The organism is Streptococcus parasanguinis, assembly GCF_001074805.1.
Classification (GTDB): domain Bacteria; phylum Bacillota; class Bacilli; order Lactobacillales; family Streptococcaceae; genus Streptococcus; species Streptococcus parasanguinis_A.
Window position 1 is genome coordinate 1 of the sequence record NZ_JUPI01000016.1, and the last position, 55284, is coordinate 55284.

Genomic DNA, 55284 nt, shown 5'->3' on the forward strand with positions numbered 1-55284 from the left:
AGCTTGGTAGAGTACTTGGTTTGGGACCAAGGTGTCGCAGGTTCGAATCCTGTCTTCCCGATAGTTTATTAAAAGAGTCTAATGATGTCATTAGACTCTTTTTTTAAAAAATAATTTACAAGAAAAAAGAGCTTGCGCTCTTTCAAACTTTATTTATTTCGCAGTTCAACATAACGGTTATACCATATTTTTATATATTCCTCTGAAAAAGGACCTTTGTTTTGGTTTATCCAATCTACTAGTACTTTTACATTTTCTTTTAATATATAGTCAATGTCATCTGAATAGTGCATTTTTTCTTTATGTTGCTCATATTCTTCAACATCTAACAATTTCTTTTCACCATTTGTAAAGACCTTGACATCGAGATCATAGTCGATATATTTTAAGGCCTCTTGGTCGATGTGAAAAGGACTTGCTAGGTTACAGTAGTAAGACACACCATTGTCACGGATCATGGCGATGATGTTAAACCAATATTTTTTATGGAAATAAACAATTGCTGGTTCACGAGTGATCCAACGTCTGCCATCACTTTCTGTAACAAGTGTATGATCATTTACTCCAATAATTGCATTTTCGGTTATCTTTAATACCATGGTGTCACGCCATGTACGGTGTAAACTGCCATCATGTTTATAACTTTGAATTGTAATAAAGTCGCCTTCTTTAGGTAGTTTCATAACTTACCAACTTTCTACAATCTAAGTATATCCTCTATATTGTAACATATTTTTTTAATTTTTTTCTTATTTTTCTATTTTATTTTCAATTTGATTTTTGAATGGGAATTTATGAATCTAAAAACTCTCTAATGGATGATGTTATATCACTATAATCGTACCCTTTTCTGGCTAGTGCTTGGGTTAAACGTTGTTTTAGGTCATAGCCTTCATATTTTTTACTGTATTTACGGTATTGTTTTTCTAACTCTTTTAGGATGAGCTCATTGGTTGTTTCTTCATCTGCTTCAAGTTCAAGATTTTGGAATGCAATCTTTGCTTGGTTGTATGCAAAACCTTTTGAAATGAGTCCTTGGATGATTTTCGTTTCAATGGCTTTTAAGGGGTATTTTCCTTGGTATTTCTTTTGGAGTTTTATTGCGGTACGGCTGATAACTTCTGTAAAATCATAGTCAGCAAAAATTTCTTGAAGGATAGATTTTGGGACCCCTTTTTGTTGAATTTTTTGTTGTAATAAGACAGGGCCTTTATCGCCACTGAGGAGGTTGGCCTCTATCAGGTTTCTGGCATACTGACGATCATCTAACCACTTTTCTTCTTTTAGGTGTTGGACAACTTTATCAATAATCTCACTATCAATCTCATATTTTGTCAAGTAGTCTCGGACTTCTTTTGTTGTTCGAGCTTTAAAGGAAAGATGGTAAAGAGCCAGGTTTTTACCATAGGAGTATTGTGCAAATTCTTGGATTTCTTTTAGCTCTTCTTCACTGATTTCTTTCTCTTTAGAAAGAAAATATTTGACGATGGTATCTTCTGTGATGTAAAGTTTTTGATCATTGTCTAATTCAAGAAGGTAGAGTCTTTTTTTCTTTTCTAGTTTTGTAATTTTCATGTTTTTATTATACCGAAAAATGTGTTAAGATAGGGATATGAACGTTAAAGTAAAACAAAAAATTCCTTTGAAAATTAAACGAATGGGAATTAACGGAGAAGGAATTGGCTTTTATAAAAAAACACTTGTCTTTGTGCCTGGGGCTTTGAAGGGAGAAGATATCTTCTGTCAAATTACAAATGTCAAGAAAAATTTTGCGGAAGCCAAACTCTTATCTGTGAATAAGGCGTCTAAGTATCGGGTGACACCCATGTGTGATATCTATGAGACCTGTGGGGGCTGTCAAATCATGCATTTGAAGTATGACAAGCAGCTGGAGTTTAAGACAGATTTATTGCAACAAGCCTTGAAAAAGTTCTCACCTGAAGGCTTTGAACAGTATGACATTCGGCCAACAATCGGAATGCAGGAGCCTCTTTACTATCGGGCCAAATTGCAATTTCAAACAAGGAAATTCAAGGGCCAGGTTAAGGCGGGGCTCTATGCTCAAAATTCACATTATTTGGTAGAACTAAAAGATTGTTTGGTCCAAGATCCGGTTATTCAAGCGATTGCCAATGATCTTGCGGATTTATTGACTTACTATCAGATTCCGATTGCTGATGAGCGTAAAGAAATGGGTGTCAGAACTATGATGGTGCGACGAGCTCGGAAGTCTGGTCAGGTTCAGATCATTGTGGTCACCAGTCGGCAGATTAATTTAAAGGATTTAGTGGAAGACTTGGTTAAGAAACACCCTGAGATTGTCACCGTTGCTGTTAATAAAAATACGTCTCGCTCCAGTGAAATCTATGGCGAACAAACGCAGATTATTTGGGGAGAAGAGGCCATTTTGGAAGGCGTTTTGGATTATGAATTCTCCCTGTCTCCTCGAGCCTTTTACCAGTTGAATCCGGAGCAGACTGAGGTGTTGTATAGTGAGGCGGTTAAGGCTCTAGATGTTTCCCCAGAGGATCACTTGATAGATGCCTACTGTGGGGTTGGAACGATTGGGTTTGCTTTTGCGAATAGGGTGAAAAGTGTGCGGGGGATGGATATCATTCCTGAAGCGATTGAAGATGCTAAATACAATGCCAAACGGATGGGATTTGAGAATACCCACTATGAGGCTGGTACAGCAGAAGAGATCATTCCTCGCTGGTACCAAGAAGGTTATCGGGCTAATGCTGTGATCGTGGATCCACCTCGTACGGGCTTGGGGACAAAATTGATCGAGACCTTGTTGCACTATGCACCTGAAAAGATGGTCTATGTCTCTTGCAATGTCTCTACTTTGTCAAGGGATTTGGTAGCTTTGACAAAGGTTTATCGGGTTGAATACATTCAATCAGTGGACATGTTTCCACATACTGCAAGGACAGAGGCTGTCGTGAAGTTAGTGAAGAAGTGAAAATGAACGAAATGAGTAAAGGAAATAGGAAAATGGACAATGTTATTGATGTATCGATTCCAGTGGCTCAAGTCATTGATCAACATCCGGAAGTATTGGACTTGTTGGTGGAATTGGGCTTTAAACCTTTAGCCAATCCGATCATGCGCAATACAGTTGGGCGCAAGGTTTCCTTGAAACAAGGATCAAAATTAGAAGGCACTCCGATGGAGAAGATTGTGCGAACGCTAGAAGCCAACGGCTATGAAGTAGTGGGGCTAGACTAATGAGTGATGAACGAATTCACGTCTTAAGAGATATCTTATTAGAACTTCATCATGGAGCTTCCCCTGAGTCGGTTCAAGAGCGCTTTGATGCGACTTTTGCGGGAGTTTCTGCGATTGAGATCTCTCTCATGGAGCATGAACTGATGAATTCCGATGCAGGTGTTACTTTTGAAGATGTTATGGAGCTTTGTGATGTCCATGCCAATCTCTTTAAGAACGCTGTACAAGGGGTCGAAGTGGCAGATACTGACCATCCAGGTCACCCGGTTCAGATTTTTAAACAGGAGAATCTAGCCCTTCGTGCCGCTATGATGCGGGTCCGTCGCTTGCTGGATAATTATGAGACGACGGAGGATCCTGAGATGATCCAGGAGATTCAGAAAGGCCTCTTGCGTCAGATGGGTTTGGTCGGGCAATTTGATCGGCATTATCGTCGTAAGGAAGAGTTGATGTTTCCGATTATGGAGCGCTATGGGCATGATTCCCCACCAAAAGTGATGTGGGGAGTGGATGACCAGATTCGAGAACTCTTTGCGCAAGTTTTGGATGTGGCCAAGAAATTACCAGATTCTAGTATTTCTGAAGTCAAGGAACGCTTTGAAGCCTTTGCGCAAGAGTTTGAGGCTATGATCTTCAAGGAAGAATCGATCCTCTTGATGATTTTGCTGGAGGCTTTTAGCCAGGATGATTGGCTCTCCATCGCGGAAGAAAGTGATGCCTATGGCTATGCCATTATCATTCCGAGTGAGAAATGGGTGCCGAAACGCGTGGACTTCAAGGAAGAAGGAGCAAGAGAGTCGGAAGGTTCAGGTGAAGTCCTTCCTTCTTCAAATGGAAGCGAGCACCGTCAGGTCATTGAGACTCCTGATGGGCAGTTGACCATTACCTTCACGCCTAAGAAAAAAGAAGAGAGTTTCGATCGCCAGCAGCCACAAGCTTTTGGCCATGGCTTTCTATCTGTGGAGCAAGCGAATTTGATCTTGAACCAGTTACCGATGGAGATCACCTTTGTCAATAAGGATGATATTTTCCAATATTACAATGATGCTGTGCCTTTTGAAGAAATGATTTTTAAGAGGACGCCATCGCAGGTGGGACGCAATGTTGAGCTGTGTCACCCTCCAAAATACTTGGAGAAGGTCAAAGCGATCATGCAAGGGCTTCGTGAAGGGAAAAAAGACAAGTATGAAATGTGGTTCAAATCAGAATCGCGTGGGAAATTTGTCCATGTGACCTATGCAGCGGTGCGCGATGAAGCTGGAGGCTTTCAAGGTGTCTTGGAATATGTTCAGGACATTCAACCTTATCGAGAGATCGATACGGATTTTTATAGAGGAATGGAGTAAAGATGAGTTACGAAACAGAGTTTATGAAGGAGTTTGAGGAGTGGATCAAGACACAAGTCATGATCAATGAAATGGCTCTCGAAGAAAGTAAGAAGGTTTTTGATGAAGACCAGGATGAGCGAGCTAAAATCGCGATGATTCGCTATGAAAGCCGTTTAGATGCTTATCAGTTTTTGCAAGGGAAGTTTGAAAATTTCCATGCTGGAAAAGGATTTCATGATTTACCAGATGGCCTCTTTGGTGAAAGAAAATACTAGAAGGTGATTATTGAAGGCGTTTTACTGGCTAGATTTACCTGAAAATTGAGCAATGACTTGATTTTTTAAGGGATTGTGATACAATAAAAAAGTTGAAATGACATCAACGGATTATTGAATGGAATTATGGTGATGAAACCTTGTTGCCTTAGGAATTGATCACTGAATTTAGGAGGAAAAATGGCAAAGAAGAACGTAAACCGTGCGAAACAATACAAACATCAAAATAGACATCTTTTGAAAAAAGCTGTCGCAACTGTAACTGCAGCTGTTAAAGAAGCACCTAAAAAAGTTGAGAAAGCTACAAAAGCAGTAGCGAAAGAAGTGAAACAAGCGGCTTCTTCAGTGGAAGAGTTTGCTTCAAGTTTGGAAGGTGTGGCACTTGATCGTGCGCAAACATTCTATGATGAAGGTATTCGCTCTGTTGCGGACTTCGCAAACTGGACAGAGAAAGAGTTGTTGGCCCTTAAAGGAATCGGCCCAGCTACTATCAAAAAATTGCAAGAACTTGGTGTCAAGTTTAAATAATCGCTTTTGTGATTTCTTGCTATTTCCAGGAGATCTTGATAAAATGAACCTGTTAGAGGTGTTTTGAGTCCCACATTTTACAGAAAGTGGCGGTGCTGAGAAGTCCACAAATGTGTCAAAACTGGTTGCTAATGGATGAAAATGAAATAAACAAAGTTGCGGGCTCTGCCCGAAATTGGGTGGTACCGCGGATAAACATATTCGTCCCTGTCATGTAGATGGCAGGGGCGATTTTTCTTTTCCACCCCTAGCCAAAGGAGCTTGTCATGAAACAATCTTTTAAAACCAGCAAACTCTATTATGGTTTTCCTATCTTCATCTTGGGGTATCAGGACCAGAACTTTGGGCACAATATCACGACCTGCAGTTCCTCTTATAGCCTGGGCGATTGGCTCGTCATCGGGGTTGGTAGTGAGGAAAATACGGCTGACCAGATTAAGCACTATCAACAGTTTACTGTGAATATTCCTGATGAACATCTCATGCTTGAGATGGAGCAGGCTGGCTTTATCAGCCATCGGGAAAAGTTGAAACACCTGGGGCTTGACTACGAGATTTCTGAACGGACCCAGGCACCGATTTTGGAGGCTTGTCCAGTCGTATTGGACTGTCAGGTAGATCGGATTATCGAGGAAGATAGCGTCTGCCATATCTTTGCCAAGATTCTTGATCGACTGGCTAATCCAGAACTCTTGGACGATAAAGGCCATTTTAAAAATGACTGCTTTGCCCCGACTTACTTTATGGGAGATGGTCATCAGCGCGTTTATCGTTATCTAGATGACCGAGTCGATCCTATGGGAATCTTCATCAAGAAAGCGAGGAAGAAGAATGACAAGAACTGAATTGCCCGAACGAATCGAAACGGAGCGTCTCGTTTTACGAGTCCGTACAGTGGCGGATGCTGAGGATATCTATGCCTACGCTAGTCTCCCAGAGGTTTCTTATCCAGCGGGCTTTCCGCCCGTCAAGACTTTGGAAGATGAGATTTATTACCTAGAACATATCCTTCCTGAGCGCAATGAAAAGGACAATCTCCCAGCTGGTTACGGTATTGTGGTCAAAGGGACTGATAAAGTCATTGGCTCTGTTGATTTCAACCATCGCCACGAAGGCGATGTACTTGAGATTGGCTATACCTTGCACCCAGACTATTGGGGCCGAGGCTATGTACCCGAAGCGGCGCATGCTTTGATTGATTTAGCTTTTAAAGAATTGGGACTTCACAAGATAGAATTGTCTTGCTTTAGCTACAATATCCAAAGTCAACGAGTCGCTGAGAAACTTGGTTTTACCCTTGAAGCTCGCATAAGGGATCGAAAAGATGCCCAAGGAAATCGCTGTGATGATTTGAGATATGGCTTGCTGAAGAGTGAGTGGGAGGAGAATGGATGATGTTAAGTCTAGAGCAGTTAATTTCCATTATAGGTTCAGTAGGTATTAGTGCCATTATAGGTACAACATTTACATTTATTCAATTTAACAAGAAAAATCGTTTGGATTTTATTACAACAGAGAGGGCAGAGTGGCGTAAACAATTAAAACAAATTTTAATGGATTTGTCTGATACTTCAAAGAGAGAACGTGCAGTCATGAAATTGAAAAGTCAAATTAATCCTTATGGGAAGAATATGGATATTAAATATTCTAAACCATATTATATGAAAGATGGTCATATTTGGGATATCGTAGACCACCACAAAATTGATTATGAGATATTGTCTTTGTACATTGAATTACTACTAAAATATGACTGGGAGCGTTCAAAACAGGAAATAAAGTTTAACCCTTCAACCTTATTCAGATGGTTTATTTGGCTTTTATTGTTGGTATTATCTATTTATTCTTCTAGTATAATTTTTGGAAAAACTAATAACCTTCATAATGGTTTATATTCGATGATTTTTATAGTTGCTATAGTTTCTATTATTTGTATTTTGTTACAATTTTGGGTTACAAACTATATTAAGTCAGTTCCTTCTAGACATAAAAGAGAACAGTTATGGATATTCTTTATTTTCTATGCTTTTCCTTATGCAACTACTTTTTTATGTCTTTTTTTAAATTCAACTTTTTTACAATCTAATTTGTTAAAAATTTTTGCTCTTATAGGCTTATTTATATATGAGTTTTACTACTTATCATTAATTGAATCAGTTGAAGATGACTATATGAGGGAAATTGAAAGGCACACGTCTGTAAAGTCTGATAATTATAAACAAGGAATTGCTATAGAAAATTCTGTTCAGAAATTAGAAAAAGCACTTTATGGATTCAGTTACGATAAACAGAGAATTAAATCACTAAAAAAACGAAAACATAAACTAGAAAAAAAATTAGATAAAAAAGTAATATAGAAACAGTTCATTTTCTTATTATACAGACCAAATATTGAAACAATCATAGTTTTATAAAAAAATCTAAAAGATTTTATTAAAGGAGAACACACATGTCTAAAGAACTTTCACCTAAATACAATCCAGCCGAGGTTGAGGCTGGTCGTTACCAAAAGTGGCTTGACGAAGATGTTTTCAAGCCTTCTGCAGATCAAAAGGCTAAGCCTTACTCAATCGTTATTCCACCACCAAACGTAACTGGGAAACTTCACCTTGGTCACGCTTGGGATACGACTTTGCAAGATATCATCATCCGCCAAAAACGCATGCAAGGTTTCGACACGCTTTGGCTTCCTGGTATGGACCATGCTGGGATTGCCACTCAAGCTAAAGTAGAAGCGCGTTTGGCTGAAGATGGCATCTCTCGTTATGACCTGGGCCGTGAAAAATTCCTTGAGAAAGTCTGGGAATGGAAAGACGAATATGCGACGACTATCAAGGAACAATGGGGCAAGATGGGGCTCTCTGTAGACTATTCTCGTGAGCGTTTCACCCTTGATGAAGGGTTGTCAAAAGCCGTTCGTAAGGTCTTTGTAGAGCTCTACAAGAAGGGCTGGATCTACCGTGGTGAATTTATCATCAACTGGGATCCAAAAGCTCGTACAGCCCTTTCTGATATCGAGGTTATTCACAAGGATGTGGAAGGTGCCTTCTACCACATGAACTACATGTTGGAAGACGGTTCACGTGCCCTTGAAGTAGCAACAACACGCCCTGAAACTATGTTTGGGGATACAGCCGTAGCGGTTAACCCAAATGATGACCGTTATAAAGATTTGATTGGTAAAAATGTTATCTTGCCAATCTTGAACAAGCCAATCCCAATTGTTGGAGACGAACACGCAGACCCTGAATTCGGTACTGGTGTGGTGAAAATCACTCCTGCCCACGACCCGAATGACTTCTTGGTTGGTCAACGTCATAATCTTCCGCAAGTGAACGTTATGAACGATGATGGTACCATGAATGAATTGGCTGGTGAATTCAACGGCATGGACCGCTTTGAAGCTCGTAAGGCTGTTATCAAGAAGTTAGAAGAAATCGGTGCGCTTGTTAAGATTGAGAAGATGACCCACTCAGTTGGTCACTCAGAGCGTACTGGAGTTATGGTTGAACCACGCTTGTCTACACAATGGTTTGTCAAGATGGACCAATTGGCTAAGAATGCTATTGCCAACCAAGATACGGAGGACAAGGTAGAATTCTACCCACCTCGTTTCAACGATACCTTCCTTCAATGGATGGAAAATGTCCACGATTGGGTTATTTCTCGTCAGCTCTGGTGGGGTCACCAAATCCCTGCTTGGTACAATGCTGAGGGTGAAATGTACGTTGGTGAAGAAGCTCCAGAAGGTGACGGATGGAAACAAGACGAAGATGTCTTGGATACTTGGTTCAGTTCTGCCCTCTGGCCATTTTCAACCATGGGCTGGCCTGATGTGGAAGCAGAAGACTTCAAACGTTACTTCCCAACTTCAACCTTGGTTACAGGTTACGACATCATCTTCTTCTGGGTGTCTCGTATGATCTTCCAATCATTGGAATTCACAGGACGCCAACCATTTAAGAACGTCTTGATTCACGGTTTGATCCGTGACGAGCAAGGACGTAAGATGTCTAAGTCCCTCGGTAACGGGATTGACCCAATGGATGTTATCGAGAAATACGGTGCCGATGCCCTTCGTTGGTTCCTTTCAAACGGTTCTGCACCAGGTCAAGACGTGCGTTTCTCTTACGAGAAAATGGATGCGTCTTGGAACTTCATTAACAAGATTTGGAACATCTCTCGTTACATCCTCATGAACAATGAAGGTTTGACCTTGGATGCGGCACGTGAAAATGTGGCTAAAGTAGCTGCTGGTCAAGCAGGTAATGTCACAGACCGCTGGATTCTCCATAACCTCAATGAAACCATCGGCAAAGTCACTGAAAACTTTGATAAGTTCGAATTTGGTGTGGCAGGTCACATCCTCTACAACTTCATCTGGGACGAGTTTGCGGACTGGTATGTTGAGTTGACTAAGGAAGTGCTTTACAGCGACAATGAGGACGAAAAAGTCATCACTCGTTCGGTTCTTCTTTACACCTTGGATCAAATCTTGCGTCTCCTTCACCCAATCATGCCATTCGTGACTGATGAAATCTACGGCCAAATCTCTGAAGGAACCATCGTGACGGCTGAATACCCAGTGGTTCGTCCAGAGTTTGAAAACGAGGAAGCAGCAGCTGGCGTTGAAGCTCTCAAAGATGTGATTCGCTCCGTTCGTAACTCACGTGCAGAAGTGAACGTAGCGCCAAGTAAGCCGATCACTATCTTGATCAAGACAAGCGACAGCAAGCTTGATGCTTTCTTTAATGATAATGTCAACTACATCAAACGCTTCACAAACCCAGAACACTTAGAAATTGCAGCAGATGTCGAAGTGCCTGACTTGGTTATGTCAAGCATCATCACAGGCGCAGAAATCTACTTGCCACTTGCTGACCTGCTTAATGTTGAAGAAGAATTGGCTCGTCTTGAAAAAGAATTAGCCAAATGGCAAAAAGAACTGGATATGGTCGGTAAGAAGCTCTCTAACGAACGCTTCGTAGCCAATGCCAAACCAGAAGTCGTCCAAAAAGAACGCGACAAACAAGCCGACTACCAAGCGAAGTACGATGCGACCGTAGCACGTATTGATGAGATGAAGAAGTTGGTGAAATAAACCTAGAAACACGGTGGAATGCCGTGTTTTTTTGGTATAATGAAATCAATATCTATTGATGGAGAAAGTTATGTCTAAACACCCTCACTATGAATTGTTAAACTTGATTGGCTATGGTCTTGCTAAGTTTGATGATACTTTTATAAAGGAATTTCAATGCTCTAGTAAATCCGAGTTTTATCGTTACATAGTTTCTTTAGGCGTTGCAGAAACAACGGGTGTCGTCAAAAATAGAATGGATTTATTCGACCCCTATTTTGATAACAATCGAAAAGGTTGGTGGCAAAAAGCTGAAGTCTACCGTTTTCGAAAAGACTTAATTGACACGATGTTTGGAAATGAGGATGTTCACAGTTTTGCAGAAATCGTTAAAATGTTGCTTGCGAGTGAAGGGAAGAAAACAGGCATAACCATCGTTGAAAAACCAATCATTCGAACGAAATTCAAACGCCTACAAGAAACTGGAATGGAAGCAGAGAACTATTTCATACACCATTTTGATAAGGAAGAAAAATTTCAAGGTGGCCAATTGACTGATGCCCGTCTTTATGGTGATGGATATGATTTCCAAGTAGATGTTCAAGAACATTCATACCTTGCTGAGGTTAAAGGTATCCGAAAACCTAAAGGACGTATTCGTTTGACCTCCAAAGAATTTGAGAAAGCTAAGGACTATCAATCAGATTTTATTCTATCTCTAGTCACTAATCTCGACGATATTCCAAGATTGGTATTGATTGATAACCCACTTAACCATTTTGAATTTGAAAAAAATGTTATTAAAAATGAAGTCGTTGAATATAGAAGTTTGGAAGATTTATATTAATGAATGTAAACGTATCAGTGCTTACTACACTTACTGATATGAGCTCATAGATGGAATGGGATAACCATATAGAGAGTAATTTAAAAAATTGGTTAAGTTTCTCTTTTTTACAAAAACACCACCTCCTAGTCTTTAGGAGGTGGTGTCATGCTTTAGACCATTTTCCAGAAATAATCGATGATATAGGTCAGGCCGTAGGTGTAGATGACCAGGGTGATGGGTTTGCAGAGGATGATGATGGTCATGTAGCGTTTGAAGGTCATATTGGTCAGACCTGCCAGCATACAGATGAAGTCGGCAGGACTAACTGGCCAGATCATCATGAAGATAAAGAAGCGATCGAACCGCTTACCTTCATTGAGCCAGCCAATGTATTTGTCATAGGTCTTCTGACTGACCATGGATTGAACGAACTTAGGCCCGTACATTCTGGCGAGATGGAAGATAATAGCACAGCCGATGACGATGCCGATGTAATTGTAGATGGTCCCGATAATATGTCCGTAGATGAAAACACCTGCTACAGATGTCAGGGCACCAGGAATAATAGGGACCACTGTCTGAAGGATCTGAAGAAAGATAAAAAGAGGAGGCCCGAAGATTCCGGCTTGCAAAATAAAGGCCGACAGGGTTTCTTTGGATTGAAGGATTCCAGAAAAGTAGGCCCAGATACAGAAAGCAAGGGTTGCGAGGGCTCCAATGATGGACGACCAATTAATGATACGCTGGAGAAGAGGAGAGACCTCTTTTAAACTTGTTTGTTTCATAAAAAATTCCGAGTTCTTTTTCTTCTACTATACCATGTTTTTGGAACTTTGTAAGGATTTTGTCTATTTTTTGAGCAGTGAAATTGACCTGATAGGAGTCTGTCGTTGTTTTAGTCGTCAATCGAGTGCGAAATAGCCCATTTTATGCTATAATGGGGAGAATACGAATGTTTGGAGAAAAACGTGTCAATCGAAAATTACAAACCAGATTTTGCGGTGGAGGCAGCCTATGATCTCACCGTTGCAGACTTGAAAAAACAGGGAATTAAGGCGGTCCTTGTGGATTTGGATAATACCTTGATTGCTTGGAACAATCCGGACGGCACCCCAGAGATGCGCCAGTGGTTGCATGACCTTCGTGATGGCGGGATTCGGGTCATCGTGGTGTCCAATAATAGTCCTAAACGAGTCAAACGTGCGGTTGAGAAATTTGATATTGACTTTGAAGCTTGGTCACTCAAGCCCTTTACCTTTGGGATTGATCGGGCTCTCAAACGTTTCCACTATGAAAAAAATGAAGTGGTCATGGTAGGGGATCAATTGATGACCGACATTCGGGCAGCTCATCGGGCGGGTATTCGTTCGATTTTGGTCAAGCCTTTGGTCGAGCATGACTCCATCAAGACGCAGATTAACCGGGCGCGTGAACGCCGTGTGATGAAGCAAATGGCCGAAAAATATGGTCCGATTGTATATAAAAAAGGAATTTAAGAATGGAAGAATTATTCTGTATTGGCTGTGGAGCCCCCATTCAGACAGAAAACAAAGAGGGGCTAGGCTATACTCCCCAATCAGCTCTTGAAAAGGGATTGGAAACAGGCGAAGTCTATTGTCAACGCTGTTTTCGTCTCCGTCACTATAATGAAATCACAGATGTGCATCTGACGGATGATGATTTCCTGAAATTGCTACACGAGGTAGGAGATAGTGACGCTCTCGTGGTCAATGTAGTCGATATTTTTGACTTTAATGGATCCGTCATTCCTGGCTTGCCCCGTTTTGTAGCAGGAAATGATGTGCTTTTGGTCGGAAATAAAAAGGATATCTTGCCCAAGTCTGTCAAGGATAGCAAGGTGACCCATTGGTTGATGGAGCGAGCCCACGAAGAAGGCATGCGTCCTGTCGATGTGGTCCTCACCTCTGCCCAAAACAAGAGTGCTATCAAGGATTTGATGGAAAAAATTGAGCAGCACCGCAAAGGCCGTGATGTCTATGTGGTGGGTGTGACCAACGTAGGGAAATCGACCCTCATCAATGCGATTATCCAAGAAATCACTGGTGACAAGGATATTATTACGACTTCTCGCTTCCCAGGGACAACACTGGACAAGATTGAAATCCCACTGGACGATGGATCCTACATCTACGATACACCAGGGATTATCCATCGCCACCAGATGGCTCACTACTTGACGGCTAAAAACCTCAAGTATGTCAGCCCTAAAAAGGAAATCAAGCCCAAGACTTATCAGCTCAACCCAGAGCAAACCCTCTTCTTGGGTGGCTTGGGACGCTTTGACTTTATCAAGGGAGAAAAGCAAGGTTTCACCGCCTTCTTTGATAACGAACTCAAGCTTCATCGGACCAAACTTGAAGGAGCGACAGCCTTTTATGACAAGCATGTCGGTGGCTTACTAACACCCCCTAACAGCAAGGAAAAAGAAGAATTCCCACCCTTGGTTTCTCATGAGTTTACCATCAAGGACAAGACAGACCTCGTCATCTCTGGACTCGGCTGGATCCGTGTCAATGGGGAAGCAAAAGTAGCTGTGTGGGCACCAGAAGGCGTCGCCGTCGTCACTCGCAAAGCTATTATTTAAAAATATGAAATAGAATGAAATTGAAGAGCGAACGAAGTGAGCTCAAATAGGGATCGTTATTGCCGTGGTGTAGTTGCCAATCGATCGATTGGCAAGGGCAAAATGGAGACCAAGGCTCCATTTTGAGGTAAGGAAATCCATTTTTCAAAGATGAGATCTTTGAAAAATTAGTTCCGACCGTCCCCACCACTTAAAATAATGATCAAAAAATAAGGAAGTAAAAACATGACATTAACATCCAAACAACGGGCTTTCCTCAATAGCCAAGCCCACAGCCTCAAACCCATTATCCAAATCGGGAAAAACGGGCTCAATGACCAAATCAAAACCAGTGTTCGCCAAGCGTTAGATGCGCGCGAACTGATCAAGGTCACCCTCCTTCAAAATACGGACGAGAATATCCATGAAGTAGCGGAAATCTTGGAAGAAGAAATCGGTGTGGATACGGTTCAAAAAATTGGACGCATCCTCATCTTGTATAAACAATCAAGCAAAAAAGAAAACCGGAAGATTTCAGTCAAAGTAAAAGAAATCTAAGACATTGAGGAGAGCAAACCTATGGCAATTGAACTATTGACTCCCTTTACCAAGGTAGAGTTAGAGCCAGAGATCAAAAACAAGAAACGCAAACAAGTTGGTATTTTGGGTGGGAATTTCAATCCGGTCCACAATGCCCATTTGGTCGTTGCGGATCAAGTGCGCCAACAATTAGGGTTAGATAAGGTGCTCTTGATGCCTGAGTATTTACCACCGCATGTCGATGCCAAGGGGACGATTGCAGAGCACCATCGTCTCAAGATGCTGGAATTAGCCATTGAAGGCATTGAAGGTCTGGAAATCGAGACGATTGAGCTCGAGCGCAAAGGGATTTCCTATACCTACGATACCATGCTCTTGCTCAATGAACGAGATCCAGACACAGACTATTACTTCATTATTGGTGCAGATATGGTGGATTATTTACCCAAATGGCACCGCATCGATGAATTGGTGGAGATTGTGCAATTTGTCGGAGTACAGCGACCACGCTATAAGGCAGGGACTTCTTATCCGGTGATATGGGTGGATGTTCCCCTAATGGATATCTCCTCTAGTATGGTGCGCGATTTTCTTGCTAAAGGCCGGACGCCGAATTTTATGTTGCCAAAACCAGTCTTGGACTACATCAAGAAAGAAGGTTTGTATTAATGACCTATGAAAACTACCTTGGCTTTTCTCGTGATGTCTTGCTTGAAAAAATGCGTCAAATCCTGCCAGAAAAGCGGCTAACCCACTGTTTAGGGGTTGAGGAGGCTGCGCGTGACTTGGCCAAACGTTATGGGGCTGATGAAGAGCAGGCTGGTCTAGCAGGTTTGTTACATGACTATGCCAAGAAATTATCGGATCAGGAATTTTTGGACTTGATTGATCGCTATGAGCTAGATCCAGCATTAAAAAACTGGGGCAACAATGTCTGGCATGGGATGGTCGGGATTTACAAGATCCAAGAAGATCTCGGATTGACAGATCCAGCCATTCTTCGCAGTATTGAGATTCACACAGTGGGGAGTGGACAGATGTCAACCTTAGACAAGATTGTCTATGTGGCAGATTATATTGAACATAACCGGGCCTTTCCAGGGGTGGATCAAGCGCGGGAAATCGCTCAAGTCTCCTTGGATCGCGCCGTGGCCTATGAGACGGCTCGCACAGTCGAACATCTAGCCCACCAAGGATTGCCGATTTATCCCCAAACCCTTGAAACCTACAATGCCTTTGTGAAGTATTTGAAAGAGGAGCAGTGAGTGAAAACAGCTTTAATCATTATTGATGTACAAAATATCCTCGTGGAAACAGGTTTTGAGACAGAAAAACTCTTAGAGAAGATTGCTTATTTGCAAGATCGGGCTAGAAAACAGCAGATTGAAATCATCTACATGCAGCATATTGAAACGCCAGAGGCTTTAACTTCAGAAGATTGGCAGTTATCGCCCCTGTTGAAGAAACAGGAGAATGAAAAGGTATTTCAGAAGCGATACAATAGTATGTTTAAAGAGACAGGATTAAAAGAATACTTGAATCAACAAGGGATTGAACAACTGGTCCTGTGTGGCATGCAGACAGAATATTGTGTCGATACATCCATCAAAGTGGGATTTGAATACGGCTATAAGCTGGTCGTTCCAGAAGGAGCTGTCACAACCTTTGATGGAGAGGATATCCCAGCAGAAACGCTCAATGAATTTTATGAAAATATTTGGGCAGAACGTTTTGCGGATGTCTTAGACTATAAAACAATTTTTTAAAGAAAGAGGACTAAATGAAAGAAAAAGAATTACTTGAACTTGTTGTTAAAGCTGCCGATGAAAAACGTGCAGAAGATATTGTGGCTTTGGATGTTCAAAGCTTGACTAGTGTGACGGATTACTTTGTTATCGCAAGCTCTATGAACAGCCGTCAGTTGGAAGCGATCGCAGAAAATATTCGCGAGAAGGTCGTTGAAGCTGGTGGCAATGCCAGCCACGTCGAAGGTGACTCAGCAGGAGGTTGGGTCCTTCTTGACTTAGGTGGTGTGGTGGTCCATGTCTTCTCAGAAGAAATGCGTGCCCACTATAACCTAGAAAAACTATGGCACGAAGCAAATGCTGTCGATCTTTCAGCAACCCTAGCATAAGCAGCTAAACTCAGTTGGTAGCAACTGAGTTTTGTTGGTTAAATTGAAATTCTATGGAAAGAAAGGATAGGGCCTCGTGTTAAGTTAGTTTGGTAACGGAACACGAGCTAAAAACTATGGGCAAAGTTGTTATTTTCTCCATGTTTTTAATGCTCTTGGTATCTTAGAAAGGATTTGAACCCGTCCTGTAATCCTCGGAAAATAGATAGCTCTCCTTGGAGCTTAGCTCCATCGTCGTGCTCCTAATTTTCTATCGGATTACGGGCGGACTTGGTATCATGAATATGGCGACTTATGAAACCTTTGCGGCAGTCTATGATGCGGTCATGGATGACAGTCTGTATGATTTGTGGACGGATTTTTCCCTCCGCCATCTCCCAAAGACAAAAGATAAGAAAAAATTACTGGAATTGGCTTGTGGGACAGGGATTCAGTCTGTCCGCTTTTCCCAAGCTGGCTTTGACGTAACAGGATTAGACTTGAGTGCTGATATGCTGAAAATTGCTGAAAAAAGAGCGGCTTCAGCCAAGCAAAAGATTGATTTTATCGAGGGCAATATGCTGGACCTGTCGCAAGCAGGTACTTATGATTTCGTGACTTGCTATTCGGATTCTATCTGCTACATGCAGGACGAGGTGGAAGTGGGAGATGTCTTCAAAGAAGTTTACAATGCCCTAAACGAAGACGGGGTCTTTATTTTTGATGTCCATTCGACCTACCAGACGGATGAGGTTTTCCCGGGCTATTCTTACCACGAAAATGCAGAAGATTTTGCCATGCTCTGGGATACCTATGAGGATGCAGCCCCTCACTCGATCGTCCATGAGCTGACCTTCTTTGTCCAAGAAGAGGATGGCAGCTTTAGTCGGCACGATGAAGTCCATGAGGAGCGTACCTATGAGGTCTTAACCTATGACATTTTGCTGGAGCAGGCTGGCTTTAAATCTTTCAAATTGTACGCGGACTTTGAAGATAAAGAGCCAACAAAGACCAGCAAACGATGGTTTTTTGTAGCACAGAAGTAGGACAGCATGACAGTTACAGGTATTATTGCAGAATTTAATCCTTTTCACAATGGACACAAGTACCTGCTGGAACAGGCAGAGGGGCTGAAGATTGTGGCCATGTCTGGGAATTTTGTTCAACGTGGCGAACCTGCCATTGTAGACAAGTGGATTCGCGCACAGATGGCTTTGGAAAATGGAGCAGACCTGGTGGTCGAGCTCCCCTTTCTCGTAGCTGTTCAGTCGGCTGATCATTTTGCCAAGGGAGCGGTGGAGATCTTGTCCCGTCTGGGAATCGACCAATTGACCTTTGGGACAGAAGAAGTCTTAGATTACCAAGCGATTACAACTATTTACTCTGAGAAAGAAGTGGAAATGGAAGCTTTCTTGCGAAATCTTCCAGAAGACTTATCCTATCCACAAAAGACCCAAAAAATGTGGGAAACCTTTGCTGGAGTGGAGTTCACAGGGGGTACTCCCAACCATATCCTGGGCTTGGCTTATGCCAAGGCTTGTGCTGGGAAGGGGATTGCGCTCAAGCCTATCCAACGTCAAGGTGCGGGCTACCATTCAGAAGAAAAAGAGGTGGCCTATGCTTCTGCGACTAGTCTACGCCTACACAAGGATGATCAAGACTTTGTCGACAAATTTATGCCTAATAGCCAGCTCTTTCAGTCGGCTCCACAGGTGTCTTGGGAGGATTATGACCAACTGCTCAATTATCAAGTATTAACCCATCCGGATCTGACACAGATATTTCAGGTTAATGAAGAACTAGCCAATCGGATAAAGGATGCCATTCGAAGCGCGAGCTCTGTGGAAGACTTGGTGGAGAAAGTCGCAACCAAGCGCTATACCAAGGCGCGTGTCCGCCGCATTTTGACTTATATTTTAGTAGGTGCGAGAGAAGAAATCTTGCCGACCGCTCTCCATGTCTTGGGTTTCACTGAAAAAGGACAAGCTCACCTCAAATCACTAAAAGGTCAAGTGGACTTGGTGACGCGGATTGGTAAGGAACCTTGGGATGCCTTAACTCAGCAAGCAGATCAGGTGTATCAACTAGGCCATTCCCAGTTGCAAGAGCAGATCTGGGGTCGGGTGCCGGTGAGACTAAGAGATGAATAATGGATGGTTGGAGAGTAGTTCCATCCGGGATGATGCGCAAAAAACTCTTCCAAGTCTTATGATTTGTGATATAATATAAAAGATTGAAAATAATTTGAAAAAATTTAAGGAGAATCCTCATGGGACGTAAATGGGCCAATATTGTTGCCAAGAAAACTGCCAAAGATGGTGCTAACTCAAAAGTATATGCCAAATTTGGTGTTGAGATCTATGTAGCCGCTAAAAAGGGTGAACCAGATCCAGAATTGAATACTGCTTTGAAATTCGTTATCGACCGTGCTAAACAAGCGCAAGTGCCAAAACACGTGATTGATAAAGCGATCGACAAGGCAAAAGGAAACACTGACGAAACCTTTACAGAAGGGCGTTACGAAGGGTTCGGACCAAATGGTTCAATGTTGATCGTTGATACCTTGACGTCAAACGTTAACCGTACAGCTGCCAATGTCCGTGCGGCTTTTGGTAAAAACGGCGGTAACATGGGAGCTTCTGGTTCTGTATCTTACCTCTTTGACAACAAGGGTGTTATTGTCTTTGCAGGTGATGATGCGGATGCCATCTTTGAGCTTTTGCTTGAAGCAGATGTGGATGTAGATGATGTTGAAGCAGAAGAAGGAAGCATCACTGTTTACACTGCTCCAACTGATCTTCACAAAGCGATCGTTGCTTTACGTGAATCAGGTGTTGAAGAATTCCAAGTAACTGAATTGGAAATGATTCCTCAATCAGAAGTTGAGTTGTCAGGTGAAGATTTGGAAACATTTGAAAAACTTTATAGCGTTCTTGAAGACGATGAAGACGTACAAAAAATCTACACCAACGTAGATGGATTCTAATCACTCGTACGGACTGTAGTGAAATTAAAAATTAAATAAAAGGATAGCTTCTCAGATAAAGCTATCCTTTTTTTGTAAGAAATGTCCTGTATAAGCATAAATACGGGTCAGGGGTGATTGGGAGAGTGTGGAAACCTTAAAATAGAAATAATGATCTCGATGATCCCGACTTTTGGTGTGGTGAAGACGAAAGTAGTTTCGCTGGCCTGCTGCCATAGAGTGGAGAATATCGTCTTCTAAAAAGACGAGTGGCGTAGAAGTAGCCGCCCACTTGTAAAAGTCTGTCTCAAATTGGTGGTAATTCTCTGAAAAATAATCAAATTGTAATTCGTGTTTAGTCTGAATTGGTTTCATACGGTGTTTCCTCAGCTTCAATAAAAATGATAGAGGTCAGAAGTAGCCGGTGGTAGTGACCATTGCTTTTGAGAAGAAGCTCAGAAGCAGATAAGGTGTGAATCGAACCTGTGTAGGTTGCAAATTGATTCCCCTCTAGAGTCGTGATCGAGATCGTCGTTTGTTGTTGGAAGGCCTGCTCCAGGAGCTGGATCTGTTCAGCAAGTGGAAGAATCGTGAGCTGACTGCGGTCAATTTCTTTTGTGTGAAGGGCAGTTGTGTGCTCAGATAAAAAGAAGCCGGCCCATTTGGCCATGCCACGGTCTTGAAATTCGCGTGCGGATTGATAAGGGAGATAAGAACGGTCGATCATGTTAATCCATCTAAGCCTCCTGCGGAATGTCCGCCAGTTAGTTTACTGCGTGCAATGGCGCGTGAGTTTTCTAGTAGTGAGGAGCCTTTCTGAAGAGAGGTAAAGCCAAATTGGTCCCGAATGCGGTCAATGGTCTGCTGGAGATTTTCCTCTTTTTCTAGGGCTATTGGATCATCAAAGAGAGAAAAAAGTTGGAGAGATTCCTCGACAAGTTCGCCATAAAAAATACCAATCTGCCGAATGGCTCCGCCTTCGTACTTGGAGCGAAAGAGCCGCAGAACAGTATCGGATAAAACCTTGGTGGATTGCGTGGGTTCAATCTTTTGCTGACAATGAATGGACGGAAGCCCCTCAATTTTGGAGTAGGAGGCATGAATGGAGACTAGCTGAGTCTTCTTTTTTTTCCGTCGCAAGCGGATAGCCACCTGTTCAGCCATCTCCCGAAATACCAGTTCAATGTCTGTTTGTAGGTGGTAGTCATAGGGCAAGATTTGAGAATTGCCAATGCCTCGTGACTTCGGACGATAAGGTTTGTGGACATTGCTTTCATCAATGCCATGAGCATGGAACCAAAGTTGAAGCCCCATGACTCCGAATTCTTTCTTTAAGAGATCGGGATGAGCCTGAGCCAGTTCTTTAATCGACGTGATCCCGATCCCTTGCAATCGTTTTTCAGTGCGACGTCCAATGCCCCAAAAATCAGTGAGCTGGGGCAGTTTCCAGACCTTGCTTTCTACGTCTTCGTAAGACCAGTTGGAGCGCATATTTCGGCAATGCTTGGCTTCGTTGTCCAAGGCTAGCTTGGCAAGAAGGGGATTGGCGTTGCTGAGGCCAATGGTAGAATAGATTCCAGTTTCCTGCCAGATTCTTTTTTGGATCCTGGCAGAAAGAAGGTCCAGTTTTTCCTTTCGCGAGAGGGAGGAATCTGGAATAAAATAATTTAAGGAAGAAGTCAGATCGATAAAGCCTTCGTCGATCGAGTAAGGAAATATATCATCGGGTGCCGCAAATTCCTGAAAGACCTTCTGAATCTCCATATTGACCTGAATGTAGGCATTCATGCGTGGTGGCACAATCAGGGTCCTCTTGGCCCAGGATTCAATGGATGCAATAAAGGCTGGATCCGTTGGCAATCCTTGTTTTTTTGCGACGTAGCTATTGAATTTTCTGGTCTTGAGATCAAAAGGCAGGTCGTAGCTCCGGCTCACATTTTTCTTGCCAAAGACTTGTTTGAAAACGGGGGAGCTGGCCAAAATTAGACCAGCAGAATTGTCGCTCCGGCTCATGACGCAAAGAGAAGTGGTCAGGGGATTTAGGCCCAGACGGACACACTCACAGCTGGCATAAAAACTTTTCATATCCACAAAAGCAATATCAGAATGAGGCTCACGTGAATAATCAAATAGCATATTTACACCTCAAGCGGAAGAAAATGCCCGACCACAATGCCGACGATTTTTGGCTCGTCTTCGTAAGGAGCAAATAAATCATCGTAGTCAGGGTTGATGGATTCTAAGCGCAAGCCTTCAGCCTCCCGATAGACTTTCTTGATGTAAGTTTTTCCATTCCAGATGAGGGCGTAGACAGCCCCATCGTAGTCAAAACCGGTCTGTTTCATGAGAGCAACAGAGCCATTGGGGTAGAGAGGTTCCATCGAGTTTCCAGATACCCAAGAGGCGAAGTCATGCTGAATCTCTTTGTCAAAATAGACGGTTTCATAGTCCGTTTCGTTATCATAAAAGGTATGTCCTAAACCAGCTGCTAGCTCAATCGAAAGAACCTTATAAGCCGTCAAGGAAACAACTTTTTGCTGCTGTTCTAATAACTGGCTGGCCAATTGGTCAACTTTTTTTTGATGAGGTGGGGTTAATAAAGGGTAGGTATAGAGTGCGGAGTCTTTGTTAACAAAGTAGTCCTCTTTAACGGAGAGGCGCTTGGCCAACCTCCTGAGATTTTTTTCGTGTGGCTCTGCTAAGCCATTCTCCCAACTGGAGTAAGTCTTGCGAGAAATTTTGAGATCCTCGTAGACATCTGCTTGGGTCAAGCCTTTTTCCAGGCGTCTTTCTTTTAGTTTTTTTGCATCAAACATGTCATCTCTCCTATGTAACGTTTTAAAAGTTACATATAGTTTATCAAAAATAAAATCCTTTTGCAAGAGAAAAATTCCGTTATAAGGTGACGGAAAGGCTTGGAATTTGAATGAAAAAAGAGTATAATCAGTTTTACAACTTCTAACAACGAGGAATTATATGAAAAAAAGTTTTATACACCAACAAAAAGAAATTTCGTTTGTAAAAACGACGTTTACACAATATTTAAAAGATAAATTGGACATCATTGAAGTCCAAGGGCCAATTTTGAGCAAGGTCGGAGATGGGATGCAGGATAACCTTTCTGGGATTGAACACCCAGTATCTGTAAAGGTCCTTCAAATTCCTGATGAGACTTATGAAGTCGTGCATTCACTCGCAAAATGGAAACGCCATACCTTGGCGCGTTTTGGTTTTGGCGAAGGCGAAGGCCTCTTTGTCCACATGAAGGCCCTTCGTCCAGATGAAGATTCACTAGACGCCATTCACTCCGTTTATGTGGATCAATGGGACTGGGAAAAAGTCATTCCAAATGGTCAACGCAATATCGCCTACCTCAAAGAAACGGTTGAAAAGATCTACAAGGCAATTCGCTTAACAGAACTAGCAGTAGAAGCGCGTTATGATATTGAATCAGTTCTTCCAAAACAAATTACCTTCGTTCACACGGAAGAGTTGGTGGAACGCTATCCTGACTTAACACCAAAAGAACGTGAAAATGCCATTGCCAAAGAGTTTGGAGCTGTCTTTTTGATTGGGATTGGTGGAGAGCTTGCAGATGGCAAGCCACACGATGGACGTGCACCTGACTACGATGACTGGACAACCGAATCTGAAAATGGCTACAAGGGCTTGAATGGCGATATCCTTGTATGGAATGATGTCCTAGGTTCAGCCTTTGAGTTGTCTTCAATGGGAATCCGTGTCGATGAGGAAACGCTTCGCCGTCAAATTGCGATTACAGGAGATCAAGATCGTCTCCAATTAGAGTGGCACAAGGCCTTGTTAAATGGTCTCTTCCCACTCACAATTGGTGGAGGGATCGGGCAATCTCGTTTGGCTATGTTCTTACTTCGTAAGAAACATATCGGTGAAGTCCAAACCAGTGTCTGGCCTCAATCTGTCCGCGATGAATATGAAAATATCCTATAATGGATGAAAGAGTCGAGCAGAGAGCTCGGCTCTTTTAATTGTCGTTTGACCATATCAAATCGCAATTTTCTGATTTTTTTTGGTATAATGGACCCTATGAAAATAGTATCTGGAACCTATGGGGGACGTTCCCTCAAAACACTTGAAGGAAAAACAACCAGGCCGACTTCTGATAAGGTCAGAGGGGCTATGTTCAATATGATTGGTCCTTACTTTGATGGCGGAAGAGTGCTGGATCTCTATGCAGGAAGCGGTGGTCTCTCTATTGAGGCAGTCTCTCGAGGCATGTCAGAGGCGGTTCTAGTGGAAAGAGATCGTCGAGCGCAGGAGATTGTGGCAGCTAATATTGCCATGACCAAGGAAAAGGAACGGTTTCAACTACTAAAAATGGAGGCCAAGCAAGCCTTGGGGCTTCTAACGGGCACCTTTGATCTGGTTTTCTTAGACCCGCCTTATGCCAAGGAAGAGATTGTCCGCGATATCGAAACCTTGTGCGAGCGCCATCTCTTATCAGAAAACATCATGATTGTGTGCGAAACAGATAAACATGTAGAACTTCCTGAGGAAATCGGACAGGTGGGAATTTGGAAAGAAAAAATCTATGGAATTAGTAAGGTAACAGTATATGTCAGATAGAACTGGATTGTTTACAGGATCGTTTGATCCGATTACCATTGGGCATGTGCAATTGATCGAGCGGGCGAGCCGCTTGTTTGACCGTGTCTATGTCGGAATTTTTTATAATCCGGAAAAAGTCGGACTCTTTTCCATTGAGCAGCGCGTGCGCATGGTGGAAGGGGCCTTGGCTCATTTGGAAAATATTGAAATTGTGACGTCGACCCAAGAGTTGGCTGTGACAGTGGCACGTAATCTTGGTGTCATCACCTTGATCCGGGGATTGCGCAATGCACAGGATCTGGTTTACGAAGCCAATATGGATTATTTTAATCACCAGTTGGCACCTGAATTGGAGACTATTTATCTCTATGCCCAGCCTCCTTACCAGGCCATTAGTTCCACCCGTATTCGAGAGTTGCTGGCTTTTCAGCAGGATATCTCACCGTATGTCCCAGAGAGTGTAATGGAGGAAATTAACGATGACCCAAGCGAATAAACCAAGCTTGACCCCTAAAAAGAAAAAAGGACGGTTGAAAGAATACCGATGGCCGATTGCAGGAGTTCTTTTCTTGCTTCTCTTGCTAGCTGCTTTTGTGATTCGCCTTCCTTATTATATTGAAATGCCAGGAACGGCAGAAGATATTCGATCCGTCATGACAGTGGATGGAAAAATAGATACCAAGTCAGGATCTTATGATTTTGTGACCGTAGCAGTGAAAGAAGCGACTCCGGCTGATTTGATCTATGCGTGGGCAACGCCTTTTACAGACATCTATTCTGCCAAGGATATGACCGGTGGTAGTTCGAGCCAAGAATTCACGCGGATTAACCAATTCTATATGGAAACCTCGCAAAATATGGCCATCTACCAAGGATTGAAGACAGCTGGCAAAGAAACCCAGATGGACTTTCTAGGAGTCTATGTCATGCAGGTAGCAGATGACTCGACCTTTAAAGGAGTCTTGAACATTGCGGATACCGTCACCGGTGTGAATGGTAAGACCTTTAAGAGTTCCAAAGAATTGATTGACTATGTTGGTTCTCAAAAAATTGGCGACCCCGTTTCGGTGACCTACATTGAAGATGGACAAACCAAGACCGCAGATGGGAAGATCATCAAATTGACCAATGGGAAAAACGGAATTGGGATTAGCCTGATCGACCGGACGGAAGCTAAAGGCGATGTTCCTGTCCAGTTTGCGACAGCTGGGATTGGTGGACCAAGTGCCGGTATGATGTTTAGCCTAGCCATCTACACTCAAGTGGCTGATCCAGATCTTCGTCAGGGACGCCATATTGCAGGGACAGGAACCATTAACCAAGATGGAACGGTTGGCGATATCGGTGGGATTGACAAGAAAGTCGTTGCAGCAGATAAAGAAGGAGCAGAAATCTTCTTTGCTCCTAATAACCCTGTTTCCAAAGAAGAAAAGAAAGCCAATCCCAAAGCCAAATCAAACTATGAAACCGCTAAAGAAGCCGCGAAACAAATTCATTCGAAGATGAAAATTGTGCCCGTCAAAACCCTTCAAGACGCTATTGATTATTTGAAGAAGAATTAGAAGTATCTTGCTAGATCAGTCTCATACTTGAAAGTACGAGGTAGAGTTGGTAGATAGGAAGATTCACCTTCTAATCAAATTCAAGTTTTTGCTTATCAATCTCTCTATTTTTAGAGGGATTTTTTCTTTATACTGGTATCAGAAAGAAAGGGAGGTAGTGAAATGATTCAAACCAGTTTGTTTTCCATTTCAGTATTCTTAGCGGGAGTTCTATCCTTTTTCTCCCCGTGTATTTTGCCACTGATGCCAGTCTATGTAGGGATCTTATTAGATTCTGAGCATGAAAAAACGGTGCGTATTTTTGGAAGAGATATTTCTTGGTACGGCTTGGTGAAGACGCTCTGTTTTATTGCTGGTCTATCAACCGTATTTCTCATCCTAGGTTATGGTGCAGGTGCCCTTGGTCAGGTACTCTATGCTCCCTGGTTCCGTTACCTACTAGGAGGGATTGTCATCTTATTGGGAATCCATCAGATGAGCCTCATCAATCTTCAGCAACTCCAAAAGCAAAAGACCATCCAACTCAAAAAGAATCGGGAGCGCAATGAATTCTTCAATGCTTTTCTGATAGGGGTCACCTTCAGTTTTGGTTGGACCCCTTGTGTCGGACCAGTTTTGAGTTCTGTTCTAGCCATTGCAGCTTCTGGAGGAGATGGGGCTTTGCAAGGCGCTTTCCTGATGCTGGTCTATACATTGGGCTTGGCGCTACCCTTCTTAGTCTTGGCTCTAGCTTCTAGCTGGGTTCTACAACATTTTGCTAAACTCAAGCCCCATATGGGAACCTTGAAAAAAATTGGTGGTGCCCTCATCATCTTGATGGGCATCTTGCTGATGCTAGGAAATCTTAATAGCCTCGCATCCCTGTTTCACTAATCTTGAATGATTAAAGGAGAAAAATCATGAAAAAAATTCTTACACTTACCATTGCTACGCTTAGCCTTGTCACTTTAGCAGCTTGTTCTGGACAAAAATCGGATTCAGATATGAAAAAAACGGACGATAGTAGTATGATGAAGAAGGACGATATGAAGAAGGATGACATGAAGGATTCGTCCATGTCCGATGATAAAATGAAAAAAGAAGACATGAAAGATTCATCTATGATGTCTGACAGCAGTTCTGAAATGAAGGATGATATGAAAAAAGATGAGATGAAATCCAGCGATTCAGAAATGAAAGATGAAAAGAGTGGATCATCTGATATGAAATCAGACAACTAATGAAAGAAGGGAGAGGTCATCTGAGGATGACTTTCCCTTTGTCTAAAGAGGTGATAATGATGAAAAAATTAGCTTTAGTAGCTACTGGGTTCGTATGCGCTGGACTTCTGGGCGCTTGTTCAAGCCAAGGAATGGCCACTTCCACCAAAGACATGAGCCAACAAACAGCCAAGGCTGAGGATAGGCAACCATCTGGCAAGAAAGTGAAGGATGTTAGCCTGCAAGGAGTGGATGGCAAGACCTACCGCTTATCCGATTACAAAGGGAAGAAAGTTTACCTCAAATTTTGGGCTTCCTGGTGCTCTATTTGCCTGTCGACATTAGAGGATACCAATGAGTTGGCAAAAGAAGAGGCAGGTAAGGATTATGTGGTTTTATCCGTTGTAGCTCCAACCTTTAATGGCGAAAAATCAGCAGCAGATTTCAAAAATTGGTATCAGTCTTTGGATTACAAGGATTTCCCGGTCTTGCTGGATAATAAAGGAGATTTGCTCAAAGAATATGGGATTCGGTCTTATCCATCGGCACTCTTTATTGCGAGCGATGGAACTCTCGCTAAGACCCATATCGGTTATATGAGCAAGGAAGACATCGTCCAGACTCTAAAAGAAATGAAGTAAGGAGGACATAAAATGGAAACAAAATGGAAACTCATTTCCATTCTTTTAGTGGGGCTATTTTGTTTTGGAATCTTTTTCCTTATCAAAGGATCCATGGCCTTTGATTCGTCAGATGCGACGACTGAGCAGATCAAAAAAGCGTCCATGAGTCAGACACCAGTAGCAAACAAAAAGAAGGAAGAAAAAGTCAACCCAGAAGACCAACGAGAAATCTATCTAGCTGGTGGTTGCTTCTGGGGCGTAGAGGAATATTTCTCCCGTGTTCCAGGTGTGATTGATGCTGTATCAGGCTACGCCAATGGGAAGGGAGATACAACCAAGTATGAATTGGTCCCTCAAACAGGCCATGCTGAAACAGTTCACATCACTTACAATGTCAAGCAGGTATCTCTGAAAGAATTGCTCCTGCACTATTTCCGGATTATCGACCCAACGTCGAAGAATCGTCAAGGAAACGATCAAGGTACTCAATACCGAACAGGTGTCTATTATGTCTCTCAAGAAGACCTTCCAACCATTAACCAAGTCTTTGATGAAGTAGCAAAGAAATACGACAAACCGTTAGCAGTAGAAAAAGAGCCACTGATCAATTTCATCCAGGCGGAAGATTACCACCAGGATTATCTAAAGAAACATCCGAATGGGTACTGCCATATTGATGTCAATCAAGCTTCTTATCCGGTGATTGATGCTAGTCGCTACTCTAAACCGAGTGATGAGGAGATCAAAAAGAAATTGAGCCCAGAAGAATATGCGGTAACACAAAAAAATGATACCGAACGGGCCTTCTCCAATCGTTACTGGGATCAGTTTGATGCCGGTATTTATGTAGATGTCGTGACCGGTGAGCCGCTCTTTTCCTCTAAGGATAAATTTGATTCTGGATGTGGTTGGCCAAGTTTTAGCCGTCCCATTAGTCCTGATGTGGCGATTTATAAGGAGGATAAGAGTTTCAATATGACTCGGACAGAAGTTCGGAGCCGTGTGGGAAATTCCCATCTGGGTCATGTTTTTACCGATGGACCCAAGGAAAAAGGAGGCCTTCGCTATTGCATCAATAGTTTGTCTATTACCTTCATACCTAAAGCAGAAATGAAAGAAAAGGGCTACGGTTATTTATTAGACTATGTCTGAGACAATTCAGTCTATAATTTGCTATAATAAGTATAGCAAAAACAAGTAGGTGAAAGACATGTACGCGATTATGATTGTGGAAGATGAAGAGTTGATTCGGCAGGGTCTGACTTCCTTAGTCAACTATGAACAGTTTGGAATGACTGTCATCAATCAGGCAGAAAATGGGCGTGAGGCTTGGGAGAAGTTTCAAGAGCAACCAGCCGATCTCCTTCTAACCGATATCAATATGCCACAAATGAATGGCTTGGATCTGGCCCATCTCGTTAAAGAGCAATCTCCGTCTTGTCATATCATTTTTTTGACAGGTTATGATGACTTTGAGTTTGCGAGAAAAGCCATCAAGTTAGGTGCAGATGATTATTTGCTGAAGCCTTTTTCAAAAGATGATATTGAAGAGATGTTAGCCAAGGTGAAAGGAAAGCTAGACAAAGAGCGAAAGAAGGCGCAAGTCGAAGATTTGGTCAGCCATGGTTATTCGACAGAGTTGGAAGAGGCCATTCATGCTCGTTTAGCAGATTCGCAGTTAACCCTGAAGGATTTGGCCTATCAACTTGGTTTCAGTTCCTCTTATCTAAGTGTATTGATCAAGAAAAAATTGGGACTTCCTTTCCAAGAATACCTCATCCAAGAGCGAATGAAGAAGGCTCAACTCTTGCTTCTCACGACAGATTTAAAGATTTATGAGATCGCCGATCAGGTTGGTTTTGAAGATATGAACTATTTTTCTCAACGCTTTAAGCAGGTTGTTGGGGTGACGCCAAGGCAGTACAAAAAAGGAGAGCATGAATGAAACGATATCCCTTGCTGATTCAGCTGGTCCTCTACTTTTTTCTCTTCATTCTCTTACTTTTTGGTCTCATCGGTAGCCTTTACTATCAAACGAGTTCAGGGACGATCCGCCAGCTAACGGAGCGGACGACAAGAAATAGTATCGACCAAAGTAGTCAGTTTATTACGTCTTATCTAAAAAAATTAAAGCAGACCACAACGGTGCTTAGCAAGGAACAGGCTGTTCGCCAATTTGCTCAAGATAGGAGTGCGGATCAAGAAACGGTTCAACACCTGATGCGAACGATGATTGAAACGGATCCGGACTTGGTCTCTGCGGTCTTGGTGACCAAGGATGGACGTCTGGTAGCGACAGATTCCAAAATCAGCATGCAGACTTCCTCAGACATGATGAATGAAAGCTGGTATCAAGAGGCGATTAAGGAAAGAGCCATGCCAGTTTTGACGCCAGCTCGAAAGGAATCCTTGACCTCGGAAAAAGAAAAATGGGTGGTTTCTATTACCCAAGAAGTAGTCGATCAGACTGGTCAAAATCTCGGAGTCGTACGTTTGGATATTGGCTACGATAGCTTACAGGCTTATTTGGATCACCTTCAGCTAGGGAAACAAGGCTTTAGTTTTATCATTAATCAAAAGCATGAGTTTGTCTACCATCCTAAAAAAGCGGTCTATTCCTCCAGCCAAGAGATGCAGGCCATGCAGCCCTATATTGCTGTGACAGATGGCTATGCTAAAGGAGGACAGAATTTTATCTATCAGGTTCCGATTCCAGATAGTGATTGGACCTTGATTGGAGTAGCTTCACTTGAAGGACTTCAGATGCTTCAGTCGCAACTCCTATACTCTTTCATTGGTCTAGGATTACTGGCCTTGATCATGTGTTTAATAGGGCTTGGCTTTGTTCTGCGTTTGTGGATCAAACCCTTACGAGACCTTCAGACCATCATTTTGAGGATTGGATCAGGAGATGCTCACGTGAGGGCTGCAGCCAAAGGATCTCCAGAATTGGTCGACCTCGCTCAAGCTTTTAATGCCATGTTGGATCAAATCGATCATCTCATGCAACAGGTAAAGGAGGAGGAGCAGAACGCACGGTGTTACGAGCTGCGGGCACTTTCGGCTCAGATTAATCCGCATTTTCTCTACAATACCTTGGATACGATTGTCTGGATGGCGGAGTTTAATGATAGTCGGCGCGTGGTTGACATCACCAAATCTTTGGCTCAATATTTTCGACTGGCTCTCAACCAAGGCCAGGAACAAATCCTACTGAGAGATGAAATTGACCATGTCCGCCAGTATCTTTTCATTCAAAAACAACGTTATGGTGAAAAGCTCAATTATGAAATTCTAGAAGATGAACGGTTGGGCGATTATCAGCTCCCCAAATTAGTGCTTCAACCCTTAGTGGAAAATGCGATTTACCATGGCATTAAAGAGATCGATCGGCCAGGTCTCATTCGAGTGACAACTGAAGTCAGTGGAGACTCCGCCTGCGTATCGATTTTTGACAATGGACAAGGGTTTGATTTATCCGGATCAACAGACCAAACCCTTCTTCGTTTAGGAGGTGTTGGCTTGAAAAATGTGGACCAACGATTGCATCTTCAATTTGGCGAAGCCTATCATATGGAGATTGATTCTAAGGCCAATAGCTATACGAAAATCACACTTTATTTGCCCCTTTCATCATCTGATGAACATGTATAGAGACAAAGATTACCTTCTTTGTCTCTTTTTGCTGTCAAAGGAATTTCAACTCTTTTCTAGCCAAATCTGACGCAAGTCATCAAATTTATGATAAAATAAAGTGTTACAGTAAATAGATTTTGATGAAGGAACACTATGCGAAAAGAGATTGACCCTGAATTATATAATTACAATAAATTTCCTGGACCTGTGTTTCGTCAGGTAGGAGACCAGATCCTTTCAGAAAACCTCTCCTTTGAGTTGTTAAAAAATGAGAAGGAAGCATTTGATGCGACCGTTTTTGGTCAACGATTTTCTGAGATTTTAACCAAATTTGATTACATTGTTGGTGATTGGAGCAATGAGCAGTTGCGCTTGCGTGGCTTCTATAAGGAAGAACGCGATGTTGCAACGATGGATAAACTAAGTCGCTTAGACGATTATTTGTTAGAATATTGTAGCTATGGTTGTGCTTATTTTGTCCTTGAAAATAAGGAGCCTCATCGTGCTTCCTTTGATAAGAAATCACCGGTTAAAAAAGCTCAATCAGAAGAAAGAGAGCTTAAGAAGCGTTCGCGCAATCGCAAACAAAAAGATCGTTTCCAAAAACGAGAACGCGACAAGGGACAGTCAACGAATAACTCGAAAAAAACAAGACCGTCTGCTGAAACTAAAAAAACAACGAAGACGAACAACAAACGTCATTTTGTGATTCGTCAAAAAGAGGAGTAAGAAAGAATGAAACCATCCATTTATAGTTTAACACGCCAAGAGATGATTGATTGGGCGGAAGAAAACGGCGAAAAGAAATTCCGTGCAGCACAAATCTGGGAATGGCTCTATCGTAAACGTGTCCAGTCTTTCGAAGAAATGACCAACCTTTCTAAGGACTTAATTGCGAAGTTAAATGATCAATTCGTTGTCAACCCACTCAAGCAACGGATCGTGCAAGAGTCAGCAGATGGAACGGTCAAGTATCTTTTTGAATTGCCAGATGGCATGTTGATTGAAACCGTCTTGATGCGTCAGCACTATGGTTTATCTGTTTGTGTAACGACTCAGGTAGGATGCAATATCGGTTGTACCTTCTGTGCTTCAGGTTTGATCAAAAAACAACGCGATTTGAACAATGGGGAAATCGTGTCTCAAATCATGTTGGTCCAAAAATACTTTGACGAACGGGGTCAAGATGAACGGGTCAGCCATATCGTTGTCATGGGGATCGGAGAACCATTTGACAACTATAACAACGTCTTGAAATTTATCCGGACCGTCAACGATGATAAAGGTCTAGCGATTGGGGCTCGTCATATTACCGTATCAACTTCTGGTTTGGCCCATAAAATTCGCGACTTTGCAAATGAAGGTGTGCAGGTCAATTTGGCGGTGTCTCTACATGCTCCAAACAACGACTTGCGCTCTAGCATCATGAAGATCAACCGGGCTTTCCCAATTGAAAAATTGTTTGCAGCGATTGAATACTATATCGAAACCACGAACCGTCGGGTGACCTTTGAGTACATCATGTTGAATGAAGTCAATGATGGGGTTGAGCAAGCCTTAGAGTTGGCAGAATTGCTCAAGAATATTAAGAAATTGTCTTATGTTAACTTGATTCCTTATAATCCTGTCAGTGAGCATGACCAATATAGCCGGAGTCCAAAAGAACGGGTTATGGCCTTCTATGATACCTTGAAAAAACAAGGTGTCAACTGTGTGGTGCGTCAAGAGCACGGTACAGATATTGATGCTGCCTGTGGCCAATTGCGTTCCAATACGATGAAACGGGATCGGGAGAAAGCGATTGTTGAACATGCGCAACCTTAAACAAGGGCTGATGGATCAAACAGAACTAACAAAGAGAGGAAGAAGGCTGTTACAGAGTGGCAGCTTCTTCTATTTTATCCTCTTGTGCCTGATGTGCTTTTTGCCTCAACAGCCAGAGCCAGGTATGGAAACACCGGGAATTCAACATTTTGGTCGCATCGTCGTCCTACTGGTTCCACTTAATTCGTTGATGAATTTTGGCCAGATCACCAGTGTCATCCAACTCATCAAGGTGATTCTCCAAAACGTAGCCAATGTCTTTTTGTTAAGCCCGCTGGTCTTTCAACTTCTCTGGCTATGGCCCTGGTTGCGGAGTCGCAAACGGGTCTTACTCTTTGGCTTTGGTCTAAGTCTATGGATTGAATCTAGCCAAGTGCTCTTAGATCTTTTGTTTGATGCCAATCGTGTCTTTGAGCTAGATGATTTGTGGACCAATACCTTAGGGGCTTACCTGGCCTATCTAGGCTTTCAGTATCTCCAAGCGCGATTGCTAGCAGAAGATGGAAAAATATAAAATCCGAACATTTTAGCGCCTTTTTAAAATTTTTGTTGACAAAATCAGAAGCGGAAGCTATAATAGCTTCAAGACATCAGAAAAGTAGGGATTTTTCTCACTTCCAGGGAGCTTGTGGTGATTGTGAACAAGCAGTGGTGAATCTTGAAATGGGCTGATGCGTTTATGATGATGAATTTGAAACAATAAAAATTCGGTGAGCACACCTTATCGTGCACCCTGTTGTTAGACAGGTCAGAGATGTAGGAGAAAAATAGCTTCCTACAATGGAGGTGGCACCGCGGTATCGAATCGTCCTCACACAGATTTTTCTGTGTGAGGTTTTTTTATCTCAAAGGAACCCAGTGAGACTGCAGCTCAAAGGGCCAGCGAGAGAAAAAGATCATAAACAGGATTGAAGATATAGAAAAGAGGACACAATCATGACAGAAAAAAAAGGCTATTTCGGACAATTTGGTGGATCTTTCGTACCAGAACCCATTCAAAACTTGCTCAATCAATTAGAGGAAACCTTTGAACAGTATAAAAATGACCCAGAATTTATCGCAGAATACAAACATTATCTGAAAGATTATTCTGGACGGGAAACACCGCTCTACTTTGCGGAAAGTTTGACAGATCATTTAGGTGGGGCGAAAATTTATTTGAAGCGCGAAGACTTGAACCACCTAGGTTCGCATAAATTGAATAATGTTTTGGGGCAAATCCTCTTGGCTAAGCGCATGGGCAAAACGCGCGTGATTGCTGAAACAGGAGCAGGTCAACACGGTGTCGCTACAGCAGCTGCGGCAGCTAAATTTGGTATGGCCTGTGATGTCTACATGGGGGCAGAAGACGTGGAGCGTCAACGTCTCAATGTCTTCCGCATGGAAATGATGGGGGCAACCGTTCATGCGGTTGAAACAGGAACCAAGACCTTGAAAGACGCCGTTGATGCTGCTTTTGGAGCATGGATGGCAGACCTCGATGCTTTTTATGTTTTGGGTTCTGCTGTTGGACCTCACCCTTACCCAACCATTGTGCATGAATTCCAAAAAGTGATCAGCAAAGAGTCTAAACGTCAAATCTTAGAGAAAGAAGGTCGTTTGCCAGACTATGTGATTGCCTGTGTCGGTGGTGGCTCCAATGCCATCGGTGCCTTTTCTGAATATGTTGCAGAAGAGGAAGTCGGTTTGATTGGGGTAGAAGCTGCTGGTCATGGCTTGGATACCGATCAGCACGCCGCTACCATGACCAAAGGGACTGTAGGAGTTGTCGATGGCATGAAGACTTATGCTGTCTTTGGCGAAGATGGAAAAGTAGCGCCAGTTTACTCGATTTCTGCTGGTTTGGATTACCCAGGGGTTGGTCCAGAGCATGCTTTCTTTAAAGATTCTGGTCGTGTAGAATATGTAGCAGCGACAGATGATGAAGCGGTTCAAGCTCTTCTTCTTCTCAGTAAGACAGAAGGGATCCTTCCAGCCATTGAAAGCTCACACGCGATTGCAGAAGCGGTCAAACGTGCTCCACAATTGGATAAAGACAAGATCATCATCATCAACGTTTCTGGACGTGGGGATAAGGACGTGGCTGCTATTGCCGACTACTTAGAAGCGAAAGCTGTAAAATAAGAAGAGCTTATCTAAAAAACATCGTATAAAGAAGTAAAACGTGATAACTGAGAAAGAGACAGGGAACAAAGGGAATCCGGTCTCTTTCTTTTTTGAGAGCAAAGAAGAGAATGCCTAAGATGGATGCAATTTGGATGAGAATGAGGATCTTGGTAGAAGAAAAGGTCAGTGAGAAGGTGGCGAGTAAGAGAAAATCTCCCGCCCCCATTCCAATAAAGAAAAAGTGAGCCCCCAACGCAAGGAGTAAAAAGACCAGCATGAGGAGATTACTACCGGATAAAAAGAGGACTAAGGCATGGAGACAACACCAGATGGCCAAGGGGTATTCCATAAAGCGTAGGTCATAGATGGCTAAAACAGCAGATCCGAGTAACGTCAGAAGTTGAGGAAGAGAAAGAAAACCATTGGCACAGGCTGAGAAGATCAGGCCACACCAGATCTCAAAAAGGCAGTACCAAAATGGGTAGGTCTGATGACAATAGCGACAGCGAAAACGATGCAGTAGTTGCGAGAGAATAGGAATCAGATCCCAAACGCCAAGGACGTGCTGGCAGTGATCGCAATGACTGCGAGGAGTGAGAATGGATTGGTTTGGGAAGCGATCGACCACTAGTCCCAAAAAAGAGGCGAAACAAGTACCGATGGTAAAAAAATAAAAGTTGATCATACTTATTTATTCGTAAACAAATCGAAAAATCACCTCATTTACTTGAAAATCTTGTAAAGCCTTTCTAAATTTGATACAATAATGAACATGAAAAACCTGTATGATGTTCAACAATTTTTAAAACGTTTTGGAATCATCATTTATGTGGGGAAGCGCCTCTATGACATCGAATTGATGAAAATTGAGCTTCAACGTCTTTATGATGCAGGCTTGATGGAGCGGCTCGATTATTTAGAAGCCGATACCGTTTTAAGAAGAGAACACAAGCAAGAATTAGAATTTTTGAAAAAGAGTGAGGTAGAGTGATGGGAAATATCATTTTTTGGTTGGTTGTTTTAGGAGTAGTTGGATGGATGGCCTTTAATTATTTCCGCATCCGTAAAGCTGCTAAATTTGTGGACAATGCCGCTTTTGAAGAGTTGATTCGTAAAGGGCAGTTGATTGACTTGCGAGAGCCAGTTGAGTTTCATGCCAAGCATATCTTGGGTGCACGTAATATTCCTTCCAGTCAATTGAAGCTGAGTACAGGTGCCTTACGCAAGGACAAACCAATTTTATTGTACGAAAATAGCCGTAGTTCGCGTGTAACCAATGCGGCTCTCTATCTCAAGAAACAGGGCTATACAGACATTTATGTCTTGTCTTATGGTCTTGATTCTTGGAATGGTAAGGTAAAGTCCAGTTAATAGGATGTAAAAAGTTGCCATATAATAGTTCTATTTATAACTGACTTTTTATAGCATAAATTATAAGGGAGTTTGTGAACATGCAAGAAAAGAACAATTCCTCATTTGTTATGGGTATCATATCTATTATTGTTGCCTTTATATTTCCATTGTTAAGTATTATTTTTGGTATTTTAGGTTTGGCCTTGGCTATTTTAAATCAAAACGAGTCTGGACTAGACTATACGACAGAAAAAATTCTCTCTATTGTAGGGATTGTGCTTTCTGTAATTTTCTGTCTCATGTTTATCTCACAACTTTCGGGAATTAATTAAAACAAAAAAAGCTTTAAAACTAAAGCTTTTTTTGTTTTATCAACTGTTTTCTATATAGTTTTTAATAATCTGTAATTCATCTTGGTTCAAAGGGCGGTATTGACCCTCTGCTAGCTCTGAATCTAATGTAAAATCCCCGAACTGAACACGTTTTAAGGCAGTGACCTTGACACCGACAGAGAGGAACATTTTCTTGACCTGATGAAACTTCCCTTCAGAGATGGTGATGGTGGCTCTGCTTAGATTGGGGCTTGAAACTTGAATCTCCAGTTGAGCAGGTTTACAGCTAGTTCCATCTAAAAAGATAATCCCATCTTTGAACTTTTGGATATGTTCTGATGAGAGCGGTCCATTGACTTCAACTTGATAAGTTTTATCTACATGATATTGAGGATGAAGAAGTTGAAAACCAAGGGGCCCATTATCTGTTAAGAGAAGAAGACCCATCGTATCTCGATCCAGTCGACCAATTGCATAGAGTTGGTCTGACTGGAGATGTTGAGGTAGTATGTCCATGACTGTTAGCAGTTCCTTGTCCTTACTTGCTGTCACGACACCATTTGGCTTATGGAGCATGAGGTAGATGTGCTCATATCCTTCGATTATTCTATCTTTGAAAATTAGCTCTTGCAACCCTGTATCAACATTCTGTGCAAGGGAATAAGCCGGAAGTCCATCTACCAAAATTTCTTTTTTTAGAAGAGCCTGTTTCATGCCTTTTCGACTAACTTTTTCTTGGGCTAATATTTTATCTAATCGCATACCAGCTTATCTTATCATAAGTCAGTGCTTTTGAAAAGAAAAGGGAAAAAGTGGATTTTCTATTGAAAACATTTACAACTAGCTGAACTGTGTTTTTTAAACGGGACTGTGGTATAATTGTTCAGTTAGAAATATTATTTAAAATTATATAGAGGAAATCATGACAAAATTAAGAGAAGATATTCGTAACGTTGCGATCATTGCCCACGTTGACCATGGTAAAACAACCTTGGTAGACGAATTGTTGAAACAATCGCACACCTTGGATGAACGTAAAGAATTGCAAGAACGTGCAATGGACTCAAACGATCTTGAAAAAGAACGTGGGATTACCATTCTTGCTAAAAATACAGCCGTTGCTTATAACGGAACTCGGATCAATATCATGGACACACCAGGACACGCGGACTTCGGTGGAGAAGTGGAACGGATCATGAAAATGGTTGACGGGGTTGTATTGGTCGTAGATGCCTACGAAGGAACTATGCCTCAGACTCGTTTCGTATTGAAAAAAGCCTTGGAACAAGATCTTGTGCCGATCGTTGTAGTTAATAAAATCGATAAGCCATCTGCTCGTCCAGCAGAAGTAGTAGACGAAGTCTTGGAACTCTTCATCGAGCTAGGTGCGGATGATGACCAGCTTGACTTCCCAGTTGTTTATGCATCAGCGATCAACGGAACATCATCCTTGTCAGATGATCCAGCAGATCAAGAAAAGACTATGGCGCCAATCTTTGACACCATTATCGACCACATCCCAGCTCCAGTTGATAACTCAGATGAGCCCCTTCAATTCCAAGTGTCTCTTCTTGACTACAATGACTTCGTTGGTCGTATCGGTATCGGACGTGTCTTCCGTGGTACAGTTAAGGTTGGGGACCAAGTTACCCTTTCTAAATTGGATGGAACGACTAAGAGCTTCCGTGTTACCAAACTCTTTGGTTTCTTTGGTTTGGAACGTCGTGAGATTCAAGAAGCTAAAGCTGGTGACTTGATTGCTATCTCTGGTATGGAAGATATCTTCGTTGGAGAAACCATCACACCGACAGATGCAGTTGAAGCTCTTCCAATCCTTCACATCGACGAACCAACCCTTCAAATGACCTTCTTGGTGAATAACTCACCATTTGCTGGTCGTGAAGGAAAATGGGTGACCTCTCGTAAGGTCGAAGAACGCTTGCAAGCCGAATTGCAAACAGACGTCTCTCTTCGTGTTGACCCGACTGACTCACCTGATAAATGGACAGTTTCAGGACGTGGGGAATTGCACTTGTCTATCTTGATTGAAACCATGCGTCGTGAAGGATACGAATTGCAAGTATCTCGTCCAGAAGTGATCATCAAGGAAATTGATGGTGTCAAATGTGAACCATTTGAGCGTGTGCAAATCGACACACCAGAAGAATACCAAGGATCTGTTATCCAAAGCCTTTCTGAACGTAAAGGTGAAATGTTGGATATGGTCGCAACTGGTAACGGTCAAACTCGTTTGGTCTTCCTTGTTCCAGCGCGTGGGTTAATTGGATATTCAACAGAGTTCTTGTCAATGACACGTGGTTACGGAATCATGAACCACACCTTTGACCAATACTTGCCGGTGATTCCAGGAGAAATTGGTGGACGTCACCGTGGTGCTCTTGTTTCCATCGATAACGGGAAAGCAACGACATACTCGATCATGTCTATTGAAGAACGTGGTACGATCTTTGTCAATCCAGGTACAGAAGTTTACGAAGGAATGATCATTGGGGAAAACTCTCGTGAGAACGACTTGACTGTCAACATTACGAAAGCAAAACAAATGACCAACGTTCGTTCAGCTACCAAGGACCAAACAGCGGTTATCAAGACTCCTCGTATCTTAACTTTGGAAGAATCTCTTGAGTTCTTGAACGACGATGAGTACATGGAAGTAACACCTGAATCTATCCGTTTGCGTAAACAAATCTTGAACAAAGCAGAACGCGAAAAAGCAAATAAAAAGAAAAAATCAGCAGCTGCTGAATAATACGAAAAGAAAGGAGAAACAAAATGGTCTATTTTATCTTAGGGATTTTGATTCTCCTTTTTTACCTTTTTATGACCCCAAAGAGTATTCGTGGTACCTTAAACAGTGTCACAATGGTGGTCTTGATCGTCTCTTTTATCGTCCTTGCTTGTCTAGCCATTTTTCAGATATTCCAACTACCGTCCGAGTTTTTTGTCGGTGCCTTTCTGGCCTTTGTTGGCTACCTGGCTTTGGTAGATATTTCCAAAATGACGACCAAACAGAAAAAATAAACGGTGACGTGATTTTTAAAGCCCTTTGGGCTTTTTAATTTTGCTAAAAAAAGGTAAAATAGAGAGTGATAAAAATGGAGCGAAGAAATCATGAAATTTGTGAAACAATTTGAAAATAAAAAGGTTCTTGTATTAGGTTTGGCTAAGTCAGGCGAGTCAGCTGCCCGTTTGTTGGATCGCTTAGGAGCGATTGTGACCGTCAATGATGGCAAACCTTTTGAAGAAAATCCAGCAGCACAAAGTTTACTGGAAGAAGGGATTAAAGTTGTGACAGGAGGTCACCCTTTGGAATTGTTGGATGAAGACTTTGCAGTCATGGTCAAAAATCCAGGAATCCCTTATTCGAATCCAATGGTTGAAAAAGCGCTTGAAAAAGGCATTCCCGTCCTCACTGAAGTGGAATTGGCCTATCTGATTTCGGATGCGCCAATTATTGGGATTACAGGATCAAACGGAAAAACGACGACGACAACCATGATCGGGGAAGTCTTGACGGCTGCCGGTCAAGGTGGTCTATTGTCTGGAAATATCGGTTTTCCAGCTAGTCAAGTTGCACAAACAGCAACAGAAAAGGATGTTCTGGTCATGGAATTGTCTTCTTTCCAATTGATGGGAATTGAAGCCTTCCATCCAGAGATTGCAGTGATTACCAACCTCATGCCGACCCATATCGACTATCATGGTTCTTTTGAAAATTATGTAGCTGCCAAATGGAATCTTCAAAAGAATATGACAGAAAAAGATGTCATTGTCTTGAACTTCAATCAAGACCTGGCCAAAGAACTCGCTACAAAAACCAAGGCAAGGGTCCTTCCATTTTCAACGGTTGAAAAAGTGGATGGGGCTTATTTGGAAGATGGACTTCTCAAGTTTAAGGGAGAAGTTGTTATGCGAGCAGATGAACTGGGAGTTCCAGGTAGCCACAATGTAGAGAATGCCTTGGCAACGATTGCGGTCGCAAAAGTCCGGGGAGTAGAGAATGAGGTCATTAAAGAAACCTTGTCAGCCTTTGGAGGAGTGAAACACCGTCTTCAATATGTGGATGAGATTCAAGGTGTCAAATTCTACAATGATAGCAAATCGACTAATATTCTAGCAACACAAAAAGCTCTTTCTGGTTTTGATAACAGCAAGGTGATCTTGATTGCAGGGGGGCTCGATCGTGGCAATGAATTTGATGAATTGGTGCCTCACATTACTGGTTTAAAGGAAATGGTGATTCTAGGGGAATCAGCTCCTCGAGTGAAACGCGCAGCAGATAAAGCTGGCGTCTCTTATGTTGATGCGGCAGATGTAGCGGATGCTACAAAGAAAGCCTTCGACTTGGCTAGCCCCGGAGATGTTGTGCTACTAAGTCCTGCTAATGCCAGCTGGGATATGTATCCGAATTTTGAAGTGCGTGGGGATGAATTCCTTGCTACAGTAAAAGGGTTGAAATAAGATGAAAAAAATAATGTTTACTGGTGGGGGAACCGTGGGACATGTGACCCTTAATCTCCTCTTGATTCCAAAATTTATCGAAGATGGATGGGAAGTTCATTATATTGGGGACAAAAAAGGAATCGAATACCAAGAGATCAAAAAGTCTGGCTTAGACGTACGCTTCCATTCAATTGCAACGGGGAAATTGCGCCGTTATTTCTCTTTCCAAAATATGATGGATGTGTTCAAGGTAGCTTGGGGAACGCTCCAGTCCATTGCAATCCTGCTTCGTGTGCGCCCACAAGTTCTCTTCTCAAAAGGGGGATTTGTCTCTGTGCCGCCGGTGATCGCAGCTAGACTCACGCGTGTCCCTGTCTATATCCATGAGTCGGATCTCTCGATGGGATTGGCCAATAAAATTGCTTATAAATTCGCTACCAAGATGTACACGACTTTTGAGCAAGCTCATGGTTTAACAAAGAGTGCGCATATCGGTGCGGTAACCAAGGTCACAGATCGTATTCCGACAACTTCTGAAAAATTAGAAGAAAAAACAAAAGGTTTCCGAAAAGACTTGCCGACTCTTCTCTTTGTCGGAGGATCAGCTGGTGCGCGTGTCTTTAATGAATTTGTGACAGAGCACAAAGCAGAGCTCATGCAGCACTACAATATCATCAATTTGACAGGCGATTCAACATTGAATCAGGCTGAGGGCGGTTTGTATCGAGTGGATTATGTAACGGATCAGTATTTGCCAATGCTCCAGAAGGCTGATTTAGTGGTGACTAGAGGTGGGGCCAATACCTTATTTGAGCTCTTAGCTATGAACAAACTCCATTTGATTGTACCGCTAGGAAAAGAAGCCAGCCGTGGCGATCAGATTGAAAATGCCCAATATTTTGTGGATAAAGGTTATGCAGAGCAATTGCAGGAAGAGCAATTGACGCTCGAAACCTTCAATGAAACCATTCAAGAAATGTTGAAGCAAAGCCAAGTCTACCACCAAGCAATGGAAAAATCGACAGAACTCCTTTCACTAGACGATTTTTATGGCCTGCTTCAAAAAGATATCAGTAAGGGAAAAGATGACGGACGACAATAAAAAAACGCCAACGGATGACAAAATTACAGAATTGTCAGCCTGGCAAAAAAGAAACAAAGAATATTTAGAAAAAAAAGCGCTTGAAAAAGCGGAAGAAGCTGAAACAGAGGAAACTGAAAGCGAAGAAGCAAAAGAAGACGAAGACCTTTCAGAAAAAGAAACAGCTTCCGTCTCAGAGGAAGAATCTGACGAACGAAAAGAGTCTGAAGAGGAAGATGAATCTGAGGCCGAAGAGGATCCAGAAGCAGATGGAGAAAGTTCAGAAGGAGAAGAGGATGATCCGGCTGTAGAGGAGCTAGATCCTTCAGAGAAGCAAGAGAAAAAGCCTTCATTTTTTAAAGGCTTAAAGACGAAAAAGCCAAAGAAGGAACCGACAGTGGCAAAACGCCATATCTATCGTGCCCTTCCGGTTATCGGAATCAGCTCGATTGTCGCCCTTCTCTCAATCTATTTTTTAAGTCCCTTGTCCACACAGAAAGTGATTGAATTTTCAGGGAACAAAGCGGTTGACCAGCAACTCTTATATGAAAAAAGTCGCATCAAAGAAGAAGATTATACTCTGACGACCTTCCTTCATAAATCGGTCTATGAACAAAATATGAAAACGGCTAGTCCATGGATCAAAGAGGTTCACATGCATTATCAATTCCCGGTGACCTTTAAAGTCAATATCGTGGAACACAAAGTAGTTGCTTATTATGTGACCGGAGAAGACCACTATCCAGTATTGGAAAATGGAGAAGTCGTTGAGACAGTAACTCCAGCTTCGGAATTGCCGTCCTCCTATATTAGTTTAAAATTCTCAGATCGAGAATTGGTTAGACAATTTGTCCAAGAAATGAAGTCTATATCTTCTTCCATTACGGATAAAATTGTTTCGGTAGATCTGACACCAAGTAAGGTCACCAAGGATCTGGTGACCATCACCATGAAAAACGATAATAAAATCTTGGTGCCTGTTTCCCAAATAACCCGCAAGCTTCCTTATTATAAAGCCATTAGTAAGCAATTAGACGATGATTCGACTATCGATATGGAGGCTGGAGTTTTCAGCTATAGTGAACAATCCATCGCAGATGCCAAAGAGCAAGCTGAGAAAGAAAAGGCTGAAAGTACAGAAAATCAGAATGAACATTCTGAGGAAGCAAGCCAAGAACAGAATCAAGAACAGAATCCAGAAGGGGAGAATTCTTCTGGGAATGAGTAAAGCCCATAAATTATCTCAAATAATTGAAGAAAAAATGTCCATTTTAGGCTTCTTTGTGATATAATGAAGTTTGGATAGTTCCAACTAAAAGGGCTATAAATAGATGTAAAGTGAAAACAAATAAAGAGAGAGGACTGGTGTAATGGCTAGAGACGGCTTTTTTACAGGTTTAGATATCGGTACTAGTTCAATAAAAGTATTGGTGGCAGAACATGTCAATGGAGAAATGAATGTAATTGGAGTCAGCAATGCAAAAAGTGCTGGCGTCAAAGATGGAATTATAGTAGATATCGAAGCTGCTTCAAATGCAATTAAAAATGCAATCAGCCAAGCTGAAGAAAAAGCAGGGATTTCAATCAATCTAGTCAATGTTGGGTTGCCTGCAAACTTACTACAAATCGAAGCAACTCAAGGAATGATTCCAGTCACAAGTGATTCGAAAGAAATCACAGATGCAGATGTTGAAAATGTTGTCAAATCTGCACTCACAAAAAGTATGACACCGGATCGTGAAGTAATCACCTTCATTCCTGAGGAATTCACAGTTGATGGTTTCCAAGGGATCCGCGATCCACGCGGAATGATGGGGATCCGACTTGAAATGCGTGGCCTTCTTTATACAGGACCTCGTACAATCTTGCACAATTTGCGTAAAACCGTTGAACGTGCAGGCTTACAAGTTGAAAACATCATCATTTCACCGCTTGCGATGATCAAAACAGTCTTGAATGAAGGCGAACGTGAATTCGGAGCAACGGTGATCGATATGGGTGGTGGCCAAACAACGGTGGCATCTGTTCGTAGCCAAGAACTTCAATTTACAAATATCTACCAAGAAGGTGGCGATTATGTTACCAAAGATATTTCTAAAGTATTGAAAACTTCTCAAAAATTGGCAGAAGGCTTGAAGTTCAACTATGGTGAGGCCTATGTGCCATCTGCTGGAAACGAAGTCTTCCATGTAGAAGTCATCGGTGAAGTAGAGCCAGTTGAAGTGACTGAGAAGTACTTAGCTGAAATCATTTCAGCACGTATTAAACACATCTTTGAGCAAATCAAACAAGACCTTGAGAGAAGACATTTGTTGGATCTTCCTGGTGGTATTGTGATTATCGGTGGAGGTGCGATCCTTCCTGGTGTTGAAGAATTGGCTCAAGAAGTCTTTGGTGTAAATGTGAAATTGTTTGTTCCAAATCAAATTGGAATTCGCAATCCAGCTTTTGCCCATGTAATTAGCTTGTCTGAATATGCAGGCAATTTGACAGATGTGGATATTATTGCTCAAGCTGCGGTTCATGGAGACGAAGTCTTGCGTCAACAACCGATTCAATTTGATCGTCCAGTGCAACCACAAGTACAACCACAACCTGCTGCTCCAGCACAACCGGTAGTACCTGCATACAATGCTGAGAAGATTGAATCTCCAGTGGATACTCAAGAAATTCCAGCAGCAAGCAATGATAGCAAACAAGAACCAAAAACTACATTCACAGACCGAATGAAAAATTTGATCGGTAATATGTTTGATTAAGGAGTGTAAGTATTTATGACATTTTCATTTGACACAGCAGCGGCACAAGGTGCAGTAATTAAAGTAATCGGTGTCGGTGGCGGTGGCGGTAACGCCATCAATCGTATGATTGACGAAGGCGTTGCCGGTGTAGAATTCATCGCAGCTAATACAGATGTTCAAGCACTTTCAAGTGCAAAAGCTGAAACAGTTATCCAATTGGGTCCAAAATTGACTCGTGGATTGGGTGCTGGAGGTCAACCTGAAGTTGGTCGTAAGGCAGCTGAAGAAAGCGAAGAAGTGTTAACAGAAGCTTTGCAAGGTGCAGACATGGTCTTCATCACTGCAGGGATGGGTGGAGGATCTGGTACAGGTGCTGCACCAGTCATCGCTCGTATTGCAAAAGCAGTAGGTGCTTTGACAGTAGCCGTTGTCACTCGTCCATTCGGGTTTGAAGGTTCAAAACGTGGCAACTTCGCTATTGAAGGGATCAACGAACTTCGCGAACATGTAGATACCTTGTTGATTATTTCTAATAACAACTTGCTTGAAATTGTAGACAAGAAGACACCACTTCTTGAAGCTTTGAGTGAAGCAGATAACGTTCTTCGTCAAGGTGTTCAAGGGATCACTGACTTGATCACAAGTCCTGGATTGATCAACCTTGACTTTGCAGACGTGAAGACTGTTATGGAAAACAAAGGAAATGCCCTCATGGGTATTGGTGTTGGTAGCGGTGAAGAACGCGTTATCGAAGCGGCTCGTAAAGCCATTTACTCTCCACTTCTTGAAACTACAATTGATGGTGCAGAAGACGTGATCGTCAACGTAACAGGTGGTTTGGATATGACATTGATCGAAGCTGAAGAAGCTTCAGAAATTGTGAACCAAGCTGCAGGTCACGGAGTGAACATCTGGTTGGGTACATCTATTGATGAATCTCTTAAAGATGAAATCCGCGTGACGGTTGTTGCAACTGGTGTCCGTCAAGACAAGGTAGAACGCGTTAGCGGAATTGCTTCCTCACAACGTCCTTATAAAACAGGACCACGTGAACAACGCCCACAAGCTGCACCATTTGACCGTGAATTTGATTTGAAACAAGATGTTGAATTGCCAACAACTCCAAGTCGTCCAGCGGTAGAACCAAACCGTGGCTCAGCCTTTGGTGATTGGGATATTCGTCGTGAGAATATCGTTCGCCAAACTGAACCAACATCAACACATCAAGTTGATCGTTACGTAGATTCATCTTCAGATGATGATGAATTGGAAACACCACCATTCTTCCGGAATCGTTAATCATGAATCTGGTAGAGAATGCTGATCTTGTTCGGCAACAAGTAGAAACAGCAAGAAACAAAGCTAACCGTCAAGATCAAGTTAATGTGATAGCTGTTACCAAGTATGTGGATGTTGCCACAACAGAAGCACTGGTGAAAACAGGTATCCAACATATCGGTGAAAATCGTGTCGATAAATTCCTAGAAAAGTATCAAGCTCTAAAAGAGTATGACCTCACTTGGCACTTGATTGGGAGCCTCCAACGGCGGAAAGTAAAAGACGTGATTAATCTCGTCGATTACTTTCATGCCTTGGATTCGGTGAAGCTGGCTCAAGAAATTCAAAAGCGAGCAGAACACCCGATCAAGTGTTTCCTCCAAGTGAACATTTCTGGTGAAGAAAGTAAGCATGGATTTGCACCCGATGAACTGGATGATGTTTTAGCGGAAATCGCACAGCTGGACAAAATTGAAATTGTTGGTTTAATGACGATGGCTCCTTTTGAGGCTAGTCAAGAAGAGTTGCAGGATATTTTTTCAAAAACTCACCAACTTCAGAAACAACTAGAAAAGAAACAATTAAAAAATATGCCTTTTTCAGAACTAAGTATGGGTATGAGTCGTGACTTTGAAGTAGCCATTGCGAACGGAGCGACTTATGTTAGAATTGGGACATCATTTTTTAAATAGGAAAGAACTATGTCATTAAAAGATAAATTTAACAACTTTATTGACTACTTCACAGAAGACGGTGAAGAAGTAGAAGTTCGCGAGGCAAAAGCAGCTGGGGCGGAAACACAACCAGTTCCACAGCCACAGCCGACTCCTCAAGTGACTTCTCCACGTCCACAGATTAGTCAAAGAGAACCAGTAAAACCAAAACCGACTCCTGTCGCACCTGTTACGACTCCAGTGTCTACAGCGGCAGTGAAGGAACCTGTTTCAACAACGAAAAATACATCTGAAAATATTACTCGTTTGCATGAACGTCAACGTGAATTGGCTGCTAATCGTGCGAATACAGATGAAAAGATTACCATTGATGTACGCTATCCCCGCAAATACGAGGAAGCGACTGAAATTGTTGATCTATTACTATCTAATGAGAGTATCTTGATTGACTTCCAATATATGACTGAAGTACAAGCACGTCGTTGTTTAGATTATTTGGATGGGGCTCGTTATGTTTTAGCAGGAAATCTTCGTCGTGTTGCAAGTACCATGTACTTGTTGACTCCAATTAATGTAGTCGTTAACATTGAAGATATCCGCCTTCCAAATGATGTGGAAGTGACAGAATTTGACTATGATATGAAACGTAATCGTTAAGATGGTTATCTTTCAATACTTATCAAATATCATTCAAATCTATTCCATCATTCTTGTCATCTATGCCTTACTATCTTGGTTCCCTGGGGCACCTCAGAGTACTCTTGGACAAATGGTTCACCGCCTAGTTGAACCATTTTTGAGCCTTTTTAGAAAGTTACCATTGCAGTTTGGAGGCTTGGATTTTACGGTTCTTGTAGCACTTTTGGTCTTGAACTTGATGAATCAGTTATTAGCCCGCTTGTTCCTACTTTTGATTGGGTAGAAAACGATGGGACAGACAGAGATTTACCAACATTTCAATCGCGAAGATCACGAATTCATTGATCGTTGTATTGAATTGTCTGAAAGAGTGGTGGAACGCTATTCTGTTGAGGTGACGGGCTTTTTAAACCCTCATCAGGTCGGTATTTTACGAAATGTCGCGGCAAGCTACCAATTACAGGTCTTTGCTTCCAGCGATGAGCAGAAAATGGAGTATGCCAAGGTTATTGTTGCTCCAGATTATTACCAATTAGATCCAAGTGACTTTGATCTGGCCCTATTGGAAATGGTCTATGCTTCAAAATTTCATCACTTGACCCATTCCCAGGTACTGGGGACCATTGTTCACCAATTAGGTGTGGAGCGCAAGTCCTTTGGAGATATTCTGACGAGTGATGGAAAGATCCAAGTATTTGTTGAACAGCGTTTTGTTCCCTATTTCATGGATCACATCCAGAAAATTTCTCGGGTACCTGTTAAGCTGAGGGAAGTTCCTCTCTCTGAACAAATGATCGTAGAGGAAGAAAGCCAGCAGCGAGATATTCTCGTGTCGAGTTATCGGTTAGATAAGGTGATTGCTGGGACCTTCAAGCTTTCGCGCTCACAAGCTAGTCAGTTGATTAGTTCTGGTCTAGTGAAAGTTAACTATGCGACTACTTCCAATGTTAGCTATGCTGTAGGTCTGAATGATTTAGTCAGTGTTCGACGCTTTGGGCGTCTTAAAATTGTTTCTGAAAATGGTATTTCAAAGAGTGGAAAATATAAAGTAACTGTTGAAGTACTCTTAAGTAAAAAATGAGGAGGAGTTATGGCTCTTACTGCTTTAGAAATTAAAGATAAAACTTTTGGCGTTAAATTTAGAGGGTATGATGCGAACGAAGTAGAAGAATTTCTAGATATCGTTGTTCGCGATTATGAAGATCTTGTTCGTTTAAATCATGATCAAGAAGCAAAAATTCAAGCTCTTGAAGAACGCTTAAACTATTTTGATGAAATGAAAGATTCATTGAGTCAATCTGTTTTGATTGCACAAGATACTGCGGAACGTGTCAAACAAGCCGCTAACGAACGTTCTGAAAATATTGTTCGTCAAGCTGAACAAGATGCACAGCACTTAGTGGATGAAGCAAAACAAAAAGCAAATGAAATCCTTCGTCATGCAACGGATAATGCCAAGAAGGTTGCCGTTGAAACAGAGGAATTGAAGAACAAGACACGCGTCTTCCATCAACGTTTGAAATCAACCATCGAAAGCCAATTGAGCATTATCGATACACCTGAATGGGATGAAATTCTTCGTCCAACAGCTATGTACATTCAAACAAGTGATGAAGCTTTCCGTGAAATTGTGGAGAAAGCTTTGGGTGAATCTGTTCACCATCATCATGCAGAAGATGATAACATTGATTTGACTCGTCAATTCTCTCCAGCTGAAATCGAAGAATTGCAAAAACGCATCGAAGCTGCTAATTTAGAATTGGGTGCAACACAAGCGTTTGAAGGTTTGAATGAAAAAGTTCAATCCGCTTTAGAAGAAGCAGAGCACGCTCGTCATGAAAATGAAGAAGTTGTTGAGGTTGAAGAAACTATTCAACCTGAAGATGATGCAAATCGTGAATCTGTCAATATTTTATAATTTTGTAAAAACAGGTCCATTAATGATAGGTCTAGCGAGCAGATGATGGTGGAAGATCTGCACTCCCTCTTAATGGATGATCCTTTTACAGTATTCGTTCTGAACCATTGAGTAAGAACGGACGTTTCCCTCGTTACGGGATGAGAGGAGAAAGTCGTTTGCGACTTCTCGAACAAAGGTGGTACCACGAGCAATCGTCCTTTTTAGGATGCTCGTGTTTTTTTATAGCTTTTTAAATCAATAAGGAGACACAATGAAACTTAAAGAAACATTGAATCTTGGGAAAACAGCTTTTCCAATGCGGGCTGGGCTTCCAACGAAAGAACCAGTTTGGCAAAAAGAATGGGAAGATGCAAAATTGTATCAACGCCGTCAAGAGTTGAATGAAGGAAAACCGCATTTTACCCTTCATGATGGCCCTCCCTATGCCAACGGAAATATTCACGTAGGGCATGCCATGAACAAGATCTCAAAAGATATCATTGTTCGTTCTAAGTCTATGTCAGGATTTTACGCCCCTTATATTCCAGGTTGGGATACTCATGGTTTGCCAATTGAGCAAGTCTTGGCCAAACAAGGCGTGAAACGTAAAGAAATGGACTTGGTTGAGTATTTGAAACTCTGCCGTGAATATGCGCTTTCTCAAGTAGATAAACAACGCGAAGACTTCAAACGCTTAGGTGTTTCAGGTGATTGGGATCATCCTTATGTAACCTTGACGCCTGACTATGAAGCAGCACAGATCCGAGTCTTTGGTGAAATGGCCAATAAAGGCTATATCTACCGTGGGGCTAAGCCAGTTTACTGGTCTTGGTCTTCTGAATCAGCCCTCGCTGAAGCAGAGATTGAATACCATGATTTGGTATCAACGTCTCTTTACTATGCGAACAAAGTTAAAGATGGTAAGGGTGTCCTAGATACAGACACTTACATCGTTGTCTGGACAACAACTCCATTTACGGTTACAGCTTCTCGTGGATTGACGGTGGGTGCAGAGTTTGATTATGTCGTAGTGAAACCTGCTGGATCTGACCGCAAGTATGTCGTAGCATCTGAGCTCTTGCCAAGCCTTTCTGAAAAATTCGGTTGGGAAAATGCTGAAGTCCTTGCGACTTACCAAGGAAAAGAATTGAACCATATCGTTACAGAACACCCATGGGATCCTGAAGTAGATGAATTGGTGATCCTTGGTGAGCATGTAACCCTTGATTCAGGTACTGGTATCGTCCATACCGCTCCTGGTTTTGGTGAGGATGACTACAATGTAGGGATTGCCAATGGCCTCGAAGTTGCTGTTACTGTTAACGAACGCGGAATCATGATGGAAAATGCTGGCCCTGACTTTGCTGGTCAGTTCTATGACAAGGTTGTTCCAACGGTTATCGAAAAACTTGGCGATTTGCTCCTTGCTCAAGAAGAAATCTCTCACTCCTACCCATTTGACTGGCGGACGAAAAAACCAATCATCTGGCGTGCAGTTCCACAATGGTTTGCCTCAGTATCAAAATTCCGTCAAGATATCTTGGACGAAATTGAAAAAGTGAAATTCCACTCAGAATGGGGGAAAGTCCGTCTTTACAACATGATTCGTGACCGTGGTGACTGGGTCATCTCTCGTCAACGTGCCTGGGGTGTGCCTCTTCCAATCTTCTATGCAGAAGACGGAACGCCAATCATGACAGCTGAAACAATTGAGCATGTAGCTCAACTCTTTGAAGAGCATGGTTCAATCATCTGGTGGGAACGTGATGCTAAAGACCTCTTGCCAGAAGGATTTACCCATCCAGGTTCACCAAATGGGGAATTCAAGAAAGAAACTGACATCATGGACGTTTGGTTTGACTCAGGTTCATCATGGAATGGGGTTGTGGTTAACCGTCCAGAACTCAAATACCCAGCTGATCTTTACCTAGAAGGTTCAGACCAATACCGTGGTTGGTTCAACTCATCTCTGATCACTTCTGTGGCGAACCATGGTGTAGCACCATACAAACAAATCTTGTCTCAAGGTTTCGCTTTGGATGGTAAAGGTGAGAAGATGTCTAAATCTCTTGGAAATACCATTGCTCCAAGTGATGTTGAAAAGCAATTTGGTGCTGAAATCTTGCGTCTCTGGGTAACCAGTGTAGACTCAAGTAATGACGTGCGTATCTCAATGGATATCTTGAGCCAAGTGTCTGAGACTTACCGTAAGATCCGGAATACTCTTCGTTTCTTGATTGCCAACACTTCTGACTTTAACCCTGCTGAGGATACAGTTGCTTACGACGAGCTTCGTTCAGTTGACAAGTACATGACCATTCGCTTTAACCAGCTTGTTAAGACCATCCGTGATGCTTATGAAAACTTTGAGTTCTTGACGATCTACAAGGCGCTTGTTAACTTTATCAACGTTGACTTGTCAGCCTTCTACCTTGATTTTGCCAAGGATGTTGTTTACATCGAAGGAGCGAAATCGCTAGAACGCCGTCAAATGCAAACAGTCTTCTATGATATTTTGGTGAAAATCACGAAACTCTTGACGCCAATTCTTCCTCACACTGCTGAAGAAATCTGGTCTTACCTTGAGTTTGAAGAGGAAGACTTCGTTCAATTGTCAGAATTGCCAGAAGCAGAAACGTTTGCCAACCAAGAAGAAATCTTGGATACTTGGTCAGCCTTCATGGACTTCCGTGGTCAAGCTCAAAAAGCCTTGGAAGAAGCGCGGAATGAAAAAGTGATCGGTAAATCACTAGAAGCTCATTTGACAGTTTATCCAAACGAAGTCGTGAAAACACTTCTTGGAGCTGTTGATAGCAATGTTGCTCAACTCTTGATTGTTTCTGAGTTGACCATCGCAGAAGGCCCAGCTCCAGAAGGTGCAGTGACCTTTGAAGATGTAGCCTTCACGGTTGAACGTGCAGCTGGTGAAGTTTGTGACCGTTGCCGTCGCATCGATCCAACAACAGCTGAACGTCACTACCACGCAACCATCTGTGATCACTGTGCAAGCATCGTCGAAGAGAACTTTGCAGACGCAGTCGCAGAAGGATTTGAAGCTAAATAATAAGACGTGAAAAATCGCAGGGAGAGAGTCTCCTTGCGACTTTTCAATAAAGAGGAAGTTATGTGGTACCAGAAAGAATTTAAGGAACTAGAACTGAAAGAGTTTTACGAGATCGTTCAGCTGCGATTAGAGACCTTTGTCGTGGAACAAACTAGGATCTACAATGATCTCGATGATGTTGATTATCGATCTATCCACCTTTTTCATCAAAATAGGGAAGGACGTGTGGATGCCTATGCTCGCATATTCGAAACGGGGTTGACGATTCATTTTGGCCGAGTGGCTGTTGCCAAAGGCAGTCGTGGTCAAGGACTAGGAGAGGCTATGGTAGAGCGAATTTTGAACCTGTGTGAACAGAGATTTCCTGGACGGACCATTGAAATTGAGGCTCAAGAGCAGGTGGTCGGCTTGTATGAAAAGTTAGGTTTTCAAACGGTGAGCGAGCCCTTTATCTTGGCTTCTACCCCTCACGTAAAAATGATCTATCAGAAATAAAGAATCCTTTCATCTCATAATCGAGGTGAAAGGATTATTTTTGGAAAAAGATACCAAAGAAAAAAGTAAGGCAAATTGGCCTTACTTAGTAATTGGAAAGGAAATTTCAATTAGTTTATCGGAGTAGAGGGTTTTAATAGCGGATTGGTCAATGATTTGAAGATCAATCTTACGTTTTAAAAAGAACTCACGAATTTTTTCTACTTCAGTTTCACGAATAGCTCGGTGTTTGTTACTGATCAATAATTCATAGTGGGTTGGGGCTTGTGTAAAAATAACATCAGTATTGCCCGCGGAATAAACCTCGACAAGCAAGGCGTCAGTGCTGGCAAGTTGGCTCTTGACCAGTGCAGCATGACTATTGGTGGTATTAATGAGCTTCATATGAGTTCCTCCTGACCTCTATCTTCATTTATTATAGCACTTTTTTTTATTTTGTGAAAGAAGTCCTTTAGTTTTTATGGGCAATTTTCCACTGTTCAATGCCCCATTTATGACTGCCACGTTTGAGTTTTTCAATCGCTTCCTCTACTGGGAACCAAGAGAGATTGTTAAAATCTTCCAGTGGTTTTTGAGTTTCTGTGTAGTCGACGACTTCATAAATATAGGCAGGATTGTAGTAGTAGGTATCCCGGTGGCTAGAATAAAAATACTCGTCTGCTTGGCCATAGTATTGCCCTAAAATAGCGGTAAAGCCTAATTCTTCGATCAGTTCCCGTTTCAGAGCTTGCAAGTGATCTTCACCCGCCTCGATTTCCCCGCCAGGTAAGAACCAAGCCCCATTTGGAGCTTGAACGAGGATGATCTGATCCTGGTCCTTATTGGGAATAACAGCGTAGACACCGTATCGGTTCACATACGCAACATCTTGTTTCTTTTCACCAAAACTTGGAATGGTCATGGTTTTCTCTTTTCTTATTTTTTCATCATTATATCATATTTTTTAGCAAAAATCTGGAGGAAAAAAAGAAAGAGACTGGATTTTCCAGTCTCTGAATGTACATTTACTGATTATGATTCCGAAGTCTGTTCAACTGGTTTGTGAGCAGACTTGATAGAGATTTTCCCATTGCTGGTCAAGACGGCTTTGAGTTGTTTTTCACTTGGATGTTCCAGGTAATAATCGGTAATAGCATCTTCGATATGGTCTTGGATAGTACGACGGAGTGGGCGGGCCCCCATTTTTGGATCGTATCCCAGATCGACCAATTTTTCTTTCACCTTCTCTGTCACGTCCAGATGAATCTCATTTTGTGCGAGACGTTGATTGACTTCATCGAGCATGAGGGTAACGATTTGAAGCAGGTTTTCTTTTGATAGAGGTTGGAATTCAATGATGCCATCAAAACGGTTCATGAATTCGGGGCTAAAGAAGTTACCGAGTTCTCCAAGTACAGAGTTGGTGCGTCCTTCTCGAGCTGCTCCAAAACCAACATTGGCCTCAGCTTTGCCGGTTCCAGCATTAGAGGTCATGATGATAATGGTATCTTTAAAGCTGACAGTGCGGCCTTGACCATCTGTCAGACGGCCATCATCCAAGACTTGCAGGAACATGTGCATGACGTCTGGATGGGCTTTTTCAACTTCATCCAACAAAACGAGAGAGTATGGATTGCGGCGGACCTTTTCAGTTAGTTGTCCAGCTTCATCGTAGCCCACATAGCCCGGAGGAGCTCCGACTAGTTTCGCTACGCTGTGTTTTTCCATGTATTCGCTCATATCAAAGCGGATCATATTGTCTGCAGAACCAAAGAGTTCAATCGCCAATTGTTTAGACAATTCGGTCTTCCCGACACCGGTTGGTCCGACAAAAAGGAAGCTTCCGATTGGACGATTTGGCGATCCTAGGCCGACACGATTGCGTCGAATGGCTTTCGCAATTTTATCCACTGCATCATCTTGACCGATCACATGGGCTTTCAAATCAGAAGCCAGATTGATCAATTGAGACTGTTCCTTTTCTTTCAAATCACCAACAGGAATATTGGTCTTTTGTTCAACGATGTGCTCAATGGTTTTTTCGCTGATGACAGGAGTCTCCTGATCTGTGACATGTTGTCCTTGCATTTCCTTGTATTTCGCGATTTGGTCACGGAAGTAGGCTGCTTTTTCAAAGTCTTCTTCGCGGGTTGCTTGAGCTTTGAGGTTTTCAGCTTCAATCAAGCGCTGATCGATAACTTTTGGATCTACAAAGTTCAGAGTCAGGTTCATTTTAGACCCGGCTTCATCCAACAAATCAATGGCCTTGTCTGG

The 55284-nt window shown here is 42.3% G+C and carries 63 protein-coding genes and 1 other annotated feature (1 of these 64 only partly in view); of the genes, 51 read left to right on the forward strand and 12 right to left on the reverse strand.

Going from position 1 to position 55284, the window contains the following annotated elements:
- Positions 1-149: 149 nt before the first annotated feature.
- Together ADI76_RS01135 and recX are read right to left on the reverse strand one after the other, a co-directional pair.
- Complete coding sequence (locus ADI76_RS01135) at positions 150-683, reverse strand: nucleoside tri-diphosphate phosphatase (protein WP_013903172.1); 534 nt, start codon at positions 681-683, stop codon at positions 150-152.
- Between the two features lie 109 nt (positions 684-792).
- Positions 793-1575: a recombination regulator RecX gene (recX, locus tag ADI76_RS01140; RefSeq protein WP_049514143.1), complete on the reverse strand. Its 783-nt coding sequence runs from the start codon at positions 1573-1575 to the stop codon at positions 793-795.
- 37 nt (positions 1576-1612) lie between these two features.
- Here recX and rlmD point away from each other — a divergent pair, with 37 nt between their 5' ends.
- The 10 genes from rlmD to ADI76_RS01190 all read left to right on the forward strand — a co-directional run bounded on the left by rlmD (position 1613) and on the right by ADI76_RS01190 (position 11289).
- A complete protein-coding gene (rlmD, locus tag ADI76_RS01145) occupies positions 1613-2965 on the forward strand; it encodes a 23S rRNA (uracil(1939)-C(5))-methyltransferase RlmD (RefSeq protein ID WP_049514145.1) in 1353 nt (450 codons plus the stop codon).
- Between the two features lie 32 nt (positions 2966-2997).
- Positions 2998-3231: a DUF1858 domain-containing protein gene (locus ADI76_RS01150; RefSeq protein ID WP_003005810.1), complete on the forward strand. Its 234-nt coding sequence runs from the start codon at positions 2998-3000 to the stop codon at positions 3229-3231.
- Entirely contained in the window at positions 3231-4577 is a 1347-nt protein-coding gene (locus tag ADI76_RS01155; RefSeq protein ID WP_049514147.1) for a DUF438 domain-containing protein, read from the forward strand. Before ADI76_RS01150 ends, ADI76_RS01155 begins: the two co-directional genes overlap by 1 nt.
- 2 nt (positions 4578-4579) lie before the next feature.
- Positions 4580-4834 (forward strand): DUF1912 family protein, encoded by a 255-nt coding sequence (locus ADI76_RS01160; protein WP_013903179.1) that lies wholly within the window; start codon positions 4580-4582, stop codon positions 4832-4834.
- A 180-nt stretch (positions 4835-5014) separates the two neighbouring features.
- Positions 5015-5362 (forward strand): helix-hairpin-helix domain-containing protein, encoded by a 348-nt coding sequence (locus ADI76_RS01165; protein WP_049514149.1) that lies wholly within the window; start codon positions 5015-5017, stop codon positions 5360-5362.
- 266 nt (positions 5363-5628) lie between these two features.
- Positions 5629-6207, forward strand: coding sequence for a flavin reductase family protein (locus ADI76_RS01170; RefSeq protein WP_049514153.1), 579 nt, complete (start codon positions 5629-5631; stop codon positions 6205-6207).
- Positions 6194-6757, forward strand: coding sequence for a GNAT family N-acetyltransferase (locus ADI76_RS01175; protein ID WP_049514155.1), 564 nt, complete (start codon positions 6194-6196; stop codon positions 6755-6757). The genes ADI76_RS01170 and ADI76_RS01175 overlap by 14 nt, the downstream gene beginning before the upstream one ends.
- Entirely contained in the window at positions 6754-7719 is a 966-nt protein-coding gene (locus ADI76_RS01180; RefSeq protein WP_080982764.1) for a hypothetical protein, read from the forward strand. Before ADI76_RS01175 ends, ADI76_RS01180 begins: the two co-directional genes overlap by 4 nt.
- 92 nt (positions 7720-7811) lie before the next feature.
- Positions 7812-10463, forward strand: a complete 2652-nt coding sequence (locus ADI76_RS01185; RefSeq protein ID WP_049514158.1) for a valine--tRNA ligase — start codon at positions 7812-7814, stop codon at positions 10461-10463.
- A 70-nt stretch (positions 10464-10533) separates the two neighbouring features.
- Entirely contained in the window at positions 10534-11289 is a 756-nt protein-coding gene (locus ADI76_RS01190; RefSeq protein ID WP_049514160.1) for a DUF3883 domain-containing protein, read from the forward strand.
- A gap of 152 nt (positions 11290-11441) precedes the next feature.
- Here the strand turns inward: ADI76_RS01190 and ADI76_RS01195 are convergent, their stop codons facing one another.
- Positions 11442-12056, reverse strand: a complete 615-nt coding sequence (locus ADI76_RS01195) for a TVP38/TMEM64 family protein (protein WP_003014334.1) — start codon at positions 12054-12056, stop codon at positions 11442-11444.
- A 183-nt stretch (positions 12057-12239) separates the two neighbouring features.
- Between ADI76_RS01195 and ADI76_RS01200 the strand changes: the two genes are divergently transcribed.
- From ADI76_RS01200 to ADI76_RS01245, 10 genes are all read left to right on the forward strand, one after another.
- Entirely contained in the window at positions 12240-12767 is a 528-nt protein-coding gene (locus ADI76_RS01200) for a YqeG family HAD IIIA-type phosphatase (protein ID WP_049514161.1), read from the forward strand.
- A 2-nt stretch (positions 12768-12769) separates the two neighbouring features.
- A complete protein-coding gene (yqeH, locus tag ADI76_RS01205) occupies positions 12770-13876 on the forward strand; it encodes a ribosome biogenesis GTPase YqeH (protein ID WP_049514162.1) in 1107 nt (368 codons plus the stop codon).
- Positions 13877-14101: 225 nt separating this feature from the next.
- A complete protein-coding gene (gene yhbY / locus ADI76_RS01210; protein WP_006595720.1) occupies positions 14102-14413 on the forward strand; it encodes a ribosome assembly RNA-binding protein YhbY in 312 nt (103 codons plus the stop codon).
- Positions 14414-14434: 21 nt separating this feature from the next.
- Positions 14435-15064, forward strand: a complete 630-nt coding sequence (locus ADI76_RS01215) for a nicotinate-nucleotide adenylyltransferase (RefSeq protein WP_049514164.1) — start codon at positions 14435-14437, stop codon at positions 15062-15064.
- A complete protein-coding gene (gene yqeK, locus ADI76_RS01220; protein WP_049514166.1) occupies positions 15064-15660 on the forward strand; it encodes a bis(5'-nucleosyl)-tetraphosphatase (symmetrical) YqeK in 597 nt (198 codons plus the stop codon). The genes ADI76_RS01215 and yqeK overlap by 1 nt, the downstream gene beginning before the upstream one ends.
- The gene (locus ADI76_RS01225; RefSeq protein ID WP_049514168.1) at positions 15661-16161 is read left to right on the forward strand and encodes a cysteine hydrolase family protein; all 501 of its coding nucleotides are present in this window, start codon (positions 15661-15663) and stop codon (positions 16159-16161) included. It begins immediately after the preceding gene.
- A gap of 14 nt (positions 16162-16175) precedes the next feature.
- Positions 16176-16529 carry a ribosome silencing factor gene (rsfS, locus tag ADI76_RS01230; protein WP_049514170.1) on the forward strand — a complete coding sequence of 118 codons (354 nt, stop codon included), beginning with the start codon at positions 16176-16178 and terminating at the stop codon, positions 16527-16529.
- A gap of 284 nt (positions 16530-16813) precedes the next feature.
- The gene (locus tag ADI76_RS01235) at positions 16814-17554 is read left to right on the forward strand and encodes a class I SAM-dependent DNA methyltransferase (RefSeq protein WP_277754530.1); all 741 of its coding nucleotides are present in this window, start codon (positions 16814-16816) and stop codon (positions 17552-17554) included.
- Positions 17555-17560: 6 nt separating this feature from the next.
- Entirely contained in the window at positions 17561-18658 is a 1098-nt protein-coding gene (locus ADI76_RS01240) for a nucleotidyltransferase (protein ID WP_049514175.1), read from the forward strand.
- Positions 18659-18777: 119 nt separating this feature from the next.
- Positions 18778-19494, forward strand: coding sequence for a YebC/PmpR family DNA-binding transcriptional regulator (locus tag ADI76_RS01245; protein WP_049514178.1), 717 nt, complete (start codon positions 18778-18780; stop codon positions 19492-19494).
- A gap of 51 nt (positions 19495-19545) precedes the next feature.
- Here ADI76_RS01245 and ADI76_RS01250 read toward each other — a convergent pair whose 3' ends face one another.
- Genes ADI76_RS01250 through ADI76_RS01265 form a run of 4 tightly spaced genes read right to left on the reverse strand, consistent with a single transcriptional unit; the run spans position 19546 to position 22289 of the window.
- On the reverse strand, positions 19546-19848 hold the full coding sequence (locus ADI76_RS01250) for a DUF5960 family protein (protein ID WP_049514180.1): 303 nt from the start codon (positions 19846-19848) through the stop codon (positions 19546-19548).
- Positions 19829-20200 carry a hypothetical protein gene (locus tag ADI76_RS01255; protein WP_049514182.1) on the reverse strand — a complete coding sequence of 124 codons (372 nt, stop codon included), beginning with the start codon at positions 20198-20200 and terminating at the stop codon, positions 19829-19831. Before ADI76_RS01255 ends, ADI76_RS01250 begins: the two co-directional genes overlap by 20 nt.
- Entirely contained in the window at positions 20197-21609 is a 1413-nt protein-coding gene (locus tag ADI76_RS01260; RefSeq protein ID WP_049514185.1) for a Y-family DNA polymerase, read from the reverse strand. The genes ADI76_RS01255 and ADI76_RS01260 overlap by 4 nt, the downstream gene beginning before the upstream one ends.
- A gap of 2 nt (positions 21610-21611) precedes the next feature.
- The gene (locus ADI76_RS01265) at positions 21612-22289 is read right to left on the reverse strand and encodes a helix-turn-helix domain-containing protein (RefSeq protein ID WP_049514187.1); all 678 of its coding nucleotides are present in this window, start codon (positions 22287-22289) and stop codon (positions 21612-21614) included.
- 160 nt (positions 22290-22449) lie between these two features.
- Here ADI76_RS01265 and asnA point away from each other — a divergent pair, with 160 nt between their 5' ends.
- The 14 genes from asnA to trpB all read left to right on the forward strand — a co-directional run bounded on the left by asnA (position 22450) and on the right by trpB (position 35028).
- Positions 22450-23442 (forward strand): aspartate--ammonia ligase, encoded by a 993-nt coding sequence (asnA, locus tag ADI76_RS01270; RefSeq protein WP_049514189.1) that lies wholly within the window; start codon positions 22450-22452, stop codon positions 23440-23442.
- Positions 23443-23538: 96 nt separating this feature from the next.
- Positions 23539-24078: a 16S rRNA (guanine(966)-N(2))-methyltransferase RsmD gene (gene rsmD / locus ADI76_RS01275; RefSeq protein WP_049514191.1), complete on the forward strand. Its 540-nt coding sequence runs from the start codon at positions 23539-23541 to the stop codon at positions 24076-24078.
- Positions 24068-24556, forward strand: coding sequence for a pantetheine-phosphate adenylyltransferase (gene coaD, locus ADI76_RS01280; RefSeq protein ID WP_049514193.1), 489 nt, complete (start codon positions 24068-24070; stop codon positions 24554-24556). Before rsmD ends, coaD begins: the two co-directional genes overlap by 11 nt.
- The gene (locus ADI76_RS01285) at positions 24540-25622 is read left to right on the forward strand and encodes a SepM family pheromone-processing serine protease (RefSeq protein ID WP_049514195.1); all 1083 of its coding nucleotides are present in this window, start codon (positions 24540-24542) and stop codon (positions 25620-25622) included. Before coaD ends, ADI76_RS01285 begins: the two co-directional genes overlap by 17 nt.
- A 162-nt stretch (positions 25623-25784) precedes the next feature.
- The gene (ccdA2, locus tag ADI76_RS01290) at positions 25785-26495 is read left to right on the forward strand and encodes a thiol-disulfide oxidoreductase-associated membrane protein CcdA2 (protein ID WP_049514197.1); all 711 of its coding nucleotides are present in this window, start codon (positions 25785-25787) and stop codon (positions 26493-26495) included.
- 26 nt (positions 26496-26521) lie between these two features.
- On the forward strand, positions 26522-26842 hold the full coding sequence (locus ADI76_RS01295; protein ID WP_049507021.1) for a hypothetical protein: 321 nt from the start codon (positions 26522-26524) through the stop codon (positions 26840-26842).
- A gap of 59 nt (positions 26843-26901) precedes the next feature.
- Positions 26902-27462, forward strand: coding sequence for a redoxin family protein (locus ADI76_RS01300; protein ID WP_049514258.1), 561 nt, complete (start codon positions 26902-26904; stop codon positions 27460-27462).
- Between the two features lie 12 nt (positions 27463-27474).
- Positions 27475-28596, forward strand: a complete 1122-nt coding sequence (gene msrB, locus ADI76_RS01305) for a peptide-methionine (R)-S-oxide reductase MsrB (RefSeq protein ID WP_049514199.1) — start codon at positions 27475-27477, stop codon at positions 28594-28596.
- 58 nt (positions 28597-28654) lie between these two features.
- Positions 28655-29389, forward strand: coding sequence for a response regulator transcription factor (locus ADI76_RS01310; RefSeq protein ID WP_049514201.1), 735 nt, complete (start codon positions 28655-28657; stop codon positions 29387-29389).
- Positions 29386-31098, forward strand: coding sequence for a cache domain-containing sensor histidine kinase (locus ADI76_RS01315; RefSeq protein ID WP_049514202.1), 1713 nt, complete (start codon positions 29386-29388; stop codon positions 31096-31098). The genes ADI76_RS01310 and ADI76_RS01315 overlap by 4 nt, the downstream gene beginning before the upstream one ends.
- 135 nt (positions 31099-31233) lie before the next feature.
- Entirely contained in the window at positions 31234-31809 is a 576-nt protein-coding gene (locus tag ADI76_RS01320; protein ID WP_049514204.1) for a YutD family protein, read from the forward strand.
- Positions 31810-31815: 6 nt separating this feature from the next.
- Positions 31816-32904 (forward strand): 23S rRNA (adenine(2503)-C(2))-methyltransferase RlmN, encoded by a 1089-nt coding sequence (gene rlmN / locus ADI76_RS01325; protein WP_049514207.1) that lies wholly within the window; start codon positions 31816-31818, stop codon positions 32902-32904.
- Positions 32891-33418: a VanZ family protein gene (locus ADI76_RS01330; RefSeq protein ID WP_049514208.1), complete on the forward strand. Its 528-nt coding sequence runs from the start codon at positions 32891-32893 to the stop codon at positions 33416-33418. Before rlmN ends, ADI76_RS01330 begins: the two co-directional genes overlap by 14 nt.
- 67 nt (positions 33419-33485) lie before the next feature.
- Positions 33486-33720: a binding site (T-box leader), on the forward strand.
- 120 nt (positions 33721-33840) lie between these two features.
- Complete coding sequence (gene trpB / locus ADI76_RS01335) at positions 33841-35028, forward strand: tryptophan synthase subunit beta (protein WP_049514210.1); 1188 nt, start codon at positions 33841-33843, stop codon at positions 35026-35028.
- Between the two features lie 7 nt (positions 35029-35035).
- On the opposite strand, the gene ADI76_RS01340 is transcribed toward trpB, so the two are convergent.
- On the reverse strand, positions 35036-35695 hold the full coding sequence (locus ADI76_RS01340; RefSeq protein WP_049514212.1) for a prepilin peptidase: 660 nt from the start codon (positions 35693-35695) through the stop codon (positions 35036-35038).
- A gap of 87 nt (positions 35696-35782) precedes the next feature.
- Between ADI76_RS01340 and ADI76_RS01345 the strand changes: the two genes are divergently transcribed.
- The 3 genes from ADI76_RS01345 to ADI76_RS01355 all read left to right on the forward strand — a co-directional run bounded on the left by ADI76_RS01345 (position 35783) and on the right by ADI76_RS01355 (position 36695).
- Positions 35783-36001: a YqgQ family protein gene (locus ADI76_RS01345; RefSeq protein ID WP_003017930.1), complete on the forward strand. Its 219-nt coding sequence runs from the start codon at positions 35783-35785 to the stop codon at positions 35999-36001.
- Positions 36001-36381, forward strand: coding sequence for a rhodanese-like domain-containing protein (locus ADI76_RS01350; protein ID WP_049483930.1), 381 nt, complete (start codon positions 36001-36003; stop codon positions 36379-36381). Before ADI76_RS01345 ends, ADI76_RS01350 begins: the two co-directional genes overlap by 1 nt.
- An 80-nt stretch (positions 36382-36461) precedes the next feature.
- Complete coding sequence (locus tag ADI76_RS01355; protein WP_006597131.1) at positions 36462-36695, forward strand: hypothetical protein; 234 nt, start codon at positions 36462-36464, stop codon at positions 36693-36695.
- Between the two features lie 39 nt (positions 36696-36734).
- Here ADI76_RS01355 and ADI76_RS01360 read toward each other — a convergent pair whose 3' ends face one another.
- Positions 36735-37457: a pseudouridine synthase gene (locus tag ADI76_RS01360; protein WP_049514213.1), complete on the reverse strand. Its 723-nt coding sequence runs from the start codon at positions 37455-37457 to the stop codon at positions 36735-36737.
- Positions 37458-37617: 160 nt separating this feature from the next.
- On the opposite strand from ADI76_RS01360, the gene typA reads away from it, so the two are divergent.
- From typA to ADI76_RS01430, 14 genes are all read left to right on the forward strand, one after another.
- Positions 37618-39465: a translational GTPase TypA gene (gene typA, locus ADI76_RS01365; RefSeq protein ID WP_049514214.1), complete on the forward strand. Its 1848-nt coding sequence runs from the start codon at positions 37618-37620 to the stop codon at positions 39463-39465.
- Between the two features lie 23 nt (positions 39466-39488).
- Positions 39489-39737: a DUF3165 family protein gene (locus ADI76_RS01370; RefSeq protein WP_049507003.1), complete on the forward strand. Its 249-nt coding sequence runs from the start codon at positions 39489-39491 to the stop codon at positions 39735-39737.
- Between the two features lie 90 nt (positions 39738-39827).
- The gene (gene murD / locus ADI76_RS01375) at positions 39828-41177 is read left to right on the forward strand and encodes a UDP-N-acetylmuramoyl-L-alanine--D-glutamate ligase (RefSeq protein WP_049472967.1); all 1350 of its coding nucleotides are present in this window, start codon (positions 39828-39830) and stop codon (positions 41175-41177) included.
- Between the two features lies 1 nt (position 41178).
- Entirely contained in the window at positions 41179-42261 is a 1083-nt protein-coding gene (locus tag ADI76_RS01380; protein ID WP_049514216.1) for a UDP-N-acetylglucosamine--N-acetylmuramyl-(pentapeptide) pyrophosphoryl-undecaprenol N-acetylglucosamine transferase, read from the forward strand.
- The gene (locus ADI76_RS01385; protein WP_049514218.1) at positions 42245-43468 is read left to right on the forward strand and encodes a cell division protein FtsQ/DivIB; all 1224 of its coding nucleotides are present in this window, start codon (positions 42245-42247) and stop codon (positions 43466-43468) included. Before ADI76_RS01380 ends, ADI76_RS01385 begins: the two co-directional genes overlap by 17 nt.
- A 142-nt stretch (positions 43469-43610) precedes the next feature.
- Positions 43611-44999: a cell division protein FtsA gene (gene ftsA, locus ADI76_RS01390; protein ID WP_049514219.1), complete on the forward strand. Its 1389-nt coding sequence runs from the start codon at positions 43611-43613 to the stop codon at positions 44997-44999.
- A gap of 15 nt (positions 45000-45014) precedes the next feature.
- Positions 45015-46280 (forward strand): cell division protein FtsZ, encoded by a 1266-nt coding sequence (gene ftsZ / locus ADI76_RS01395; protein WP_003005955.1) that lies wholly within the window; start codon positions 45015-45017, stop codon positions 46278-46280.
- Positions 46281-46282: 2 nt separating this feature from the next.
- Positions 46283-46951 carry a YggS family pyridoxal phosphate-dependent enzyme gene (locus ADI76_RS01400; protein ID WP_003011742.1) on the forward strand — a complete coding sequence of 223 codons (669 nt, stop codon included), beginning with the start codon at positions 46283-46285 and terminating at the stop codon, positions 46949-46951.
- Between the two features lie 9 nt (positions 46952-46960).
- Entirely contained in the window at positions 46961-47590 is a 630-nt protein-coding gene (locus tag ADI76_RS01405) for a cell division protein SepF (RefSeq protein ID WP_003005962.1), read from the forward strand.
- A 1-nt stretch (position 47591) separates the two neighbouring features.
- Positions 47592-47855 (forward strand): YggT family protein, encoded by a 264-nt coding sequence (locus ADI76_RS01410; protein ID WP_003011858.1) that lies wholly within the window; start codon positions 47592-47594, stop codon positions 47853-47855.
- A gap of 6 nt (positions 47856-47861) precedes the next feature.
- A complete protein-coding gene (locus ADI76_RS01415) occupies positions 47862-48653 on the forward strand; it encodes an RNA-binding protein (protein WP_049514221.1) in 792 nt (263 codons plus the stop codon).
- Positions 48654-48662: 9 nt separating this feature from the next.
- Positions 48663-49490: a DivIVA domain-containing protein gene (locus ADI76_RS01420; protein WP_049514223.1), complete on the forward strand. Its 828-nt coding sequence runs from the start codon at positions 48663-48665 to the stop codon at positions 49488-49490.
- Positions 49491-49743: 253 nt separating this feature from the next.
- Positions 49744-52536: an isoleucine--tRNA ligase gene (gene ileS / locus ADI76_RS01425; protein ID WP_049514225.1), complete on the forward strand. Its 2793-nt coding sequence runs from the start codon at positions 49744-49746 to the stop codon at positions 52534-52536.
- A 60-nt stretch (positions 52537-52596) separates the two neighbouring features.
- Positions 52597-53031: a GNAT family N-acetyltransferase gene (locus ADI76_RS01430; RefSeq protein WP_049514226.1), complete on the forward strand. Its 435-nt coding sequence runs from the start codon at positions 52597-52599 to the stop codon at positions 53029-53031.
- Positions 53032-53112: 81 nt separating this feature from the next.
- Here ADI76_RS01430 and ADI76_RS01435 read toward each other — a convergent pair whose 3' ends face one another.
- From ADI76_RS01435 to ADI76_RS01445, 3 genes are all read right to left on the reverse strand, one after another.
- Entirely contained in the window at positions 53113-53415 is a 303-nt protein-coding gene (locus ADI76_RS01435) for a DUF1827 family protein (protein WP_049514228.1), read from the reverse strand.
- 67 nt (positions 53416-53482) lie between these two features.
- Entirely contained in the window at positions 53483-53932 is a 450-nt protein-coding gene (locus tag ADI76_RS01440; protein WP_049514229.1) for an NUDIX hydrolase, read from the reverse strand.
- A gap of 110 nt (positions 53933-54042) precedes the next feature.
- A protein-coding gene (locus tag ADI76_RS01445; protein ID WP_049514231.1) for an ATP-dependent Clp protease ATP-binding subunit crosses the window boundary here: on the reverse strand, positions 54043-55284 show its 3' portion. 1017 nt of this gene lie beyond the right edge of the window; only the last 1242 of its 2259 coding nucleotides appear in the window; its start codon lies beyond the right edge, outside the window — the gene reads right to left on this strand; it ends in the stop codon at positions 54043-54045.

What these genes read in the sequence shown, in the direction of transcription:
- ADI76_RS01135 (WP_013903172.1), bottom strand. Translation starts at nt 683, where the DNA reads ATGAAACTACCTAAAGAAGGCGACTTTATTACAATTCAAAGTTATAAA.
- recX (WP_049514143.1), bottom strand. Translation starts at nt 1,575, where the DNA reads ATGAAAATTACAAAACTAGAAAAGAAAAAAAGACTCTACCTTCTTGAA.
- rlmD (WP_049514145.1), top strand. Translation starts at nt 1,613, where the DNA reads ATGAACGTTAAAGTAAAACAAAAAATTCCTTTGAAAATTAAACGAATG.
- ADI76_RS01150 (WP_003005810.1), top strand. Translation starts at nt 2,998, where the DNA reads ATGGACAATGTTATTGATGTATCGATTCCAGTGGCTCAAGTCATTGAT.
- ADI76_RS01155 (WP_049514147.1), top strand. Translation starts at nt 3,231, where the DNA reads ATGAGTGATGAACGAATTCACGTCTTAAGAGATATCTTATTAGAACTT.
- ADI76_RS01160 (WP_013903179.1), top strand. Translation starts at nt 4,580, where the DNA reads ATGAGTTACGAAACAGAGTTTATGAAGGAGTTTGAGGAGTGGATCAAG.
- ADI76_RS01165 (WP_049514149.1), top strand. Translation starts at nt 5,015, where the DNA reads ATGGCAAAGAAGAACGTAAACCGTGCGAAACAATACAAACATCAAAAT.
- ADI76_RS01170 (WP_049514153.1), top strand. Translation starts at nt 5,629, where the DNA reads ATGAAACAATCTTTTAAAACCAGCAAACTCTATTATGGTTTTCCTATC.
- ADI76_RS01175 (WP_049514155.1), top strand. Translation starts at nt 6,194, where the DNA reads ATGACAAGAACTGAATTGCCCGAACGAATCGAAACGGAGCGTCTCGTT.
- ADI76_RS01180 (WP_080982764.1), top strand. Translation starts at nt 6,754, where the DNA reads ATGATGTTAAGTCTAGAGCAGTTAATTTCCATTATAGGTTCAGTAGGT.
- ADI76_RS01185 (WP_049514158.1), top strand. Translation starts at nt 7,812, where the DNA reads ATGTCTAAAGAACTTTCACCTAAATACAATCCAGCCGAGGTTGAGGCT.
- ADI76_RS01190 (WP_049514160.1), top strand. Translation starts at nt 10,534, where the DNA reads ATGTCTAAACACCCTCACTATGAATTGTTAAACTTGATTGGCTATGGT.
- ADI76_RS01195 (WP_003014334.1), bottom strand. Translation starts at nt 12,056, where the DNA reads ATGAAACAAACAAGTTTAAAAGAGGTCTCTCCTCTTCTCCAGCGTATC.
- yqeH (WP_049514162.1), top strand. Translation starts at nt 12,770, where the DNA reads ATGGAAGAATTATTCTGTATTGGCTGTGGAGCCCCCATTCAGACAGAA.
- yhbY (WP_006595720.1), top strand. Translation starts at nt 14,102, where the DNA reads ATGACATTAACATCCAAACAACGGGCTTTCCTCAATAGCCAAGCCCAC.
- ADI76_RS01215 (WP_049514164.1), top strand. Translation starts at nt 14,435, where the DNA reads ATGGCAATTGAACTATTGACTCCCTTTACCAAGGTAGAGTTAGAGCCA.
- yqeK (WP_049514166.1), top strand. Translation starts at nt 15,064, where the DNA reads ATGACCTATGAAAACTACCTTGGCTTTTCTCGTGATGTCTTGCTTGAA.
- rsfS (WP_049514170.1), top strand. Translation starts at nt 16,176, where the DNA reads ATGAAAGAAAAAGAATTACTTGAACTTGTTGTTAAAGCTGCCGATGAA.
- ADI76_RS01235 (WP_277754530.1), top strand. Translation starts at nt 16,814, where the DNA reads ATGGCGACTTATGAAACCTTTGCGGCAGTCTATGATGCGGTCATGGAT.
- ADI76_RS01240 (WP_049514175.1), top strand. Translation starts at nt 17,561, where the DNA reads ATGACAGTTACAGGTATTATTGCAGAATTTAATCCTTTTCACAATGGA.
- ADI76_RS01245 (WP_049514178.1), top strand. Translation starts at nt 18,778, where the DNA reads ATGGGACGTAAATGGGCCAATATTGTTGCCAAGAAAACTGCCAAAGAT.
- ADI76_RS01250 (WP_049514180.1), bottom strand. Translation starts at nt 19,848, where the DNA reads ATGAAACCAATTCAGACTAAACACGAATTACAATTTGATTATTTTTCA.
- ADI76_RS01255 (WP_049514182.1), bottom strand. Translation starts at nt 20,200, where the DNA reads ATGATCGACCGTTCTTATCTCCCTTATCAATCCGCACGCGAATTTCAA.
- ADI76_RS01260 (WP_049514185.1), bottom strand. Translation starts at nt 21,609, where the DNA reads ATGCTATTTGATTATTCACGTGAGCCTCATTCTGATATTGCTTTTGTG.
- ADI76_RS01265 (WP_049514187.1), bottom strand. Translation starts at nt 22,289, where the DNA reads ATGTTTGATGCAAAAAAACTAAAAGAAAGACGCCTGGAAAAAGGCTTG.
- asnA (WP_049514189.1), top strand. Translation starts at nt 22,450, where the DNA reads ATGAAAAAAAGTTTTATACACCAACAAAAAGAAATTTCGTTTGTAAAA.
- rsmD (WP_049514191.1), top strand. Translation starts at nt 23,539, where the DNA reads ATGAAAATAGTATCTGGAACCTATGGGGGACGTTCCCTCAAAACACTT.
- coaD (WP_049514193.1), top strand. Translation starts at nt 24,068, where the DNA reads ATGTCAGATAGAACTGGATTGTTTACAGGATCGTTTGATCCGATTACC.
- ADI76_RS01285 (WP_049514195.1), top strand. Translation starts at nt 24,540, where the DNA reads ATGACCCAAGCGAATAAACCAAGCTTGACCCCTAAAAAGAAAAAAGGA.
- ccdA2 (WP_049514197.1), top strand. Translation starts at nt 25,785, where the DNA reads ATGATTCAAACCAGTTTGTTTTCCATTTCAGTATTCTTAGCGGGAGTT.
- ADI76_RS01295 (WP_049507021.1), top strand. Translation starts at nt 26,522, where the DNA reads ATGAAAAAAATTCTTACACTTACCATTGCTACGCTTAGCCTTGTCACT.
- ADI76_RS01300 (WP_049514258.1), top strand. Translation starts at nt 26,902, where the DNA reads ATGAAAAAATTAGCTTTAGTAGCTACTGGGTTCGTATGCGCTGGACTT.
- msrB (WP_049514199.1), top strand. Translation starts at nt 27,475, where the DNA reads ATGGAAACAAAATGGAAACTCATTTCCATTCTTTTAGTGGGGCTATTT.
- ADI76_RS01310 (WP_049514201.1), top strand. Translation starts at nt 28,655, where the DNA reads ATGTACGCGATTATGATTGTGGAAGATGAAGAGTTGATTCGGCAGGGT.
- ADI76_RS01315 (WP_049514202.1), top strand. Translation starts at nt 29,386, where the DNA reads ATGAAACGATATCCCTTGCTGATTCAGCTGGTCCTCTACTTTTTTCTC.
- ADI76_RS01320 (WP_049514204.1), top strand. Translation starts at nt 31,234, where the DNA reads ATGCGAAAAGAGATTGACCCTGAATTATATAATTACAATAAATTTCCT.
- rlmN (WP_049514207.1), top strand. Translation starts at nt 31,816, where the DNA reads ATGAAACCATCCATTTATAGTTTAACACGCCAAGAGATGATTGATTGG.
- ADI76_RS01330 (WP_049514208.1), top strand. Translation starts at nt 32,891, where the DNA reads ATGCGCAACCTTAAACAAGGGCTGATGGATCAAACAGAACTAACAAAG.
- trpB (WP_049514210.1), top strand. Translation starts at nt 33,841, where the DNA reads ATGACAGAAAAAAAAGGCTATTTCGGACAATTTGGTGGATCTTTCGTA.
- ADI76_RS01340 (WP_049514212.1), bottom strand. Translation starts at nt 35,695, where the DNA reads ATGATCAACTTTTATTTTTTTACCATCGGTACTTGTTTCGCCTCTTTT.
- ADI76_RS01345 (WP_003017930.1), top strand. Translation starts at nt 35,783, where the DNA reads ATGAAAAACCTGTATGATGTTCAACAATTTTTAAAACGTTTTGGAATC.
- ADI76_RS01350 (WP_049483930.1), top strand. Translation starts at nt 36,001, where the DNA reads ATGGGAAATATCATTTTTTGGTTGGTTGTTTTAGGAGTAGTTGGATGG.
- ADI76_RS01355 (WP_006597131.1), top strand. Translation starts at nt 36,462, where the DNA reads ATGCAAGAAAAGAACAATTCCTCATTTGTTATGGGTATCATATCTATT.
- ADI76_RS01360 (WP_049514213.1), bottom strand. Translation starts at nt 37,457, where the DNA reads ATGCGATTAGATAAAATATTAGCCCAAGAAAAAGTTAGTCGAAAAGGC.
- typA (WP_049514214.1), top strand. Translation starts at nt 37,618, where the DNA reads ATGACAAAATTAAGAGAAGATATTCGTAACGTTGCGATCATTGCCCAC.
- ADI76_RS01370 (WP_049507003.1), top strand. Translation starts at nt 39,489, where the DNA reads ATGGTCTATTTTATCTTAGGGATTTTGATTCTCCTTTTTTACCTTTTT.
- murD (WP_049472967.1), top strand. Translation starts at nt 39,828, where the DNA reads ATGAAATTTGTGAAACAATTTGAAAATAAAAAGGTTCTTGTATTAGGT.
- ADI76_RS01380 (WP_049514216.1), top strand. Translation starts at nt 41,179, where the DNA reads ATGAAAAAAATAATGTTTACTGGTGGGGGAACCGTGGGACATGTGACC.
- ADI76_RS01385 (WP_049514218.1), top strand. Translation starts at nt 42,245, where the DNA reads ATGACGGACGACAATAAAAAAACGCCAACGGATGACAAAATTACAGAA.
- ftsA (WP_049514219.1), top strand. Translation starts at nt 43,611, where the DNA reads ATGGCTAGAGACGGCTTTTTTACAGGTTTAGATATCGGTACTAGTTCA.
- ftsZ (WP_003005955.1), top strand. Translation starts at nt 45,015, where the DNA reads ATGACATTTTCATTTGACACAGCAGCGGCACAAGGTGCAGTAATTAAA.
- ADI76_RS01400 (WP_003011742.1), top strand. Translation starts at nt 46,283, where the DNA reads ATGAATCTGGTAGAGAATGCTGATCTTGTTCGGCAACAAGTAGAAACA.
- ADI76_RS01405 (WP_003005962.1), top strand. Translation starts at nt 46,961, where the DNA reads ATGTCATTAAAAGATAAATTTAACAACTTTATTGACTACTTCACAGAA.
- ADI76_RS01410 (WP_003011858.1), top strand. Translation starts at nt 47,592, where the DNA reads ATGGTTATCTTTCAATACTTATCAAATATCATTCAAATCTATTCCATC.
- ADI76_RS01415 (WP_049514221.1), top strand. Translation starts at nt 47,862, where the DNA reads ATGGGACAGACAGAGATTTACCAACATTTCAATCGCGAAGATCACGAA.
- ADI76_RS01420 (WP_049514223.1), top strand. Translation starts at nt 48,663, where the DNA reads ATGGCTCTTACTGCTTTAGAAATTAAAGATAAAACTTTTGGCGTTAAA.
- ileS (WP_049514225.1), top strand. Translation starts at nt 49,744, where the DNA reads ATGAAACTTAAAGAAACATTGAATCTTGGGAAAACAGCTTTTCCAATG.
- ADI76_RS01430 (WP_049514226.1), top strand. Translation starts at nt 52,597, where the DNA reads ATGTGGTACCAGAAAGAATTTAAGGAACTAGAACTGAAAGAGTTTTAC.
- ADI76_RS01435 (WP_049514228.1), bottom strand. Translation starts at nt 53,415, where the DNA reads ATGAAGCTCATTAATACCACCAATAGTCATGCTGCACTGGTCAAGAGC.
- ADI76_RS01440 (WP_049514229.1), bottom strand. Translation starts at nt 53,932, where the DNA reads ATGACCATTCCAAGTTTTGGTGAAAAGAAACAAGATGTTGCGTATGTG.